At 67.6% G+C, this 47,787-nt stretch carries 34 protein-coding genes and 2 pseudogenes; 8 read left to right on the top strand and 28 right to left on the bottom strand.

Translation table 11 applies throughout. From position 1 onward, the window contains the following. Nucleotides 1-826 precede the first annotated feature (826 nt). Nucleotides 827-1,651 (bottom strand): hypothetical protein, encoded by an 825-nt coding sequence (locus tag OXM57_14650; protein MDE0353918.1) that lies wholly within the window; start codon nucleotides 1,649-1,651, stop codon nucleotides 827-829. Between the two features lie 73 nt (nucleotides 1,652-1,724). Between OXM57_14650 and OXM57_14645 the strand changes: the two genes are divergently transcribed. After that, nucleotides 1,725-2,147: a hypothetical protein gene (locus OXM57_14645; GenBank protein MDE0353917.1), complete on the top strand. Its 423-nt coding sequence runs from the start codon at nucleotides 1,725-1,727 to the stop codon at nucleotides 2,145-2,147. A gap of 142 nt (nucleotides 2,148-2,289) precedes the next feature. On the opposite strand, the gene OXM57_14640 is transcribed toward OXM57_14645, so the two are convergent. Continuing rightward, complete coding sequence (locus OXM57_14640; protein MDE0353916.1) at nucleotides 2,290-3,660, bottom strand: hypothetical protein; 1,371 nt, start codon at nucleotides 3,658-3,660, stop codon at nucleotides 2,290-2,292. 7 nt (nucleotides 3,661-3,667) lie between these two features. Here OXM57_14640 and OXM57_14635 point away from each other — a divergent pair, with 7 nt between their 5' ends. After that, nucleotides 3,668-3,985 carry a hypothetical protein gene (locus tag OXM57_14635; GenBank protein MDE0353915.1) on the top strand — a complete coding sequence of 106 codons (318 nt, stop codon included), beginning with the start codon at nucleotides 3,668-3,670 and terminating at the stop codon, nucleotides 3,983-3,985. 131 nt (nucleotides 3,986-4,116) lie between these two features. On the opposite strand, the gene OXM57_14630 is transcribed toward OXM57_14635, so the two are convergent. The 9 genes from OXM57_14630 to OXM57_14590 are packed head-to-tail and all read right to left on the bottom strand — an operon-like array spanning nucleotide 4,117 to nucleotide 11,314. After that, nucleotides 4,117-5,415, bottom strand: coding sequence for a helix-turn-helix domain-containing protein (locus tag OXM57_14630; protein MDE0353914.1), 1,299 nt, complete (start codon nucleotides 5,413-5,415; stop codon nucleotides 4,117-4,119). After that, the gene (locus OXM57_14625) at nucleotides 5,403-5,741 is read right to left on the bottom strand and encodes a hypothetical protein (protein MDE0353913.1); all 339 of its coding nucleotides are present in this window, start codon (nucleotides 5,739-5,741) and stop codon (nucleotides 5,403-5,405) included. Before OXM57_14625 ends, OXM57_14630 begins: the two co-directional genes overlap by 13 nt. Next, the gene (locus tag OXM57_14620; protein ID MDE0353912.1) at nucleotides 5,738-6,241 is read right to left on the bottom strand and encodes a hypothetical protein; all 504 of its coding nucleotides are present in this window, start codon (nucleotides 6,239-6,241) and stop codon (nucleotides 5,738-5,740) included. Before OXM57_14620 ends, OXM57_14625 begins: the two co-directional genes overlap by 4 nt. 1 nt (nucleotide 6,242) lies before the next feature. Then, entirely contained in the window at nucleotides 6,243-6,671 is a 429-nt protein-coding gene (locus OXM57_14615; GenBank protein ID MDE0353911.1) for a hypothetical protein, read from the bottom strand. A 34-nt stretch (nucleotides 6,672-6,705) separates the two neighbouring features. Next, nucleotides 6,706-6,912 carry a hypothetical protein gene (locus OXM57_14610; GenBank protein MDE0353910.1) on the bottom strand — a complete coding sequence of 69 codons (207 nt, stop codon included), beginning with the start codon at nucleotides 6,910-6,912 and terminating at the stop codon, nucleotides 6,706-6,708. A gap of 18 nt (nucleotides 6,913-6,930) precedes the next feature. Further along, nucleotides 6,931-7,665, bottom strand: a complete 735-nt coding sequence (locus OXM57_14605; GenBank protein MDE0353909.1) for a type II secretion system F family protein — start codon at nucleotides 7,663-7,665, stop codon at nucleotides 6,931-6,933. Then, nucleotides 7,662-8,483 (bottom strand): hypothetical protein, encoded by an 822-nt coding sequence (locus OXM57_14600; protein MDE0353908.1) that lies wholly within the window; start codon nucleotides 8,481-8,483, stop codon nucleotides 7,662-7,664. Before OXM57_14600 ends, OXM57_14605 begins: the two co-directional genes overlap by 4 nt. Continuing rightward, the gene (locus tag OXM57_14595; protein MDE0353907.1) at nucleotides 8,480-10,090 is read right to left on the bottom strand and encodes an ATPase, T2SS/T4P/T4SS family; all 1,611 of its coding nucleotides are present in this window, start codon (nucleotides 10,088-10,090) and stop codon (nucleotides 8,480-8,482) included. The genes OXM57_14600 and OXM57_14595 overlap by 4 nt, the downstream gene beginning before the upstream one ends. Next, entirely contained in the window at nucleotides 10,091-11,314 is a 1,224-nt protein-coding gene (locus OXM57_14590) for a hypothetical protein (protein MDE0353906.1), read from the bottom strand. A 253-nt stretch (nucleotides 11,315-11,567) separates the two neighbouring features. Between OXM57_14590 and OXM57_14585 the strand changes: the two genes are divergently transcribed. Both OXM57_14585 and OXM57_14580 read left to right on the top strand, forming a co-directional pair. Then, nucleotides 11,568-11,882, top strand: coding sequence for a type II toxin-antitoxin system RelE/ParE family toxin (locus OXM57_14585; protein MDE0353905.1), 315 nt, complete (start codon nucleotides 11,568-11,570; stop codon nucleotides 11,880-11,882). Between the two features lie 44 nt (nucleotides 11,883-11,926). Next, the gene (locus OXM57_14580; protein ID MDE0353904.1) at nucleotides 11,927-12,394 is read left to right on the top strand and encodes an XRE family transcriptional regulator; all 468 of its coding nucleotides are present in this window, start codon (nucleotides 11,927-11,929) and stop codon (nucleotides 12,392-12,394) included. Here the strand turns inward: OXM57_14580 and OXM57_14575 are convergent. The 13 genes from OXM57_14575 to OXM57_14515 form a co-directional block, all read right to left on the bottom strand. Beyond that, on the bottom strand, nucleotides 12,362-17,578 hold the full coding sequence (locus OXM57_14575; protein ID MDE0353903.1) for a DEAD/DEAH box helicase family protein: 5,217 nt from the start codon (nucleotides 17,576-17,578) through the stop codon (nucleotides 12,362-12,364). The two genes, OXM57_14580 and OXM57_14575, sit on opposite strands and share 33 nt — an antisense overlap. Next, complete coding sequence (locus tag OXM57_14570; protein MDE0353902.1) at nucleotides 17,488-18,147, bottom strand: hypothetical protein; 660 nt, start codon at nucleotides 18,145-18,147, stop codon at nucleotides 17,488-17,490. The genes OXM57_14575 and OXM57_14570 overlap by 91 nt, the downstream gene beginning before the upstream one ends. A gap of 72 nt (nucleotides 18,148-18,219) precedes the next feature. Then, entirely contained in the window at nucleotides 18,220-18,960 is a 741-nt protein-coding gene (locus tag OXM57_14565) for a hypothetical protein (protein ID MDE0353901.1), read from the bottom strand. Then, nucleotides 18,941-20,329 carry a zincin-like metallopeptidase domain-containing protein gene (locus OXM57_14560; protein MDE0353900.1) on the bottom strand — a complete coding sequence of 463 codons (1,389 nt, stop codon included), beginning with the start codon at nucleotides 20,327-20,329 and terminating at the stop codon, nucleotides 18,941-18,943. The genes OXM57_14565 and OXM57_14560 overlap by 20 nt, the downstream gene beginning before the upstream one ends. Continuing rightward, on the bottom strand, nucleotides 20,310-20,591 hold the full coding sequence (locus tag OXM57_14555; protein MDE0353899.1) for a hypothetical protein: 282 nt from the start codon (nucleotides 20,589-20,591) through the stop codon (nucleotides 20,310-20,312). The genes OXM57_14560 and OXM57_14555 overlap by 20 nt, the downstream gene beginning before the upstream one ends. 1 nt (nucleotide 20,592) lies before the next feature. Then, the gene (locus tag OXM57_14550; protein ID MDE0353898.1) at nucleotides 20,593-22,944 is read right to left on the bottom strand and encodes a type IV secretory system conjugative DNA transfer family protein; all 2,352 of its coding nucleotides are present in this window, start codon (nucleotides 22,942-22,944) and stop codon (nucleotides 20,593-20,595) included. Continuing rightward, a complete protein-coding gene (locus OXM57_14545) occupies nucleotides 22,937-24,961 on the bottom strand; it encodes a hypothetical protein (GenBank protein ID MDE0353897.1) in 2,025 nt (674 codons plus the stop codon). The genes OXM57_14550 and OXM57_14545 overlap by 8 nt, the downstream gene beginning before the upstream one ends. Next, complete coding sequence (locus tag OXM57_14540; GenBank protein MDE0353896.1) at nucleotides 24,954-26,996, bottom strand: hypothetical protein; 2,043 nt, start codon at nucleotides 26,994-26,996, stop codon at nucleotides 24,954-24,956. Before OXM57_14540 ends, OXM57_14545 begins: the two co-directional genes overlap by 8 nt. A gap of 203 nt (nucleotides 26,997-27,199) precedes the next feature. Further along, on the bottom strand, nucleotides 27,200-29,980 hold the full coding sequence (locus OXM57_14535; protein MDE0353895.1) for an ATP-binding protein: 2,781 nt from the start codon (nucleotides 29,978-29,980) through the stop codon (nucleotides 27,200-27,202). Nucleotides 29,981-30,004: 24 nt separating this feature from the next. Then, a complete protein-coding gene (locus OXM57_14530; protein ID MDE0353894.1) occupies nucleotides 30,005-30,706 on the bottom strand; it encodes a hypothetical protein in 702 nt (233 codons plus the stop codon). 388 nt (nucleotides 30,707-31,094) lie between these two features. Beyond that, nucleotides 31,095-31,835, bottom strand: coding sequence for a hypothetical protein (locus tag OXM57_14525; GenBank protein MDE0353893.1), 741 nt, complete (start codon nucleotides 31,833-31,835; stop codon nucleotides 31,095-31,097). Nucleotides 31,836-31,854: 19 nt separating this feature from the next. After that, nucleotides 31,855-34,497 (bottom strand): vitamin B12-dependent ribonucleotide reductase, encoded by a 2,643-nt coding sequence (locus tag OXM57_14520; protein MDE0353892.1) that lies wholly within the window; start codon nucleotides 34,495-34,497, stop codon nucleotides 31,855-31,857. 468 nt (nucleotides 34,498-34,965) lie between these two features. Further along, nucleotides 34,966-35,112, bottom strand: coding sequence for a hypothetical protein (locus OXM57_14515; protein MDE0353891.1), 147 nt, complete (start codon nucleotides 35,110-35,112; stop codon nucleotides 34,966-34,968). 74 nt (nucleotides 35,113-35,186) lie between these two features. On the opposite strand from OXM57_14515, the gene OXM57_14510 reads away from it, so the two are divergent. Further along, nucleotides 35,187-35,534: a hypothetical protein gene (locus tag OXM57_14510; GenBank protein MDE0353890.1), complete on the top strand. Its 348-nt coding sequence runs from the start codon at nucleotides 35,187-35,189 to the stop codon at nucleotides 35,532-35,534. A 292-nt stretch (nucleotides 35,535-35,826) separates the two neighbouring features. On the opposite strand, the gene OXM57_14505 is transcribed toward OXM57_14510, so the two are convergent. Then, the gene (locus OXM57_14505; GenBank protein ID MDE0353889.1) at nucleotides 35,827-36,825 is read right to left on the bottom strand and encodes a nucleotidyl transferase AbiEii/AbiGii toxin family protein; all 999 of its coding nucleotides are present in this window, start codon (nucleotides 36,823-36,825) and stop codon (nucleotides 35,827-35,829) included. Beyond that, complete coding sequence (locus OXM57_14500; GenBank protein ID MDE0353888.1) at nucleotides 36,810-37,697, bottom strand: hypothetical protein; 888 nt, start codon at nucleotides 37,695-37,697, stop codon at nucleotides 36,810-36,812. Before OXM57_14500 ends, OXM57_14505 begins: the two co-directional genes overlap by 16 nt. A 502-nt stretch (nucleotides 37,698-38,199) precedes the next feature. Between OXM57_14500 and OXM57_14495 the strand changes: the two genes are divergently transcribed. Continuing rightward, the gene (locus tag OXM57_14495; GenBank protein MDE0353887.1) at nucleotides 38,200-38,439 is read left to right on the top strand and encodes a hypothetical protein; all 240 of its coding nucleotides are present in this window, start codon (nucleotides 38,200-38,202) and stop codon (nucleotides 38,437-38,439) included. 1,083 nt (nucleotides 38,440-39,522) lie between these two features. Then, entirely contained in the window at nucleotides 39,523-40,023 is a 501-nt protein-coding gene (locus OXM57_14490) for a hypothetical protein (GenBank protein MDE0353886.1), read from the top strand. A 666-nt stretch (nucleotides 40,024-40,689) separates the two neighbouring features. Here OXM57_14490 and OXM57_14485 read toward each other — a convergent pair. Continuing rightward, entirely contained in the window at nucleotides 40,690-41,949 is a 1,260-nt protein-coding gene (locus OXM57_14485) for a CHC2 zinc finger domain-containing protein (protein MDE0353885.1), read from the bottom strand. Between the two features lie 971 nt (nucleotides 41,950-42,920). Here OXM57_14485 and OXM57_14480 point away from each other — a divergent pair. After that, nucleotides 42,921-47,288 (top strand): annotated as a pseudogene (locus tag OXM57_14480) (relaxase domain-containing protein). Between the two features lie 218 nt (nucleotides 47,289-47,506). Here OXM57_14480 and OXM57_14475 read toward each other — a convergent pair. Continuing rightward, nucleotides 47,507-47,719: pseudogene (locus OXM57_14475) on the bottom strand (ATP-binding protein). Between the last annotated feature and the right edge of the window lie 68 nt (nucleotides 47,720-47,787).

The raw sequence follows: 47,787 nt of genomic DNA, 5'->3' as shown, positions 1-47,787 counted from the left end.
GATCACCCACTAACCAACCCCCACGAAACCGCGCAACTTTCAACCGGCCTTGACACCACCCCGACAAACACCTTGATCTGTGGCTCTCTCATCCGGGCCCTCTCCTTTCGGTAGACTGAACCATCGAGATCGCCCCACAGGCGCGGTTGCCGTCAACCACCTTACGAACTAGCCCTATCACGAGTTTGCATGTTTCTATTGGAGGTCAACAGCGCCCTCACACGGCGGGTGGCAACACCCCCCAGGCCATCTAGGTAACAGGGGGACAAGGCCCTACCCGCCGTGGCGAGCAACCAGCCCAAATGCTCACACACCCGAGCCACCCAACAAGGTAAGGGGGACATATGTCCTCCTCTATGGTACGCTGGGGGGAAAGGAGCGCCAATGACCCCCACCAAGGTACTGGACGCGACGCTAGAACCGGGGATCTCGAACGGGCGGCCCGTCGCAGTGTTCCGGTCGGTCGATCATCACACCGGGGACGAGGTACGCCTGCGAGTAACCAAACGAGGTCACCACAACCCCGACCACATCGCCACCTACCGTGTGTTTCCACGAGCCTCCACCCGGTCAGCCCTCCCTGCTCAAGGCGGCGCAGGTGACCGACCCCGAACCGATCCCGACGGGCTAATTCACCAGCCCGCCAGCCACCGCGATCCCCCGCCCACGGGGGTCGCTGCCGCTCCTGCCTGATCATTCTCCTAGCCGTCTTGGTGGAGCAGCCTGCCGACCCGGCCTAGCAGCAGGAGCGACGGTGGGGAGGGGCGGGTAAGGCGCACTCCCCTTACGAACAGTGTCTTGGGAGGCACGCCCGTCCCGTTGAGAGTTAGCCGGCGCTGTCGGCAAACTTCCAGAACCTTGACGTTCCTGATATCACTGTCAAGTCACGTGCAGCGCCGTCCTGGGTACTTTCATACCGCACTACCAGGGCCCACTGCCACACACCAGGGAACGGGATACCCCACACACAGTGCAGCGCCTGGTCGTCGCCCGACGCGCAGCTGCCGCCCACCGAAAGGTCGTCCTCGGGTTGGCCTAGCCCTACCCTGGCCAGCAGCGCCAGGCCCGCCCGCTCGACCTCTCGCCGCTGAGCGGTGGTCATGGCATCCCACTGCGCGCCGAGGCCTGCGGACACGTTGCGTACGGTGCTCCGATCCGGGGCGTACCAGACGAACAGCGGATGCGCCGAAGATATTACCTCGGTCATCGTCCACACACACCCCGAGGTGTCCGTCACCGTCAAGTCGGCATCCGCCGACCACACCGGCCAGATGCGCGGTGATCCACTCCCAGCGGCCGGGTCTCCTGTGGTGATCGTGTAGCTGGAACCGCCGGGTCCGGACCCGGCCACGTCCGTCTGCCATCCCACCGCGGCGCGTACTGACCGCATCTGGTCGGCCGGGATCGTCAGTGAACACGCCGCGATGCCCGAAGTGACCTCAAACGTGCAATCCAGGTCGGCCACCCCGTTAGGGGTCGGGCTGCGGGGTGTCAGCGTTCCCGTCCACACTCCCACAGCTGTCGGCGTGCCCGACAGTTGCTGCGCCCATACGCCGTCAACGAACACCGTCCGCATTTGCATCCCGGTCGGCTCGTCCCCCGACCACACATATCGGGTGGCGGGCTGCGCAATCGGCAGCAACCGCGTCACCGCTACATCCTTCTCAAACTCCCAATCGCACACATCGGACCAGCCAGCCGGAACCGTCGTGGACGTTGTGGTGGTGGCCGTAGTCGTCGGCGGCGGGGGAGGCCGGGTCGTGGGCGTCGTTGGCGGCGGCGGGGGAGGCCGGGTCGTAGGCGTGGTAGGCGCGCCGGTGGTCGCCGTCGTCGTAGTTGTGGGTGCGGTGGTCGTAGTAGCGGCCGTAGTCGTGGGAGCGGTGGTCGTGGTGGGTGCGGCCGTCGTCTTAGTCGTGGGAGCGGTGGTAGTCGTCGTTGTCGGGGCGTGGGTGTGGGGTACGTTCACTGAACAGGAGCCGCCCCATACGTACCCCGAACACACGCGGACTTGGTGTTCGTTAACGACCCCGCAGCCCGCCGATCCCGGACTACAGGAGACCAGACGCGTTCTCCACCTAACACACACCCACACTCCCGAGACGCGGCCTCGCCTAGCGCAGTACCTTTCCTGCTTTCCCCACTGCTGAACTACCTTCCAGGTCCATGTTCCCGGCCTGGTTTGCGTGTGTGCCTGGGAGGGGTCGGACCGGAGTAGTACCACAGCGAGTGCCAGCGCCCCGGCCAGGACGAGCACGGAGGACAGGAGCAGTCTTCTCCGGTGCCGGGTGCTCATGACGGGGGCACCCCCAAATATTCGCCGGCCAGACGGTGCTTCTCCATCCCGCCCCGGTCGTAGGTCCACACCTGGTGCGAGTCGTCGCCGAGCGCGCGGGGGTCGTTGTAGTACCACAGATGGTTCGGTGGGTAGATGTCGGTGTCGAAGACGTCCGAGTCCGGGAACCAAGGGGTCGGGTCGGGCGGGCATACCACCCGATCAGCCCAGGCAGGATTCCACTCGAACGAGGTAGTAATCCACCCGGCGCAGAACGACCTGTAGGACAGCCGCCATGTGCCGTCAGCGGTGCGCACAGCCAGCACCTCGATCACGTAGGGTTCTATGCCTGCTTGCTCGGCCCAGCCGGCCTCGATGATGGCAAACATCTCCTCCAGCGTGAACGGAGGACCCGCGTAGTACGGGTCGTTGTCGCTGAGGAACCTGATCATGGCTTCGTAGTCCGCGGTAAAGGCCTGGCGCAGGTCGTCGGTCAACTTCACGGGGGGTCTCCCGACCCGGTAGCCGACTTCGATCATGGACGCCTGCGGGAACGATCCTCCCCATTGCATGGTCTCGAACTCCACCAGCGTGTGGGCTCTCCACTCTTCAGCGAAGGAGATCGCGTAGACCGGGTCGTCGATGCTGTCCTGGTAGGCGAACACTTCGCCCAGGGTGTGGCCGTCTCGGATCGCTGCCATACGATGGGGCGTGGGGCCGGCCTCGGCATACCGGATGGCGGTGCTCACCGCGGCGACAGTGCATGGGTCGGTCACGTCGGCGCCCTGTTCCCACAGGTCCTCGACAGGTGGGCAGTCCCGTCCCAGCGCCTGAGCGGTGTCGGGGTACCGGGGCTCGGCGAACGGCGTGGTGGGCCGTATCGGCGGGCCGGTGGGCCACTCCACGCCGTCCCACTCGCCCGCCCAATACTCGCCGTCGCGGTGGAACGCCACTACGAGCGTTTCACCCAGCGGCCACGTGGCGGTGACCTCCATAGCTGTCGGGTATTCCACCCACGCCAAGTCATACCGATACGGGTAGTACACCCACAGGGTTGCTTCCTGATGTACGCGGCGGAACGTTTCCCCCACATCCCAGAACAATTCGGCCTCCGCAGCGGACCCCTCGACCGTCCCGTGATAGAACAGGTAATACCGGTACGGTCCCCATTCGCGGTCCTCGCCCATCGCGAGGGCGTGATCGGCGCCCACCTGGTCCGGATCGACAAGGGCAAACGCCTCGTCACCGAGGCCCGGCCGCCACCACACCGTTTCCACAGCCGCCTGGGTCGCCTGCGTGCTCTCGTCGCCGCCAGATGCGTCATCGGCCTCGTCGGGATGGTCCGGGTGGCACTCCCCGTCGTGGGCGTGGTAACCGTCATCACACACGATCGGTGTGGATGTGGTGATAGTGGCGGATGAGATGGTTGTCGTCGGGGGAGTAGTGCTGGAAGCGGTCGGCGTGGTGACGGGAGTGGTGGTTGTCGTGGTTGGGGGAGTAGTGGTAGTGGTGGCCAGGTCAGCCGCGTGGAGCCGGGTCGTGGCCGGGGTGAGTCCTGCGGTGGTGGTCGGTGCCGGCCGCGCTACCACCGCTGGCACTACGTCGGCGGTGCGGAGGAACAGCACCCAGACCGCCCCGGCGGCGAGAGCGACTACACCGACTACCAAGACGGCTATCAACAATCTGGAGTTGCGGTTCGTGGTCATCTTCTGACTCCCTGTCTGGGCGGCAGGGGCCTCTGAAGGCCTTGGGAGATGGAGGCAACAACCGCTAGTGACATAATCCGCCGTGTGCGCCACAAATCCCCCGCAGGGCGGGCCGACACAGACGCGGCGGGGGCTCCGCTAGGCAGCGTCACCGTAGATCCTGTCCACAGCAGCCCGGAACACCACACGGTGCGGCCACTTCTCGACCGCGGCGGCCAGCGCGTTGGCGGCTTCTTCCACCAGGTCGCCACGGACGGAACGTCTGATGGCGTAGATCGGGTCGTCGATCCAAGCAGCCATGGGACCCTCTGCCCGATGTAACGGCCGACCCAGCCCCTCGGCCAGCGTCACCGCTACCTCCTCCTCGCCGCGCAGCACAGCAGCGTTCAGGGCGGCTAGGTCCGTGACGACCCCCTCAGCCAGCCGCCAATACTGGCGGCCGTCCCAGGTCACCCACCCCGCCTTGCGGGCCCGCCATAGCAGCGACTTCGCCGCGGACCGGGACGTGCCCAACGCCCGATACGTCTCGGCCACCGTCGCCTCCCCCCGGTACGCGATCAGCGCCAGCAAGCTGTACCTTGGAAGCTTCATACCCCACTCGTTCCCGCACAACCTCAGGAGACGCACCTTGGGAATCCCTATCGCCTCGGCTACCTTCTCACCCGCCGTGTCCACAGGCCCCCCGGCAGCCGCTGCTCCTTGCCATACGGCGGGCGACGTCGCAGGCTGATCCGGATCGGGGGAGATCTCGAGGACAGCAGCGGCGAGTCGGTCGGTGAGGGTGCGTGTTGGTGACGGTTCGGGTTCCGGTTCGGTGGTAGAGAGGTTCAGGTCGGCTTCGGCGGCGGCGAGCTGGTCGGTGAGGGTGGATGTTGGTGACGGTGGCGGTCCCGGCGCCGCTGTTTCTGACTGAAACGCGTCGGCCGCTACGTCTGGAGGGGCCGGGTCGAGATGTTCGGTCGCAGTCGTGGGTGTGGGTAGCCGTAGCACGGAGCCGGAACCCGCCGGGTGGCGGCTGTTCTCGGACTCGGCGCGGGATCGGTCGAGCAGCAACTGTTGCGTGAACCTGGACCATGAGGCTGCGGGGATCGGCACCGGCGCGGCCGCCCGCGCGAGGTACCCGCCGCCGCTGTGCGGCTGCCAGGGGCGAAGGACGTGGATTGTCCGGGCGGCTCGGGTCACGAACGGGAGGGCGGCTAGAAGGGCTACGGCTACGGCGAGGGGTATAAGCGTCTCGTCTGGTTCTCCCTGTTGGCGTATCCGGTACCAAGGTGTTGTCACGTCGGCCAGTTGGGAGGGGATGAGGTCGCGGGACCACAGCCAGCGGGCTGCTAGGACGTAGCCGGCCACGATGACCACTGACACAACCCAGCGCCAGGTATTGGCCCGGCCGTCTGCCGTGCCCCACCGACGGGTGACGTAGGTTACGGCGCGCATGCGGGTACGGCTGTTACGTCGGCCGAGTAGGCGCCGGCGTCGAACCATAGGGACGCTTTGGTGGGGGAAGCCCCGAACGGGAAGCGGCGCCGGTGGCCGAGGTCGGCGGTGACTTCGATCACGTTGTTGGTGTGCCGGCAGGCGGTCGGGGGCGGCTGGGAGCACACCAGGTCGTCGGCGCAATCCGCTAGGGCGATCCGGTAGTCGCGGGCTGCTATCTCGTAGGCAAGTTCTTGGCCTCGGACCCACGCGGCGTAGTCCGCTAGGAACAGCATGGAGAACACGATCAGGCTGACCATGCTGACCGTGGTGACCGCCCAGCTCACCGCTGCTCCTGTAGCCCGCTGAACGGGTCGGTGCCGGGGGCGGTAGGGGAGGACGGTGGAGCGGACGGTAGGGGCACTTCGGACTGGTGGCTGACCCTGGGGGTCAGGCCTGGTACTGGTCCGGGCAGGAGCCAGCACTCCACTGTCACCCGTGCCCGGCTCAGGTCCGGGGCGGCGCCGACCCACACGGTGTTCGCCTCGTAGCGTGTGGAAGGCATCCAGTCGCCTGTCCGCTGGTCGTAGTACTGGACCGTCACGGCCAGTTGGTCGGCGCATACCCGCGACGCGGCTGCGGCTGCGCCCTCGGCTGCTTGAACCCCGGCTCGTACCTCGCCGGGTGACGCGTCGGCGTACACACCTGCCGAGGCGGTCACAACTCCTCGATGGGCTGCTGTGGCGAGTTGTTCCCGCCGGTCGGCTATCTCGACGATGGAGGCCATTGTCAGGATCCCGAGAAGGAGGACAGGTACCGCCAGCAGCGCGCCGACTATCTCGTCCATGTCAGGTTGCCTGTCCGCATGCGGTCGGCAGGGGCAGGCCGGTTGAGCGGGTCGGGGCGCAGGCCAAAGCGTGTATGGGGTCGGTCCACCACCACCGGCCGGCGCTGATGGGGACTATCTGCAAAGCGGCGAGCACGGCGCATGTGGCGGTGTCGGCGGTCAGCCCGAAGTCGGTGACGATGAGACGGTCGTTGCCTGCTAGCCGAGTCCCGGAGGCCTCCGCCGCGGCGGTCTCGGCCTGGGCCCAGTCCGTTCCGGTCGCCTGGCAGTTCCAGTCACGTCCGAGAGCGGCCGCCGCCGTGAACGCGGCGGAGCGGGCGGCGGAGCGGGCGTCGAGACCGGCCGTGTACGACACGAGCAGTGACAGGACCATGGTCACCAGCGCCACCCATACGGCGCCAAGCTTCACAACTGCGACCGCGGTGTCCACGCCGGCTCTCCGCCCTACTGCACCGTCGCCGAGGCTAGGTGCACTTGTCTCCGGTAGCGGAGGCGTCCCATGTTCCCCCCGCCGCGGTGCACACGGCCTCGACGGTGATCCCCGCGTATGGGTTCACGTCCTCGATGTCTTCTTGTCCGGCTCCTATTTGGCCCCACATGATGGCTATGGCGGCGATCATGCCGACCACCGCAGCCACGATGCTCAGGACTATCGCGACTGGTCTGTCCACTACCTCTCCTTCCTTACTTCACGGTGCCACCACGCCGCCGGTGTTGACCGATGCGGCTATACCGAACATGAGTATCGCTACCGCCACCGCGACGATGATGGTCCCGAGTGTCTGGGTACTCCTTCCGAGCCGGTCGGTCCGTTCTGCGCCGTTGGTGGCGTATAAGGAGATCGCACGGTCCATCACATGGTCTATGAGTTCGGCGCTGGCGGCGCCGCTGCGCTCTACCGCGTCCACGGTTCCGACCAACGTCTCGGCGGCTGAGCCGCTCACTCTCTGAGCGGCGGCTGTCAGGGGGTCCCTTCCCCCTTCGAGGGCGGTGGCGATAGCCGCCGCCACGGGTGTGAACGCCCGCTCGGTGGTCTGGTGGGCAGCTTCCACGGCGGCCTGACGCAGGGGCATCCCGATGGCGGTGTAGAGACGGACCCGCCGCAGCCACGAGTGGAGAGCGCTGGACTGGCGGCGACTGTGGGCGTCGAGGACCGCGCGCCGCAGCCCTGGGGGCAACAGCAGCGGCATCCAGGCACCAGCGGCCACGCCGACCGCTGGTGCCGCTCTTGACCCGGTGGTAGCTGCCAGGAGGGCGAACACGACCACAGCCACGACTAGGGCGCATACGGCGGACAGAGCAGTGAACATAGCGGCGTTCCAACCGGCCGCGGCGACGTCTTCGGCGTCGTGGTATACGGGTGGATCGGTCAGTACCAGCACCACCGCCAGCGCTACCAGCGCGGCCACCGCCAGCCAGATCATGAACGCATCTCCGCTGCTGCCGCGGCGAACAGGGGCGCACAAATAAGGCCGACTACTGTGGCCCCCATTAGCGCGGCCGTTTGCCCGGTGGGGCTCAGCAGCCACTGTCCGTAGGAGGGCAGCCACATTGCTAGCCCGAGGATGGTCCCGACCGCTAGGCCGAGCGCGATGACTGTGGGGATCATCTGCGCCGCGACGTGACGGTGGAAATGATGGGCGCTGTCGGCGTCCGCGGCGGCCAGGGTCTCAAGCGCGCTCAACACTTTGGACACCTGCCCGCTGCCATGCTTGGACGCCATCAGCAGGTCGGTGAGCCAAACCGCCGCGGTCACCGGGACGGCCTCGATGAACGCACGGCAGGCTTCGGCTACGGCCCCTTCCTCATATCCGCGGGCCAGGTCCGCGGCGGCCGCTCCGACACTTCCCGCCGCTAGCGGGGCGGCTCGGGTCAGTGCCTCCCCTACGGTGGTCGCCGTGGACGACTGGTTCCGCAGCACGGTCGCCAGCCGTGCCATCCGCTCTGTCCTACGCCGCCGACGGGCGCTACGGGTCCGCAACGCCACGGCCCACAAGCCGACACCGTAGAGGATGATGGCGGCCAGCCCGAGGGCCATACCCCACCGCGCCGCGACGGTGGCTCCCGTAGTCACCGCACCTGCCGGGCCGAGCACGGTCGCCGGGCGGGTTTCTCGCACCATTTGACGCGCCCGGGCGGCTCGCATCACCAGCAGTGTGGGAACCGGCCGGCGGTCGGGCCACACGATGAGGCCCACACCGGCGAGAGCAGTCACCGTGACGATCCACCCGGTCGGGTTCATTCCCCGCCCCCAGAGTCCACCACCCGCAGGTTCGGGTCGGAGCGCGGTTCGATCATGTCGTCAAGGGAGACCCCCACCGAGTCGTACAGGGCTGCCACCACGGGGTTCTGCGGGAGGCTGACGGGCCGCGCCCACCGGCGCCCTTCGGGCAGCTGCCACAGGCAATTCGTCCGGATCCGCATGCCGGCGCTGTCCATGTCTACGATCTCTGTTACGTCGGCGATCACCCTCTCGTTGCGGTTGTTGCGTCCCAGCCAGACCAGCAGATGCACCCCGGCCGCTATCTGACGGCGGGCGTATTGTTCGGGCGAGCCCTCCGCCGCGGCATAGGCCACCATCTTGTCCAGCACCCCCGTACCGGGCGGGGAGTGCAGCGTCGACAGGCATCCGTTCATCCCCGACGACATGGCGTCGAAAAGAGCGTCGGCGCCTTCTCCGCGTATCTCCCCCACGACGATCTTCGAAGCGTTGCCCCGTTTGGCCTCGCGGATATGGTCGGCCATCGTGAGCTGCCCCACACCGTCAGCGTTGGCGTCACGGGTGAGCCTCTCAAACGTCAGGCGGTGAATGCCGTAATGGGAGAGGCGCAGCTCAGCGGTGTCCTCGATGGTGTCCACCCTTTCATGCGGGGGTGTGTGGCCCAGGATCGCCTGGACCAGCGTGGTCTTGCCGCCCGACATCGTCGAGGCGATGATCACGTTCGCTCGGTGCGTCCCATTGCTCGCTGCTATGAGCAATGCGTTCAACCGCGAATCAGCGAAGCCCAACTCGGCCAGCGAAAGCCGGCCGCCCATGTTCGCCCTCAAGGCCAGGTACATGGGCTTGACAACGAACCCCTCGGCGTGGAGCCTCCATCGGTCTTTCAGGTGGAGATCAAGGCGCGGGTGCTGCTCATCGAAGCGGAGTGAGCGGTCACCACCGAACGTGGCCAAGAACTTGATCCCGTCCTCGAGGTCCTGGTCGGTGGCGAAGGGAGACTTCTGGTCCTCACGGCGACCGTCGGTGTACTGGACCTGCATCCGTCCTCCGGCGAACACCTGGAACTCCTCCACGTCGTCGCGTTTCAGAAGGCTGTCCAGCAGCTTCTCGGCTTGCTGGCGGGCTCCCGCCCGGTGCGTGGCCGAGTCGGACGCGGCGAACCGTCGGGGCTGTATTGCGTAGAAGGCCAGGCTGCGGCCCACGCGCCGCAGTTGCCTGATCGCCTTCCGGTGCGCCGCCGGGCGGATGTTCCGCATCGTGGTGACGCCGGCAGTGGCGGCAAGCAGAGGCACGTTCGGCACGGGCTCGTCGGTGACCATCACGACCATGATCGGGACCCTGTAGCCGGCGCTGGTGTCGAGGTCGAGCCAGGCCCTGACGTTCTGTGCTGTGCCCTCGGTGATGAGCGCGACCGCCGCGGCACCCGCCACAGCGGCGGTTAGGCGTCCGTAGTCGAGGTCGGACGACACCACGAGCACCTGCCCCCGGGCGGTTCCCAACGCCTCGTCACCGATCGTTTCGACCAAAGCGACTCCCGGCTCCTTGCGGCGCACTCCGTCAGTCAGGCTTCGGGCGATCCAGTCAGCCACCTCCGGGGCGAGTCTCTTATCCTTGATAAGCAGCAGCATCTACCCATCCCCCTCGCCGGGACTCTCATTGGTGTCCTCGGCCGGTGGGGGAGCAGCTTCGGGAGTCGGCTCCGGGGCGGGCTCGAGGGCATCGGGAGGGTCGGCGCACATGTCCCAGGTGCCGTCGGCGGTCGGTGACCATACAGCGAGGTCGGGTTGAGCCATTAGCTGGATGGCCACGTCCGGTGTGACCCACAGGCTGATGGCGGCCCCCTCGGCGGCGAGTAGTTCGGCGACCAACCAGGCGCAGCCCTCGCTGGCCGGCCCGACCGCCACCAGGTCGCCGGCGCCTGGTCCGGGCGGCGGGAAGTAGGTGGGGTTGACAAGGATCTGGAGCGGGAATGCCCCCTCCGGTACTCCGGAGTGGAGTCGCCACCGGTCCGGTCCGCACGATGGCCAAGCCACGCTGCCCGCCGGCCACACAGAGAGGTCTCCCGCCGCTCGGAGAGCGGCCAGGTCGTCGGCGTCGGCGGCTACGACCACGGCGCCGGTAGCGGCGTTCACGTCCAACAGGTCGGTCACGACCAGGGCACAGGCATCGGCGGCGGGCGCGACCACGGCCCGGTCGCCGGTTTGTGGCCCCGGCGGTGGCCACAGGTCCGTGGCAGCGGCCAGGGCGAGTCTGGTAGTGCCCGCCGGTGTCGTCCGGATCGGTTCGGGGGGTTCGGGGCGTAGACACTCAGGCCATGTCTCCCCTACCGGGGGCCATACGGCCAGGTCGGGTTGGGTCATGAGCAGGACGGCCACGGCGGGTGTGACCGCAACGGTCACTGTGCCTTGACCGGCCTCTACGTCTACCAGTTCGGTGATAGCGAGGGCGCACGCTTCGGCGGCTACGCCGACCACTGCCTGGTCACCTCCGGCGGGACCCGGGTCGGGCCACAGATTCGACGCGACCGCCAGGCGCAGACTGGTCAGCTCTCCTTGGCCGGGGAGCGGCCCCGGCGGTCGGAGCATCTCCGCGGTGATGAACGTCCCCCGGGGTATGTCGAGTGCGGCCACACTGTTGCCCAGTCCGTCGGGGGTCACGAACAGCGGGGCGAGGGACTCGGGGACGTCGATAACCACCACCTCGCCTGCGGTCCCACGCGGCCACGGCTCGGAGGCGAACAGGACTCCGACCACGGCCGGTGACGGAGCACGGCCGAACAACAGCACCAACACCACCGCCGCGGCGACTAGCACACCCGCCGCTGCGAGGCGTGCGGCTCTACCACTGAACACACCTACCTCCGAAACCCACACAGAAAGGGAGCATCCCTTGCTACCCGTAGACTCTAACACTGCAACGCTTTGCAACGCAAATAGGCTGTGATATCACCACTGGAGTGTTGCTCCGCCCCTCCTTTTGCAGTTGCTAGACCGCGGAAACGAGGGGGGCCACCGCCCGGCCCGGCGTAGAAGGCCTTACAGTCCGCCTTATAATGGTGAGATGAGGTGGTCGATCTTCACCGTCGCCGAGTTCGACATCTGGTTTATGGCGCTTACCGACACCGAACAGGACGAGATCACAGCTGTCATGAGGCTTCTGGCCGCTGAGGGTCCGACGCTGGGCAGACCGTTCGTGGACCGGGTGACGACATCGAAGTTCCACAACATGAAGGAGTTGCGTCCTCGTGGCGGCGCGAAGCACATACGGATCCTGTTCATCTTCGACCCCCGACGCGCCGCTGTGCTGCTGTTGGGCGGAAACAAGGAAGGCCAATGGGACAGGTGGTACCGCCGAGCCGTACCACAAGCGGACAGCCGCTACGAACGGTACCGCCGGGAGGTCGGTTTGGACGACCCATAAAGGGAGCTACCAGTCAACTCAGAGAAGAAGGGGAGAAGACACTGATGGCAGCCCGCAAGTTCACCGACCTAGTAAGCCACATAGATAACGACCCCGAACGGAGCGCCCGCGTTGATGCCCTCGAACAGAAGGCGCGGGATGCGCTCGCGGCTCACAACCTCCGTGAGCTCCGCCGAGCCCGGGAGATGACCCAAGCCGAGCTCGCCCGCCGCCTCGATCGGGCACAACCGGCCGTCTCCGCTATGGAACGAACCGACGACCACCTGGTGTCCACAGTCCGGGCAGTAGTAGAAAGCCTGGGCGGGCACCTCGAACTGGCCGCTGTGTTCGACGACCAACGAATCCCCATCGTCGCACCAGCCCGCCCCCGACCCGAAAGCGAAGGCCAACGCAGCGCCCAGCCCGACGCCGTGGAAGGTGAGTCTGCCGCGCCCGGCCGCCGCCGGCGGGTGGTGACGAAGCACGCGGCGGCTAAGGGTTCACAGCGACAGCGAGAGGCTCCGGTGGGCTAGCCGGTCGATGAAATCGCTGCCTACGCCGCCAGCATGGTCACCAGCCAGTGTCAGATCGGCGGGATACTCCGGTCCCCGATGCTCAACTTCGAGCCGGTCCAGCAGCGCTGCCATGTCCTCGCCGGCGGCGAACGCGCCGGCTATCGCCCGTGTCGGCACGGGCACGTCCGGTACGGGCCGCTCTATCGGGTTCTCGTTGATGTCTTTGCGGATCGCTTCCATCTTGGCCGTCTTGCGGGCTAGCAGTTGGTGATGTGGCCATGCCTTGTTGACCGCCTTGGCTGTGGATTCGAGGTCGCGTTCCAGCTGGGGGATGCGCTGGCCTGCGGCGGCGCGGGTAGCAGGGATCTCCTTGAGCAGGTTCCGGACCCTCCGCTCCAGGTCAGGGACGGTGCCGTGCACGGGGCGTCCGCAGGCGGCGTTGTGGGCGTTGATGACCTGGCCGCCTTGGAGGCTGGTTGACAGCTTCGCCAGGGGCGGGCCGACCCCGAGCGTCGTCAGGCGCGCATGGGAGCGAACCCATATCGGAACGTCACCGACCTTGGCGATCGTTTCGGCCTGGTCGGTGTAGGCGTAGTTCGCTGTCCGCCAGCGCTGGTACGCGGCCCTGGCGAGGAGGGCGGTGGCGTCTTGGCGGTTGAGTGGGCGGTGCCCGTCTTGTTCGACGAACGGTGCGGTGGGGGACACCACCGAATACCCGCCCAGTTCGTTGTAGACGGACCGTGACGTGGCGAGGCGCTGTTCGGTGTAGCGGTGCAGGTCGGTGGCTTGGCGTACCGCCACCCGGGCGGCGTTCCGTTGGCGTTGGAGTGTCACTACCTCGGCGGCCACCTCCGACAGGGCCACAGCCCGGCTGTCGCCGGTGGCGTGGGCCATCATGTCGTCGTAGGTCAGGGTGTCCTCGTCGGTGTTGCACACGTCGATCACCCGTTCGCGGCCCTCGATGAACTGGCGGATGAACGCGTCCTTGTTCCGGAGGACGCACAGCTGCATCACGTCGCTGGTGCCTTCCCCGATGTGATACCAGACACCCACTTCGGGACACAGGTTCCCCGGCCGCAGGCCCCGCCCCTCCCGCTGTTCCATCAGGGCCGGCTTCCAATCGAGCGTGAGGTGATGAACGTCGGAGAGTCGGGTCTGGACGTTGACGCCGGTGCCCATCTTGGATGTGGACCCGACCAACACGGACACGTCCCCCTCCCGGCATCGGCGGAACAGGTCCTGTTTCTCAGCGGCCGACGGGTAGTCGTGGATGAACTCGATCCGGTCGGCGGGCACACCCCGATCGACGAGAGCGTCCGCCAGTGTGCCGTAGGTCCTCGGCCCGTCCGCGGTGGGTGTACCGATGTCGCAGAACACGAGCTGCAGCGTGCCCGGTGTGTCCGAGTCCGCGAACCGCCAGTCGGCTTTCTCCCGGTGGAGGGCTGCTATGTGGTCGGCGGCGGTGAGCAGCTTCGAGGGACGTTCAGGGTTGGGTGGGATCCCCACCGTGCTCAGGTCCACGGCGGCTTGGCGGGCGGAGGTGATGAGAGCGATCAGGATGTCCTTGTTGTCCTGGGGGCCCACAGCCCGCTCCGCCAGAGAGTCCATCCAGCCGTTGAGCAGCCTCGACGCCGGGGCGTAGACGTCCTGGCGGTCGCCACCGGCGAGCGGTGGGCGTACCAGGCCTAGGCTGTCCGCGGTGCGTATGTCGGCTCGGGTGTCGATCATCGCCCGCAGCTCCGGCACGTTGACATATGCCGACACCCGTGTTCGGGGGGCGAACCCGCCGCCGAGGGGTGACGGTTCGAGGTTCGTCGCCTTGGTGGTGCACCACGAAGACCAGGCGTCGTAGGTCAACACACCTGCCGATTCGAGCAGGTCCGGACCCAGGTATCGGAGCATCGCCCACAGCTCGGAGGGCCGGTTGGACACGGGAGTGCCCGTCGCCAAGGTAGCGACCCCCTTCCCCGGATGCCGCTTCCGTAGCACCTCGATCTTCATCAGCAGGTCCTCGGCCTTCTCAGCGCCCGTCAGGTTGGCGGAGCGGTCGGTCGATTGGATCGCCAAATTTTTGAACTCATGCGCCTCATCCACCAACACGTAATCGAACCCGTACTCCTCCCACCAGACGTCGTCGTCCTTGGTGGCGGTCAGCAGCTTCCCCAGCCTCTCCTCTGCCCGGGCGACCTGTTTCTCGATCTGTTTGATCGTGCGCTTCCGGCGGGCTTGGCCGCTCGTGTTGTGATCGCCGTGCAGAGCCTGCTCGTTGTTGGCTCGTTCGTAGTCCTCCCGCACTTCGGCGAGTCGCGACTGCAGATGAGCCACCTTCGTGTCGGGCCGCAGCGGCATCAGATTGAAGAACGAGTGAGGCACGATCACAGCGTCCCAGTCTCCCCACAGGCTCTGGGAGGCGAACTGGCGGCGCTGCTTGCGGCCGGGTGTGTCCCCCTTCGGTGGCATCAGCACCTTCGCGTCGGGGAACGCGCGCATGAACTCCACGCCGAACTGTGTGACCACCTGGTTCGGTACCACCAGAAGCGGCTTCTGGCGGATACCCAACTGGCGCATCCGCATCACCCCCGCCGCCATCGTGACGGTCTTGCCGGCGCCGACGCAATGGCCCAGCAAGAAGTCGTCGCCGAGGGCGATCCGCGCCGCGGCGGTCTTCTGGTGTTCGTACAGTCCCATCTCACGGAATTCGTCGCTCAGTCCGGGCGGTTCCTCCATCCACTCGGCGGGGTAGGTGGGCGGAACGAAACGGTTGTACTGCGTGTTCCACCGTCTCTCCATCTCCTCGCGGCGGGCGACCGACTCGTCGAACATCCACTCGTTGAGACGGTCATGCCACTTCTCTACCTTCTCGGCAGCGAGCGCGGTGGCCTCGGTGTCAACGATGCGGCGTTTGGGGTCGTCGGAGTAACGGGGGTCTGGGCGGGTGATCACCACCTGGCGGCCCGACCATGCCGCGTCGAGGATCCTCAGAGCGCTGGCGCTGGCGGTGCCCCACACCGACACGAAGTCCGCCGAGTAGGTGTCCGCCTGGCCGCTGATTCCCCAGCCGCCCGCAGACGAATAGGTCACCCGCAGCTCTCTGATGGGTCCGAGCGTGTCGGTGATCATCTCCTCAACCTCGTGTGGTTCCAACATGGTGGTACCGCAGCTGATCTCGATGTCCGCCGCCGCGACGAACGGTGGCAGGACCTTCTCGAGGGCGGCCACGTTCGGGGCGTACCGGTCGTCGTCGGCGGCGACCGCCGCGGCTTCGGCGTGTTTGGTCCGCACGTCGCCCGCCAAATACAGTGGGCCGGCTACCCATTCCTGCTCGCCGGGGGCTCCTATCGTGTCCGGGTTCCTGTAGGCGAGCCCTTCGGCCACCAGGTCGTCTTCTGTCCAGCCGAACGTTGTGACCGACCGCATGAACTCGATGTCCACCCGGCCCAGCCGACCGACTGACTGCATCACCGCTTCTGTGAGGGTGGACACCTCAGCGGGCGCTACCACCGGGGTGGTCATCGCCCGCCGGAACGCTGGTCCCTTCACCGGGGTCCCGTCCGGGCCGTCCTCCTCGAGTCCCATCAGGAACACACAGTCAGGATCGGCGATGAACCCGCCCAGGTACTGGCGGCGCATGTTCCCGTCGTCGTCGCGGCGGATCAGGGTGTGGCCAAGCACGGCCACGGCACGGTCGTAGGCGGCGCCCATCTCCGCCCGGAGGTCGTCGGTGTTCTCCGCGCCGCTCTGCTCTGCAGCCAACAACTCGCGGGCCACGTCTCTGAGGTCGCACATGGCAGCGAGCTTCGTGCTGGCCTCCGCCCTGCGGCGTTTCAGGTCGGCCCGTTTCACGCTCGATGGGACGCTCCGAAGCGCCGGGTCGGGTGGGTCGAGGCGGGGTTTGATCTCTCGGGGAAGGCCTTCGCTGATCTGGAGGAATCCCTTGGGGGTGACGAATATCGATCCCTCCCGAGCCCAGGCGGGAGCCACGAACGACGGGTAAGGGCTGACCGCGGTGCGGTCGGCCCGGCCGGCCGCGTCGGGCAGCGGGTACGGCAGCACAGCACGGGAGGCCAGGTTGTCGAGGGCTGTGGGGATCAGGTCTTCGAGCGGGTCTTCGGTGACCAGTGTTATGTCGTCTCGGCCCCACATGCCGCCGCTTTCGGGGGTGCCGATCACCAGGTCGGGGTTGGTGCTGTACCAGGCGTTCTGGCGGAACGGGGTACCGTCGGAGGTGGACCACTCAGTGGTGTCCCACCATTGTTCGTGGGCGGGTAGGTTCTGGGTCTTCAACGGTTCGGGGCGGCGTTGGAACACCACCACGTCGGTCACTACCGACGTTCCCGACTGCGCGGTGAACGTGTTGTTGGGGAGGCGCACCGCGCCCACGAAGCAGCCCCAGCGGGCGATCTGCTTCCGCTGCGCGGGGCTCACCGAGTCCAGCGTGTACCGGCTTGTGAGGGCCACCAGCAGACCTCCCGGCGCCAGAGCGGCCAGCGATTTGGCGAGGCAGTAGTTATGCAGCGACAAGGGCTGGTCCACCGTGCCGAGGCCGTCCTTGGTGCGCACGTCGGCGAAGGGCACGTTCCCGATCGCCGCCGAAAACCCCGACCCCTTGTAGGCTTGGAGTGGAGCGGTCACGACCGTGTGCTCGGGGTGGATCGCCCCACAGATCCGGGCTGTGGTCGGGTCCAGCTCGACACCTGTCATCCGAACCGCCAAGTCCTCGACGGGCGCGGCGGCGAAGAACACACCGGGTCCGCTGCCCGGCTCGATCACGTCGCCGCCCCCAAAGCCCAAGTCGGTGGCCAGCTTCCACAGCGCTTCGGCTACCAGCGGTGACGTGTAGTGGGCGTTGAGGGTGGACTGGCGGGCCGCGGCGACGGCGGTGTCGTCGTCGCCCAACGCTTCTTTGGCCTGCTCCAGGAACCGTTTGCCCAGCTGGTGTTCTCGGTCGAACACCTGCGGTACGGCTCCCCACCCGGACCAGCGGGCCAGCACTCGGCGCTGTTCGTTGGAGGCGGGCCGGCCGGACGACTCCACCTCGGCCAGTACCCGCAGGGCTTCCAGGTTGGCCTCGATCCGGCTGATCTGCCCGGATGGGGGACGGTAGTCGGCGGCTAGTAGGGGGGCGACGGGTAGTTCCGGAGCTGCTGGTACTCCGGGTCCGTCGGATGAACCTTCCGTGCCTTGCGCGCCGCCGCGTCCCACACCAGGTGACGGCTCAACGGTTCCATCCGGTCGAGGATCGACTGCATCACCGACGGTGCCACCAGATGGGTCCGGGCGTCGTCCTCCTGCGTCCACATGCCCAGCATCTCCGCCGCCAGCCTGCCCAGGGTCGTCACGCACCGCTCCTGCCGGCCCCCCAGCCACTTCCCGTCCGGTCCCCGCTCCAGCGGATGCCGGTACCGGATCACGTCCGACCACTCCCGATCCCACACCGGACGTTCCACCTCCGGCGGTGGCCGCTCGGCCCGGGCCTTCGCCTCCACCAGGTCGGACACCCGGAACTGGAACTCTCCCGGTGTCTCCCCCCGAAGTAACGGGGTCGCCTCCCGAACCCGCAGCTGCTCCGCCGTCAGCCGGTCGTCCATCGCCGTGAAGTGCGCCACCGGGTCCTCCATCGCCGCCAGCGTCTTCGGACACCACGCCGCCATCCACCCCCACGCTGCCATGCCCCACTCCCGCCGTACCAGCGCCTCGTGGCCGGACAGGTCCGGCTCCGGCCACCGATGGCGGGCTATCTCCGGGGCTGGTAGTGCTATCCGCAGGACCATCGTTGGTGTCCTCCCAATCGTCGAACAGCGAGAGTTGAGCGTCGGTTACAGCCATCGTATCCGCTCCTTCTCTTAGCCAGTCGGAGGGCCATGGGCTACTGCGGTGATCGTCCACCGGCCGGTGGCGTCCTGAGCGACCGCCAGATGCACCCGCCAGATGCGGGCGGTGGCGGTGCCGGGTGTGGCCGCTTCGTACTCGATAGTGACGACCGACACCGCAGGGTCGGTGCCAGGCACCGGAACGAACTCGGGGTCGGCGCCGGTGATCCGCCAGTCCGGGTAGTAGGTAGCGAGCGCCGGCGGGTGGTATTCGGTGGCGGTCCACCGTGAGGTGTCGCCGCCCGTAAGCCAGGCGTCGAGGAACCCGACCGCGGTCTGCCAGCGGCCGTCGGTCGCTGCCGCCGACGGTGGGTCGTCCAGCGGCCACCACGACGACGGGGCGAGCCCCTCCGTAGGCCGCGGCGGGTGGGGTACCACCCACCCGTTAGGGCCGTGATCCTCGACCAGGACCTGCACGGTTGATCCGTCCACGTCGGCGGTCACTCTTATGCTCCGCCCGCCGCGGCGCCACGCCACTTCCACCAGCTGCGGATCCGAGCCGGGCGCCCACTCCTGTAACGCCCGCTCGGCGGCCGCGACAGCGTTGGTCGGGCCGAGGAGCTGCTGGGGGTCTACCGTCACCGACCCCGAATACAGAGTCGAGGGAGTAGCGCACCGAGACCACAACAGCACGACCACGACCAGTGCGGCCGCTACGCCAACTCCCATCAGGGAGCGTTTCAGGGCGGTGTATTCAGAGTCCGAAGCTGCCATAGCCTCCCCTTCCTTGGCTGGGTTGCCGCTCGTCCGCTGCGACCGCCGCCTGCTCCCGGTCCCGAGCTGGGGTCTCAGCTGAGACGGAAGCTTGGCGGGCTTGTTCCATGTCTTCGGGGCTGAGCCCAACGATGCGCTCAATCAGCGACAACCGCACTTGGGTGGGGTCCTCCGCCGTCTGAGCGGCCACCAGCCAGTCCCGCACCGCAAGGCGGTCTTGGACAGTCGGGTCCGGGGGACGGCTCGTCGGGTCAGGCGGGGGAACGCTCAGCAACCCGCCGAAACGGACGGCAGCTTCCTCTGGGGTGACGGTGCCGCTCCTTGCGGTCCGGTCTACCAGCCACCCGGCCACTGCCCGGCGGGCGGCGAATGTCGGATCCGCCGCCGGCTGCGCCGGCAGCGCCCTGGCTGCGATCGCCACGGTCGGTGCGCGGCCCTCACCCACGGCGGCCCGCTCGGCGGTTGCTGTAGCTTTCTTCTGGATGCCCACGGTGATGGCATCCACCACGAAGCCGGCTGCTCTGCTGGCGTCCGCGGCGGCCGCTGTCAGGGCCGCTCCGCCCTCCTGGCTGCGGAGGTGACCCGCCCACGATTTCAGGTAGCGGGCGTGGTGGGTGACTGGGCTGTGCTCCAGTCCTAGCGCGGAGCAGATCACCACTGCGCCGAGCTCCGCTACCAACTCTTCACGGGGGCGTGCTTCTTCGCCGAGGCCTGTACGGGAGTGGCGGCCTGTGCGGCTGGGGTGGCCGGTCCAGTGGGCGTGCTCGTGGGCTACGGTGCTGGCCCACCCTCCCACGTCGTCGAATGCGTCCGGGGTTGGGGTGACGATCTTGTCCTGGCCTCGGGAGTAGTGGGGGATCACTCCGTCCTGGAACTCCCAGCGGCTGCCTGTCATCGCGAACATGTCGGTCACTTCCCGCGCCGACCACAGGCGAGGGGGCCTCTCGTACCCTTCGGCCACCGGAACGTCTCCGTCCACCTGGGTGGCGTTGAACACCGAGTAGGGGACGACCCAGCGGCGGACGGCCTCGCCGCAGAGTTCGCCCTCCCGGCAATGCTTGTTGTCGCAACATTTCGAGGTGGCCACGCGGATCACCCTCACCGACCGCTCGCCCTTCCGTACCTGGCAGTCCGCTTTCTGCCATTGGCGGTAGGTGGCCCAGCCGCCGTAGTCGATGGCCATAGCGTTGGCCGCCGCGGCCAAAAACAGCCAGTTGATGCCCGTGTAGGGCCGGTTCGTGATCGGATTGTGCGGGGCCGTCGGGCCCGCCGCGTGGTACGGCTTGGTCCACTCTTCGTCGTCCCGTTCGATGGCGTCCGCCAGGGTGGCCGCCATAGCGTTCGTCAGGTCACTTACCTTCGATCCCATCGGAGCTCCTTTCGGCGGTTGTCGGCGGCTGGTTGTCTGTCTCGTCGTATCCGATCGTGAACCCGTACGGATGCCTCCCGTAACGGCGGCCGTCCACCGAATCCCGGTAGACGTCCACGGGTCGGCCGTCCGCCAACACAACGTCGAGGTCGGCTGTGGGAACGTCCTCGATGTGCTCTGTCAGGTAGTAGTCGTCCGACAGCACGTCGGCCGGGCCGTCTCCGGTCTGAGGGGTTGGGCTGGGGGTCGGGTGGCCAGTCATGTCAGATCTCTCCTGGTGCGTCGTCGAATCCGTAGGTGTGCCCGAACGGGTGAACCGCGTACTTCTTGCCGTCTTCGCCGTAGTAGACCTCCAAGGCCTCGCCGTCCTCGCCGCCTACTCTGTCCTTGGCCGGTTCGGCTGCTTCGGCCAGTCCAGCGGAGTAGTCCGATTCCTGTGACCAGACCGGCGTCGGCAGCCACAGGCCTTCGGCGGTGGGCTGGCCGTTCAGGTCGGCAGCCGGTACCGGTTGCGCTGCTGCTACCACATGGTCGGTATTTCCGGCTGAAACGCCAGGAACGGCACGGGGCTCCGGCGGCGGAGCGGTTATATCCAGTTCTCCCGGGTCGGGAGTGGGGGCCGTTTCGGTGCCTGCGGTGTCGTCTGTGGGGGGCTCGTGGTGTGAGGCTGCCACGGCGGCGGCTTCGTTGCCCACCGTCACATACGCGGCCACCTCGTCCGCTATCGGATCGGGCGGCGGGGGGTCGAACATGGTGGCCGGGGGCCGCTCGTCGGGGGCGCTCCCACCGCCCGTGTACGGACGGTCGGCGGGTGGTGGCAGGTCGGCCGTGTCGTCGCCTCCGGATCCTGGGGTATCCTGAGCCGTGGGTACGGTGTCCGCCAGCCAGCGGTCGGGATCGGCCATCTTGATAGTGAACGCCGGGTGTTCGTCGGCGATGACGCGGGCATGGCCTTGGGGGATGGTGCGCCAAGAAGCGGCCTGGTCGGCGTCGCTGTCGTCGTCATCGTCAGTCCCGGCCAGCATCGCCCAGTCGCGCAGGGCGCTGGCGTCGGAACTTCCGGGGAGTTGCATCTTCACGGGGCAGTTGCCTGTCAGGGTGCGGGCGCCGGCGGGTCCCCAGCCCGCCTCGAGCTGGGAGCGTTCCTGGATGCCACAGATCACCTGCGCGCGGGTGCGGACCGTCGACAGCACCTGAGGCAGGTCAGACAGGCGCGCCATGTTGGCCAATTCATCCAACGCGAACAAAGGCGGCGGGGGCCGTTTGTCCGGGTCGGGCTGGTGGTTCTCCGTGAGGTGGAACAGCCAGCGTGACACCGCCGCGAACACCGGCTTGTGGGTCACGACGGACATATGGTCGGCGGCGATATACAAGGTGTGAGCGGCGCCCGAGGTGGTCAGGTCGGCGGGTACCAGCGGTGCCGGGTTCGGGCCCTCACCTTCCGCAGCGGTGAACTCGAGAGCACCGGTGACCTCTTTGGCGGTTATCTCGACCGAGCCTTGGAAGCGGTCGTCCTTGCCGGCGAGGGTGTTCAGCCGCCGCATCGAACGCTGACCCTCCGGTCCCAGGTTGGCGGCCTTCAGCATCGGGTCTTTCGACATTCCCTTTATGTCCATCATCCAGCTCAGCGCGATGGACAGTCCTACGCCGCCGTCTCGCTGGTCGCCGCCGGGGGGTCCTGTGTCGCCCATCTCCGCGGCGACCACCAACACCTCGCTCAGGTATTGCTGCGCGAGGGTGGCCCAGATCCCTTGCGCTCCGGCGTCGTGCGAAGACGACTGCGAAGTCAGGAACTGGGCTAACAGAGTCGCGGCTTCCCGCCGTTCACAAGCGGGCACTTCGGCCAGCATCCTCAACGGGTCCCACACCACCGGGACGATCCCGTGTCTGCGCATCCAGTCCCACATCCGCCCGGTCGGGTCATAGCCGTAGCAGGTGCCCTTCTCTGCCCGGTGTTCCAGCGTCCACTCCGCCAGGTCGGTCTTGACGGACGTGGCCACCACCGGCCCCGGCCAGTGACCCGCGTTTGGCGCGATGACATGGCGGGTCTTGCCGCTGCCGGTGGGGCCGAGTACCAACACCGGCCGCCCAACCGCCGACACCACATGGCTGCGCCGGTCCTGGCCCAACAGCACCCCCGGGCCCGGCACCTGAGGAGAGTACGGCGGCGGCAGCGGCCACGATTTGTGGCGGAACTGCTTAGGCAAGTCTCCCCCGAACCGGAGAAGGCCGGCAAGGGCAGCAGTCGGCCAGCCCGCTTCCCGCCACCGGTACAGCACCGACGCTCCGAACGTGAGCATTGCCGCATAAGCGAAGGCGAGTAGCCACAGCCACGCGGCAGCAGCTACCGCGTCAGATTGAGACACCAGCAGCCACGCCTCGTCGAGGCGGGCACCGTCGGAGGCCATCCTCCACCCGACATCCCACAGGGCAGGCACCGACGGCCAACCGCCCGGGCGGCCACCCACCACCCAGGTCCCGGTCGCCAGGGCCGCGCCCAAGACCAGCCACACGGTCGGTATACCCGCAGCAGCCACCGTCACCCAAAAGTTGGGAATGTTCTCCCCAAGAGATGCCGACGGCTTCATGGTCCTCTTGTCGGACCCCTCACTCATCGCACCCCTCCAGCGCCTCGGGTTCGGAAGCATCGCCATTTGCTTTGGCCGCCTCGCCGGTAGCTTCCTCCTCGGCCAGCAGCTCGGTTTCTAGGGCGGCGGGAGTGAGCGGGTCGCCCCGCTGCCAGGAGCGAAACAGCACCTGAGGGCAGAGACGCCGCCCCTCGGGGCCGCTAACCGCGACCGTGACGAACCCGCCCGGAGCCACACCGATCCCTTCTCCTGCGGCTACATCGTGTGGGGCGCAGTCGGGTTCGGCGGGCTGCGGGCGTCCGACCCAGAAGTCGACGTGGAGGTGCTCGTCGTGGCGAACGACAGACACCGCGGTGCCCGGCCGGTAGTCGAGGTTGAATACGAGTTTGCGTATCTGGTAGCGGCCCCGCTGTGGCGCCTGGTCCTGGATCAGGGTGGAGCCGTCCTCCAGGACAGACGTACGCGGGTTGTGCATCGTCCGGGCCAGCGCCGCAGTGAGCCGGCTCAGAGCGTCGTGGGAGACGGCGGAATCCATGTCCTGCTGCTCTCGGTCCAGGTCGCCGTCCACGTCCACGGCGATGTCTACAGCGTTGTTCCAACTGTGCGGTGACCAGGTGTCGGAGTCGTGCACCGTCCGGCACGAGAACGTTCCCAGGTTGATGAGCACCGCGGGTGGCGGCAGCCGGGCGGCCCGTTCCAGTTCGGGCCAGTCTCGGAGCAGCCTCTGCAACGGCCCCGACGGTAGGGGAGCTGTCCCGCCCGGGTGCGCGTACACGCCGCACAATTCCCACAAGGCTCCGTCCGGGTCGTGGATGTGGGCACAACCGCCGGCGTGATACTCGGCGGTACCCACGGTCGGGGCGTACACGGCCGTTCCCGCGGCGGCGGGGATGCGCAGCAGGTGCCCTTCCGTCGGTTCCGTCCACGCCGGCGCCGAGGGGGGCAGCGTGAACGTCCACCAGGCCGGTGGCGTGTAGCGGTACGGCTGAGGTGGGGGAGTGGCGGGGAACAGCCACGACAGCCCTGCGGTCCAGGGCATGACACGGGTGTGGCGGCTGGGGTCGCCCGCCGCGGTGAAACCCCAGTTCGGAACTGCGGCGGGAGCTCCGAATCCGGCTTCCAGCAGCCCTGCCCAGGCGGCCACGTCATCGGGGACGAAGCCGAGCTTTACCCCACAGACCCCGCCTTCGCAGGTGACTGCCGTACCCGCCCCCGCCCAGCGGTCGAGCAAAGCGGCCAGCACCGGTCCGCCACCGCTCCCGGACCTAGGTGTGTACGCGAGCGGCGCCCCCCATGGCACAGAACCCGTCGCAGCTGCAGCTTGGAAGGTGATGTCCTCCCAGGCGGCCAGTACCCGCTCGGCCCATGCGCGGTCGCCCCGCCACTCCAGCAACGCTCCGACCGGGTCGTCGGCTGCGCCGCGGACGCAAAGCGAGGCCGCTGCGGTGACGGCGGCGTCCCAAACGTTGTGGGGGTCCACGATCTGGTCGAAGTTCCCGTCCACGCCCTCTGCGGCGATCTCGGCCGGCCACAGCGCTAGCGGGCCTACCCGGGCGTCGGCGGCTGCGGAGCCGTCGAACCGGCCCCCGTCGGTGTCTGAGCGTTCGTGGGGGCCGACTAGTGGGGCGAGTGTGTCCCCGAACGCGTTGATAGCGACGTCGGCGGCGTGAGCGGACGAGACCTGACCCACGGCGGCGACCAGACGCCAATCGATTCGGTCTCCCTCCGGCTGGGTGTCCACTTCCGGGGGCCACAGCATGGCTGTGCCGCCCCGGTGGCAGACGACGCTGTCGGCGAGTTGGTACGCGGCCCATATTTGGTCGCCGGCGCCGAACGGCGAACCCGGAGCTGTGCCGAATCCGCTGCCCACTGCTATGGCACCGGCGGCGAACAGCACCGCCGCGGCAGCGGCCACCCGGGGGGCCCGCCGGGCCGCAGCGACACCGATACGGGCCAGCGCTTTCGGGTCGCCGGCCGCGGCACGGACGACACGGACGCCACGGCGGGTAGCGGCCAGCGCTTTCCGGAAGGTTGGCTTAACCACTGCCCGATCCGGGGCCAGGCCCGTAGGCAGCTGTGGCCGGGCGGCCGCCTCTCCCGGCGAGCCACTGGGCCATGCCCACCGCGGCGGCCTGAGATGCAGTGCCCGCCAGTCCTTTCGCTTGCTTCCCTTCGACCGCGGCTCTGCCTCCCTTGGTGCTGGCGGCCGCGTTGGCGAGGGTTCGCAGCCCTGGTCTCTGGCTGGCGGCGGCAGCAGCGGCGGCAGCTGTCAATCCGGTCACCTTCTGAGCTGCGCCTTGGAGGCGCTTCGTGCCGATCTTGGCGGCGGTAGCGACACCACGAGGGGAGAGATGCGCAGCAGCGAAGCCTCCCGCCAGCCCCCCGGCGGCCGCCCCTAGCCCGGCTCCGCTGCCGCCGACTCCTTGCCGGGAGAACGCTGCGGACACCTTCCCGCCCAGCTGTGCGGAAACCCGCGCAGCCGCCTTCGGGAAGACTTTGCGGAGCCGCCAGCCCGCCCACGCGACCAGCAGGAAAGCCAGCGACCGCTCGAGGAGGGCCATGCCCTGGGTGCGGCCTACGACGGCAGCGAGGACGACCATCACCAGCGACAGGAACAGCATCCCGGCCCCGAAACCGACCAACCCACGCAACAGGAGCGCAAACCACGCCCCGGCGACCCGCCGCCCGCCCGGCCAGAGCACCCCGGCTACAGCGAGCGGCAACGAAGCGAACGCTGCGCCCAATAGCACCTCGGACACCAACGCGAGCCCGGCCGCTACGAATACCAGCCCCGCCACAGCCACTTGTCCGAGGCCAACCATCACAGCGCCGAACAGCCGCTCCGAGGTGGCCTTCGAGGCGAAGTCTGCCATGGCCGCGCCCTGTGCGCCGCAGTCGCGGAGCACGTCCAGGTTTGTGCCGGCCTGCGAGCGGATACCGTCGATGAGGAGCTTCTGGGCGGCTTCGATGTGGCAGCGGTCGTCTAGCGCGTGGCCGAAGTTGAGGTGTTCCCAGGGCGTGTGAACCACGCTGTCCAACACCACCTGCATAGCCGCAGCGGCGTCGAGGCCTCCGCCGCCGGCGTCGGCGATCACACCGAACGTCAACCCGTCGGCGATTAACTGCCTCGTCTCGAGAGCTCCGGCGTAGTAACCCGAGAAAGCTGCGGGGGTCAACAGGAACCAGCCCAACGAGAACGCCAGCAGGGCGAAGACGACCGAGCTGGCGGCGTCGGCCACCCGGCCGCGTAGAAGTTTCCATCCTGCCGCAGTCGCGAGGAGGAGCAGCCCGACCTCGTAAAGGCGCAACCCCTGCACCACCTGTGTCTGGAGGAGGCGCGCCAACTCGCCGGGGATCCCGGCCAGGATGGCGGTGACGCTGCCGGACGTGGCCCAATCGAACGCCCACATCGCCACCCGCAGAGCGACCAAACCAGCCTGCCACACCAGAGTGAGGACCAACCCGAGGAACGGGCTGGTCAGAGTTTGCAACCCCAGCTTCCCCTCCGCCTTGTGGAACATGTGGTACGTCGTCACCGGGAACGAAGCCGAGGTGCGCGGAGCGGACGCCGAGTTGAACCAGCCCCTCGGCGCTTCGAGGGTGGTCAGCTTCGCGTACGTGCTCCGGACGCAGTTGGCGCGCATGTTCACGGTCGCCGGCAGGCTTTGGGCGTCACGGAGGTAGCCGGGCGCCACCGTAGTCACTTCCGAAAGCGGGGCGTCCTCGGGTAGTAGCTCGCAGCCCGCCAGTTCCTCCATCAGGATCTCCCGTGGCGTACCTGCCGAGGAGTTGCACCAGGCAGTGTCCAGATAACCGCACTCGGAGGGGATGTCGGTGAGCCCTGCCAGCTGTTGGGGGCAGACCACCCGACCGCCCATACCCGGCCCGTTCGACACCCACTCGCATGACAGCTCAGCCGCCGCCGGCGAAGGCGAGCCCGCACCGATGGCGCAGTCCTCGTCGTTGCCGGACACGGCGGTAGAGAAGCAGTCCAACAGCCGTCCGTTCTCCCCCGGTGCCCTAACGGACGAAGGGAGAGAGGCCGGGTCGCACTCCTCGCCTACCGTCACCCCGGCCATCGCAGCCGCCCAACACCTGTAGTCACGCTGAGTCATCGGGGCGGACGGTGCCGGGTCGTCATCTGTGGTCGTAGCAGCGGCAGCAGATGCGGCCGGTGCGTCCGGTGCTACTCCCGAGGGCTGGGCAGATGCCGGCGCGGCGCCAGCAAGGAGGACAACCGTCACCGCCGCACCCAAGATCCCCAGGAGGGGACGTCTCATAGTCATCTCTGGGTCACCAGCGCCGGCGCCGGTGTAGTGTCGATAGCCGCCGCGGCGCGGGGGTCTGCTGGCAGAAGCACGTCGACTACGCCCAGGCGGCCGTATATGTCCCGCCAGAGCATCGTGCCCGTAGGCAGGTCGGTCAGCAGGGGAGCGGCTATGTCGGGGTCGGCACCGGCGAGTGCGGCGGCGGCGGTCGCCGCCTCCAGGTTACGGGAACGGAACACAGCAACCTGCCCCAACAGCTCGCGCAGTTCGGTGGAGGCGAAGTCGTTTGCCGACTGCGTGCCGATCCACACGCCCGTGTTGTGCTTACGCCCGTCTCGTAAGGCCTCTACGACCGAGGCCTGCGCCTTCGGGTCCCGAACCAGCGACCATGCCTCGTCCAGAAGCAGGGCGGCGAAGCGGGGATGCGCAAACGTCGCGGCGTGGCCTACCAGCAGCGTCCCCAACACAACCGCAGCCGCCGCGATGTCGGCGGCGGTGTCCGTTATGTCAGCCAAGGCCAGGCCGGGGGCGTGGAGCACCACCAAGTCGGCGGCCAAGTCCGCCGGCCGCCGACGCGGGTCGAACAATGCCCCAGCGACTGTGTTCTCAGCGAGGTGTGCGATGAGGTTGCGGTGCTCAGACCACACCGCTGGGGGAGTGGTCTCGTCTCCGTCGGCGGCTTTGTCCATCAACTCCAGCAGCGACTGGCCGTGGCATCGAGCCGCGGCCCGGCCCAGCTGGGTAGCCACCGTGGAGCGGGCGTCAAGGTCCAGAACGTGGGACAGCAACCGGACCGCGACCTCGGCTGCGGCCCTCCGATCAGAAAGCGTCCGGAGGGGGTCCAAGGAGACCGACCCCTCAGTGACGTCGATCACCTCCACCTTCAGGTCGGTGACCTGGCCAACAACCTCGGCGAACGACACATACTCGCCCACGTCGCGTTCGCTGCGGTCAACGACCACGCACTGACCCCCAGCAGCGAGAGTCGTCCACAAGCACCGCTTCAAGAACACGGACTTGCCGGACCCCAGGCTGCCGACCACGCCGATCGAGGGGGACTGCGGTTCAGCTCCCACAGATCTGGCACGGGGACCCAGCGTTGGGTCGAAAAGGATCGGTTCCAGCCAGCCGCGTTCGTCATGCACGCCCAGCAGCGCGCCCTGCGGGTCGCCGAGGCGTGATTGGAGCAGCGGACCTAACCCGGCCAGCCCGTCGGAAAGCACCACCTGCATGTAGTCATGCAGGTAGCGGGCCGAGGACACGCGGGGAAGCCACACTCCCCGGGCGGCGATCTGGTCTCCGGATGGGACAGCCACGGACATGCCCACCGCCGCCGCCCGGGCTTCGAGGCGGTGCGTGCGGGAGCGGAGCGTTTCCACGGCCGCGGCTACGTCGTCGCCTACCACCCGCACCGCCGTGGAGAACAGGACACAGATGTTGTATTCGTCGCTGTCGGTGCGTGCCGCCAGCGCCTCCCGCTGACCTGCCACCTGCTCGACAGCTAGACGCAGCTCCGGTGGGGCCCCGGCAGGGTCTCCGTCATGCTGTGACCACTGGCCGGCGAGTTGGCGGTCCAGGTTACGGGCCCGGGCGGCCGCTACCGCGTGGGGAGTGACGGTCACGTCCACAAGCCAATCCCAGGGGTCCTCGAGGGCGTCCAACGCCCACAACACTTCGCCGCCGCCAGGTACCGTCCACGTGAACGGGATCTCCGACAGCGCAGCAGTTGTGTGGGCCACCGTTCCGCGACGGGTAGCGGCCAGCACCACACCACTGGTCGGTTCGCACCACTCGGCAGCGCCGCGGTGCCACGCAGACGCCCCTTCCACCATGCCCCGACCGACTGTCAAAGCGTCGGGTCGCGACTGGGGAAGCATCAAGTGGGGATAATCGTCAGGCTCCGCCGGCTCCCGGGGAGTCGTAGCCCCGAAAGGTACCCGGTCCAACAACGCCGTCACCTCGTCCAGGGTCGCCGCTCGGAGCGGCACCGACCCCGCCGCGCGGGACACGACCTGTTCGGTCCGGGCCGCCAGACGCTCCCAGCCGATAGCGTCGGCTCGGGCAGCCCGCGTGTACCCGAAGGTACGAAGCGCGCGGTGCCACCAGCCCACCAGGTTGGAACCCATAGGTACGTGCCCGGCCTGCACCCACAACCAGAAGCGCCGCTCCGTCAACTCGGCGGAGCGGATACGCGCTGTCTCAGCGGCGATCTCGGCCTCCCACGACGTCGCCTGCGAAGCGCGGCGCATCCGGTCGGCGACCGTGCCGGCGCTCAACTGCTCCACAGTCGAAAGCAGGCGCCACCGCTCCCCGCCCACGGCCAGGACCAGCTGCTCCACCGCGCCGAGGGACTGCAGCCCCTCGGCAGTGTCAGCCAGCAGCCCGTAGTTGGCGGGCTCCACCGAGAACAGCAGCCACACCGAATGGTCGTCGCCGACCGCGACATTGCCGGCCACCAAGTCGGCGGAACGGTTCGTCAACTCCTTGTGGGACTGGCGGTGCATCCAGAAACGCACCTTGCCGCCAGCCCCCGCAGCGAACCCGCGGCCGTCCACGCTGACGCGTCGCAAGGCCCGACCAACGGCAGCTGCGCCGCCCAACAGAGGTACCAGCACCCACGCTGTCATCCCCAGCCGGACCAGGAACAGGCCGACCATGAGAGCCGCCATGAACACGGCCACCTGCGGGAGCGTGAACGTCCACGGGAGCGTAAGCCCTGGGATCCTGCCCAGCTCGGTCGGGCGGCGGCGGGCTGACGTGAACGATTGGCATGTCCGGCTGCCCTTCTTCGCCATTCTGTTACCTCCCCACCAAGGCGGCTAGCAGGATCCGGGGCTGAACTCGTCGTCGCAGGGGACGGTGGTGGGGGTGCCGCCGCCTCCGGGCGCGGTCGATGACTGGCCGGGGGCGCTTCTGCCGGTTACCTGCTCGATGGTGATCGTCTCGTTGCCGAGCACGTCCTCGCCGAAGCGGTTGGCGACCGTAGTCATGTTCGCTACCAGTACCATCGCTCCGATGCCTACGGCTGCCATGCCCAATACTGCGGGAGCTGAGCGGGTCTTGACAAACGCCCACAGCATCAATCCAGCGGTGGCGAAGCCGAAGCCGACCATCACCAGCACCTGGTACTTGTACATGAGGTTCACTATCACATCGACCATGGTTGGCTCCTCCTTTTTGGTTTGTGCGGCTGGTAGCCCGGGATCCCCGTCTTGATCGAGGGCAGCGGCCACCAACCGTCCGTCGGTGTACGAACTACCTGCCAGCTGGCCAGCCCTGGCCAGGCGGCGCGCGAACACGCGGGTACGGTCCTCAGGGGCGAGCAGTTCGTCCGAGACCACACCGCCGCACATGTCCGCCAGTTGTGCCACCGTGTCCAGCGTCCCGCCTCTCCACGGAGCGTCCGCCGGCGGTGTCCACTCCCGGACCGGAGCAGCGTCACCTCCGATAGTCGGGGGAGCCGCCGCTGCCTCGGGCTCGGTCGCCGCTACCTCCACGGCCGCCACAAGTGCCTCGAACATTTCGTCGCACAGGGCAGCGGCCGGGGAAGCGGTACTAGGGCTGATAGTCGCGTACGACATGGAGACAACTGTGCCACCCCACCCCCGAAACCCGGTCGCGCATCCACCCCTCCGCGGTCGCGCTCAACCGCGACCGGTCGCGCATCCGCCCCTCCGCGGTCGCGCATCCACCCTTCAGCGGTCGCGCATCCAACGGCTGGGCCACCGCAGGGTTTGTTTCAGCCAGAAACATGTCACCATTAGCACACGCGGTGTCGGCTCGCTCAGGGGCGGTCCGGTAGCGATGTTCAGGCCGGGAGCCCACCCCGAGCTGTGCTCGAGATCGAGGGGAGCCGCAGGAGGTGAAAGCGACCGTTCGTTCGGTCGGGTGGTTGGTTTGCCGGTGTCGTCAGAGCACCTGGCCGGCTGTGCCCATCTGGCGGGCCGTGGGGAGGCGCTCGGGGGTGGCCAGGTCGCCCAGCCCGTAGTACCACACACGATCCACCACCCACAGGGTGTCGCCGTATTCGTCGATGAGGGGGATCGTGTCCGGGTGTTCCCGACGCTGTTCGGCGGCTCGGTCCCACAGTGCCACCTGATGGCCGGCACCGATGATCGCTGCGGCTGCTTCCTCGGCGGTCACGAACTCCGCTCCGTAGCGGCGACTGTTGGACGGGTCCGCGGCGTCCACGACGCTGGCCGACCAGTGCGTGCTTACCCCCACTAGGCGCGCCCGACCCGCCTCGGTGGTCGCGCAGAAGCGGTAGCTGCTGTCAGACCAGTCGGTGGACAGTGTGTAACCACGGGGAGCGAGCGGAACGTGGTAGGAGACCCAAGGTGGCTGCCCGCGGTCCCATCGTCGCCGGGCTGCGGCCCGGCGGGCCTCCCGTTCCCGCCACCGGTGGAGCTCGTCAGCGTTACGGTAGGGCACCAGGTCGTAATGACGGCTGAGAACCGCCGCGGCAGCAGCCGGCGTCCGATACAGCCCGGGCAGCACTCTCGGCTCGCCCTCTCCCGTGTTGGCGGTGCCCCAGCGGTCACCTCGTCTGCTGATCTGCACATGGCCGGCATCGGTGGAGGCTATGAAGTGGAGCGGGCCGTCACCCGGGGAGGCCTCCAGAAGCATGAACGGTGACGGGGTGATCGCCATTGTGTGGAGTGGGCACTCCTCAGCTGCAGCCGCTCGTCGTTCCGCACTGGCCGCAGGCGTAGCATGAGCCAGCCCGGACCATCTGGATACCGCAGTCCTGGCATAGCGGCGCAGTCGATGCGTGTTCCGTCACGGTGGAGACTACGCCGGCTGTCTCCAGACCGGGGATCGGCCGGGCGCCTCTCTCGGCGGTGGACAGCACGCCCAGTCCCTGACGCGTGTCTTCGTCCAGGAACCGCAGGGCCATGATCCGCATCAGGAAATCGGGTAGCGACGTGGCCACCCTCACGTCAGGGTCGTCGGTGACCCCAGCTGGCTGGAAGCTCATCCCCTTGTAGGCCCGGACGTAGCTCTCGAGGGGGACACCTCGCTGGAGTCCGTGGCTCACGGAGATCGCCCAGGAGTCCAGCAGGCCGGCCATGGTCGAACCCTGCTTGCCGCCGTTAACGAAAACCTCGCCAGGCTGACCGTCGTCATATAGGCCGACGGTCAAGTACCCGGAGTAATCGGCTACCCGCCATGCGGTCGTCCACGACTGGCGGCTGCGGGGCAGTTCCCGGCGTTCCGGCAACTGCGGGGGGCTGTCCGTCGTCCCTGAACTGGTGTCGGTAATGGTCATCGGCTGGTCCGACTTGGAACCGTCCCGGTAGATTGCCACCGCCTTCAGCCCGAGTTCCCAGCCCAGATGGAACAGTTCCTCCACGTCCTCTACGGTCACTTCAGCATCGAGGTTGACCGTCTTGGAAATCGCCCCCGAGAGGAACGGCTGAACCGCTGCCATCATCCGCAAATGACCCTGCGGCGAGATACGGTTGTCGCCCATCGCGGTAGCGAAGACGTCGAGGTGTTCACCCAGCAGACCCGGTGCGTCCACCGCCGAGCCGGTACCCTCGATATGCTTCACGATGGCCGAGGCCGTAGCCTCGCCGTAGCCCAAGGTCTTGAGCGCACGTCCCACCGTCCCATTCACCATCTGCAGAGTCCCGCCGCCGACCAGCTGCTTCCACTTGAGGAGGGACAGGTCCGGTTCGATCCCGGTGGTGTCACAATCCATCATGAACGAAATGGTCCCCGTCGGCGCCAAAACGCTTATCTGGCTGTTACGCACCCCGTACAGCCGGGAGCGGTCCACCACCCGGTCCCACATCGCCTGAGCCGCCGCAACGATCTGAGCGGGAGCGAGCGGGCCGATCTTGTAACTGGCTTCCCGATGCATCTCCAGCACCGCCCGCATCGGCTCGGCATTGTCGCCGTACCCATCGAACGGACCCAGCTCGGCAGCCAGTTCCACCGACTGGTCGTACGCCACTGCCGACATCAACGCGGTCACCGCCGCCGCCCAAGCACGGCCAGCGGACGAGTCGTAAGGCAGGCCCAACGCCATCAGCGCCGCGCCGAGGTTCGCGTAGCCGAGCCCGAGCTGCCGGTACCGGCGGGTGCGGTCACCGATCTCCTTAGTCGGGTAGTCCGCGGGGATCACCACAGCGTCCATAGCGGTGATCATCGTCCGAACCGTATACTCGAAGCCGTCCAAGTCGAACGCGCCGTCGTCACCGACGAACCGGAGCAGGTTGATAGAACTCAGATTGCACGCTGTGTTGTCGAGGTGGACATACTCGGAACACGGGTTCGAGCCGTTGATCGGCCCCGAGGCAGGACAGGTATGCCAACGGTTGATCGTCGTGGAGTACTGCACACCAGGGTCGGCGCACTCCCACGCCGCCTCGGCGACCTGCCGCCACACATCCCGAGCTCGTACCGTCTTGGTCACTTCACCGGTCGTGCGAGCCACCAACTCGAACTCGCTGTCGGCCATCACCGCCTCCATAAAGGCGTCGCTGACACGCACCGAGTTGTTGGCGTTCTGGTACCGCAGCCCACGGTCGGCGTTCAAGGACATGTCCCACCCAGCGGCCGCCAGGTCGCGGCTGCGGCGTTCCTCGGTTACTTTGCAGGCGATAAACTCCTCGATGTCGGGATGGTCTACGTCCAGAAGCACCATCTTCGCCGCGCGCCGTGTCTTACCGCCCGAGCGGATCGCGCCTGCGCTCGAATCAGCCCCCGCCATAAAGGACACAGGCCCGGACGCTACCCCGCCGCCGGATAGCTGTTCCATGCTGCCCCGGATGGCGCTCAGGTTGACGCCGGCGCCCGACCCGCCTCGGAAGATCAGCCCCTCGGTCTTGATCCAGTCCAGGATCTCCGGCAGGGAGTCCCCCACTGGGAGGATGAAGCAGGCTGACACCTGTTGTGCCCGGTCTTCACAGCCGAGGTTGAAATACACAGGCGAATTGAACGCCGCCTCCTGCCGGGCTAATACCTCCCACAGGTCGATGGCGAAGCGGTCGGCCTGCTCCCCCTTGAAATAGCCGGCGTCATGCGCCCAACCGGTGATCGTCCCCACCACACGTTCCAGCACCTGCCTCCACGAAGTCTCACGCTCAGCGGTGCCGACCTTCCCCCAGAAATACTTGGACGCCGCGATCTGGCAGGCCTGTTGCGACCAGGCGGTGGGAAACTCGACACCTGCCTGCTCCCACACCACCGTCCCGTCGCCGCCCACGATACGCAAGTCCCGGCGGGACCACTCCACCGGCTCCGCATTACGTACCCGGCGTGCCAAAGCACCCCCCGGGTCAGCCTTCTTTCCACCGTTCAACACCACAACCGACGCCCGCATCCGTTACCTTTCGTCGCTATACCACGAATGAGACCACACAGGGGGTCTCGGAGCAGTCGCGCAACCACCCCTCCGCGGTCGCGCTCAACCGCGACCGGTCGCGCATCCACCCTCCCGCGGTCGCGCATCCACCTAGGTTTGGAGGGCGGCGAACGCATGTCCCGCGGAAGCGGGCGGCTCGGCCAGTCGGCCTGCGTTCAGTACCAGACCCTGCCAGTGGGTGTCATACATCCCGGCCGCCACCACTGAACACGGCACGCACGGACAAGTCCCGCGGTCGCTAAAGGGACCAGCTAGGCGGACGGGAACCCCCCACCCAGTGGCGCAGCCTCTACACAGCGCCCAGCCGTCCTCGACCGGGATCGGGTACGCCCTGTCCAACTCGCGGCAACAAACGTCACACACCCACTTAGAACCCTCCGCCGGGAGCTACACCACCTTCACGCCGGGCTACGTCAGAACCGGCGAACCCCACTCCTCCCTGTGGCCGTCGGGTTCCAGCACCAGCACACGCCCACCTCCCGCATCGAGTGACACCACCGCCGACCCTGCACCCTCTGGCAGGTCCGTCAAGGAGTCGAAGTCCGAGCCGCTCACAGTGCCCTCCGTTATCCGATCCGGAAGGCAGCCGCCAACTTGGCGGAGTCCAATGCCGGTGCCACCGGCTCCACTTGCCCCGGCTGCTGCCTCAGTCGCTCCGCCTACTAGGTCCGTCCTCCTGCGGGCTCGCCCCCACTGCACCGCAAGCAATCAGGCATCGGTGCCACCACGATCCGGAGCAACCGCCCGACCACTACCAGATCGACATCTACCGCGCCGGCGACCTGTACGTCATCGTCGGCACCAGCGCCGATCCCCAGCAGAACATGTTCCACAACATCGGGAGAGTGGCCATCAGCCGCGCCAACATAGTAGGGGCCATCCGGACGGTCGTCGGCGACCTCAGCGTGGACGCCGCGGTACTGCGTGTTCTCGTACAGGACGTGTTCGGCAGCCTTGACCCCGAGCCATCCACCTAGCCTCCAGCCCCCCTTAGCTGTCATAGTTCGCGCGATGACATCCGTCTAAAACGCGCAGTAGAAACCGCCCGGAGGTAACTGCGCACCACCGCTGAGCACCGTCACCCGCATCGAGGCGTTGCGCTCGCCCCTGAACTCGGCCGGGGCGGTGCGACGGACCAACACCGCCCCGCTCCAGAGTTGTTGTCAGAACTCGGCCATAATCGCCTGGAAAGGACCCCTAGAGCGTTAACCAACGTAACCCAAAAGGCTAGGAGCCGATTTGCGGCCCGCAAAAAAGGGCCCTGGCACTTCAGAGCCAGCCCGGCCCCAAATCTGACGGGTTCCTGTGCGGGTCGTCGCGGGTGAGGGCGGCCAGCGCCTGCCGCTCGATCTCGGCGATCTCTTGGCCTACCTCCCAGCTGAGAGCGCCCCTGTCGTCGGCGTAGCGGTACAGGTCGGGGGTCATGTGGTCAGCCACGGTGCGGCACAGCTGGTCCACCTTGGGCAGGTAGCTCTCGACGAGGGTCTGCTTGGCTGTGTCAGGAGGGTCTGCGGGCAGCGCCAAGTCATCGAGCACGAACCCGGCGGAGCGCTTGTCGGCGGTCAACGTGTCGATCGAGGCAGCAGGCCCGCCGCGCCCGCGGCGGCTGCCGCTCACCATCCCGGCGTAGCTTTTCAGCACCCACATCCGGGTGACGAGCTGCGGGTCGGCGATTCTGGTGCTGAGAGCGGCCAGGTCGTAGAGGTCACGGATGAGAGGCTCCCCCTCCCAGCGTCCGAGCTTCTCCGCCACGTTCTCGTCCACGCGCATCACCGGGACTGGGAACCCGGGATCGAACGGGTAGGCGGCCTGGACGGGCGTGTGGATGAGGCTGCGTTGTTCGGGCGGGAGCCAAAGGCCCCGGGTGGAGAAGTCTATCTTCGCCTGGAGATACCCACCGCCGGGAAGTAGGTCGGTGGCCACACGGGTGCTGTAGTGCCCCCGGCGTTCGTGCGCTGCGAACTCGAAGTGACGGAATGCCATCCCGTCGATCTCCTCAGCGACCAACTCGTCAGCGCCTTCCTCAGCGTCGAAGTCAAGATCGAAGGAGAACCGGCTCCGATGCCCGAGGTGGTACTTCCGCAGCGCCGTGCCGCCCTTCAGCGTCAGGCCGACCACTTCATACACGCCCCGCTCGTGAAGTCCGTAGAGGAGATGATCGAACGCCACGTCCAGCACCGCCGCTTCCTCAACAACCGATCCCCTCTTGGTGACGGCCGGGTACGCCTGCTTGATCGCTGAGGAGAGGCTGCTCAGTCGAACTCCCACGTCTTGGGCGGCTCGAACGGCTCGAAACCAAGCTTCGGACACCACCGTCTCGGCAACAGGTAATCGACGATCCCGTACTTGGGTACCCGCACCGGGCTGTCCCAAACCGAATACGGCAAGTTGCGTTCCCGCCACCCGAGCACATAGGGGCCCCGCCCCCCCGCCGGCGCCGCCGCGACGACGGCCTCGCCGAGATGCGGCCGCTCCCCCACATCCGCGAGGTAGCCGGTCTTCATCCACACCGCCCGTGGCCTTCCCTCCAACTCGGCCAGCAGCAGATCGAGCTCGAGGTTCTCACACACCGCCCACAACCACTCCTGTACGTCCTCCCAGGAGATCCGCGACGGTCGGGCTGCCATATAGCAGAGCAACGTTTCAGGCTTCCACATCGGCAGCCCCAAGAACTCGTCCAGATCGATCTGCGGATCCCACCGGTGAACGGTGAGGTCACCCAAACAGCGGGGAACCTTGACTCCCGGAGGCATACCGATAGCCGACCCGACAGGCCGCCACAGCCAATTATGGAGCATGGCCACGGTCTTGCCAGCGATGCACGCCGGCGTGTCCGGCCGCACCCGCATCCGAGCGTGCAGCTCCAAATACCCCGGCGCCCGAGGAGCGCCCAACCGGGCCCCGGCGAACCCCCACACACCGCTGGTCCGCATCGGGAACAGCCACCCCGCCTCCCGCAACGCCCGGGCGGTACTCTGCGGCGCCCGGTCGGGAAGCAACTCGGCCAGATCACCCAGAGTGGCGATCACCCGGTCCTGCTCCCGCAGGGTGTTGACAACCGGGACGAGCGCGCCCCTAACCGGCCGCGTGTGCGGCCAGTCCACCAGGTCAGGACGCAACTCAACTGTGAGAGAACTCATAGCCATCAGGGTACACGTAGGCGCCGCTTAGGAGCTACCCGATCGCGCCTCGGTTCCTCCGCTGCTGGCTGCCTAAGTTGGGGCTCCTACCACTCAGCAGGAGCTAACCGGAAACATGTGCTCCACCAACCACCCAGGCATCTGCCCTTCGTCGTGGTAGCGGGAGGCGTTGCCTAGTCGTCCCATGGACGGCGCTAGGCCAGTTCGGCACGTGGTATGTCTTTTGTCGTCTGCCTGTAAGCGGTGCGTTCATCATGGTCAACGCCGCCACAGGGGTTGACGCCTACCGTGGCCTTGGCTCCCAGGGGCCCGTGCTTAGAGGCGGTCGAGGACGGACCTGACGGCTCGGGCCTTGTGGGCGGCGGTCGGCAGAGGGGTCTTTGGAGCTGCCAAGTGTGGTCAGTCAGAGCTAGACCGCCGCCGCCTACCCCGCTTGTTGTCGGAATGCACGGGGTATTATCGCCGGGACATATGTCCCACCTACGGTGGGGGAGGGGGAGTGATGTACCCAGCGGACGATCCTCACAGCCTCGTGCTCACGGACCTGCTCGGCCTCTGGGCGGACCGGGCGGACCGCATCCGCGAGCAGCGCAAGGCGACCACAGCGTTCCGCCGCGCCCTCGTATCCGCCGTAGTCGCCGACGAGGTGCCAATACTTCAGGTAGCCAAGGCCCTCGGCATAAGCAGTCGGGGTGTGCGGCGCCACTTGGAGGCGGCCCGCTCCCTACCCGACAGTTCCTGATGCGCCCGACGCGGCCCCGGAGTCGTTGCCTCTGACAACACTCACTCCAATAGCGCCGGCACCTCCTCCCTCCTTCACCACCGAAGCCACCTCCACCACATTCGCCACGGCGACTACCGCCCCACCGCCGCCGCCCGAGGCGCAATTGGTGGACTCGACCCGGCTGGCCGTAGCTGCTTAGGTGTGGGGAGGCTACGACCGGGACCTGTTTCCCACACTGGAGCGACAGCGACGGAGATGGATGCCACTCTCTCCAATAGGTGCTGACACGCGACTCGGCCATACGCCAACCATGCATCCGGACCCGGGTGTGCCGGGTCGTGATGGGAGTGGTGGTCGCCCGGCGATGCCTAGGGCAGCCCGACGTCGCCAAGCTGCGCATTCGACCACCTCGTGCCCCTGGTTGAGGCTTGGGAGTCGGGCGCCCGCATGTGGAACGAAGCGGACCTGGAGGCTTTCGCAACGACACCGCCGGGCTGGTAGCGGTCAGCGCCGCGGCCAACACCGCCAAGGGGCCTCCTACCCCACGGACTGGCTACCCCAAACGAGGACGTGTGGTGCACCTACGCCGCGGTGCGGATAGAGCACAAAGCGGCGTGAAACCTGACAGCAGATCAAGCCGAGTAACGACACCCCTCGCCGCGTTAGCAGTCCGGCGCAACACGCCGCCTCTAGCTGACCCCGAAGGCCTCCGCCAGCGCCGGTGCACACAGCCGCGGACGCGTCGGAGCGGCTGCGGGCCACCCTGGCAGAGAACTCCAACGCCTTGACCTAGACCCTGGTTGAGGAGGCAGGCGGATGCCGCAGTCTGGTAGACGCTGGATGGTCGCAGGCGGAGATAGCACGGCGGGTGGGCCGCTCGAGAGCCCATGCGTCCCGCAGGTTGCGGATCCTCACCCTGCCCGACGAAGGTCAGACAATGGTCTTCTGAGGGACGCTTACCGTCGAGTACGCCTACACCCTGTCGCAGCTCGTGGCTCAGGATGTGGACGCCGAGGACGTCACCGACGCGGCCGGAGCGGATCGAGCACATCCTCCACAAGCCGGGCGGGGAGGTGTGGTCAAGATCGTGGTAAAGCGCCTATGGCAGGCTGGCAGCGAGTACTACCGGCGGTTGTTCTGGATCGTCCGGACGAAGAGCATTCCGCGGATCCATACCATGCAGCCGTCCTGCATAACGGCCACTGCGGCCTCACGAAGATCGAACAGACCGCGGTCTGCAGCGACCATGCTCGCCACGGCGAGGATGGAAATCGCGCTGATGGTCCGCTCAGCCCGCCCGGAGACCGACGAGGATCGCTCCAGGTTCGGGAGGACCGGGCGGCGAAGCACCGGGAGAAGGAAGCACAGTCCCGGCGCCTGACCGACCGGTTGACCGCGCTACCTGACGAGGCGGTGATCGCTGCGGTGGTACGGCGGCAAGCCCGCTCCGTGCTACAGCGGCCACACCTCGATGACCCACTACTGCTGGTGCCCGAAGGGGTCGTGGACCCGCTCGAACCGTGGATGTTCCCCAGCCAGGTCATCGATAGCGCCGACATAGCGGACCTCGCTCGGTGGCGCTCCGCTGGTGGCTCGTTCTGATCGAGGACAGGGGGTACCACCACCTCGAAATAGAGCCGATCCTCAAGCTGGCAGAGGCACTGCCAGCCCCGACCGAAGATATCCCGCCCGCCGAGGAAGAGGTAGCATGGGCGGAGACTGTGCCAGGCAAAGCGGCCACCCTTCAACTCCGAGGCCTGACCGCCGCCCGCTGCGTTCGGCGCTGAGCGTGGTAGCGGTTGCTGAGCACCAGGGGCATCCACCGCCAGCGTGTCGACGACTGGGAGCCGGGGAGGAGTACCGGCAGTCGTATGTGGCCGGCTCGATGAAGCAGAGCGAATTGTACGAACTGGCGCCCGACCCCGGCCGGGAACGGACCACCTGCCCGACGTCGGGTCGGGCAGTGATCATCTCCCAGCCCTGATCGTGGCGCAGGGCCGGCTCCCGGTACACCACCGTTGTTCTCCCCTCCACGGGCAGCTGGGGCGGGTCCTCGTCCAAGTGGACCCGGAGAGGGTGGTTGCGGCCCACCAACGAGGAAGCGAGACGTGCCAGGTGCGTTGCCTCGTGCACGGTGGCGAACCCGCCCGAGGCGCCGACCTGTCTTCCCGTCGTGTCGTAGAGCCGCACGTTCCAGCCCCGCTCCTGGTCGTCCCGGGCAGCAAGAGCGCCTTCGAGCGGCTGCACGGGCAAGGTGCACCTCACATCTCACAGCGCCAGTGCCGCCCGGGCGAGCGGGCGCTGTGCCTCCTTTGGGGGGAGCAGCGTCGCCGCCCCCATCACGCGCTCGAGCGGCAAACCGGTAATGCCGGAAGCGACTGCCGCCAGTTCCCACCGTGTGTGCTCGTCCGTCTCGTCTTCGATGAGTTGCCGGGCGTTGGCGAGCAGGGCCCGCCGGGTTGTTGGCGTGGCGGCCGTTCGGTAGCCGGACAGTGCGGTGGTTAGCCGGGCTTCGGAGATCGGTACTGCGGATCTTGCGGCGGCTAGAGCGTCGGCCTGGCTGAGGTTGCGGCCGGCCACGCTGAGAGCTTCTGCGATGTAGACGTCGATACCACGAACGGTGGGCGTGTCGGCCAACAGTCCGCGGGTGCTGTCGGGGTCCCGTGGGACGATCACCGCCCTCAAGCCGAACCGGGCCAGCGTCGCGAGGTGGTCGGTGTTCAGGCGGGGCGTGGCCGGCGCTACGGTGTTCGTTACCCCGACCCTGTGCCAGGCGATCACCGCGGCCGCGTCCGGGACCACGACAGTTGTGCCCTCCCGTGCTATCGCTGACCGTGCCTGGCCCATGCCGAACAGCAACCGGGACCCACGGGACGGAGGGAACGTTCGCCCGGATGAGTCTTCGGAGACGAAACCGGCCACCCGATCCGGCCCGGTCACCACCGGGTACACCACCCGGCCTGCCCGTCCCATGCCGAGGTTGGCCACCCCTGATGCGGCGATGTCGCGTCCGGACACGCCGGCATCCCGGAGTGCGCTGGTAACCGCCGACGGGTCCGCCGGAGCCCAGCCTACGGTGAAGCCGACCACGTCGGACGAGCCGAAACCGTGGGTACGGCGGAGGTAGCCCCGCGCCGGCGCCGCCGTGGGGTCCACGCGGAGCAGCACATGATAGAACTCGGCTGCCTGCCACCGGATGTTGCCCAACCGCGCCGCCCGAGACTGGCGGGCCGTCTGGGGTCCCAGGTCGATGCCCGCCCGCGCCGCCAGCATCGACAGCGCCTCGGCGAAGCCCACACCGTGCGCTTGTTGGACGAAGGTCAGAGCGTCGCCCCGAGCGCCACAGCCGAAACAGTTGTACACACCCTTGTCGGCGCTGATACTCAGCGAAGGCGTGTCTTTGTCGGAGTGAAAGGGGCAGAGCGCCATCGCAGCGGCGGCGCCTGAGCGGGTGACCTCGGTCACCTCCTCGAAAAGCGACACGATATCGGTCGCTTCCCGCACCAGCGCCGCCGCTCTCGAACCCATGCTGATCCTTCCTGCCCCAGTTGTCCCTTGCTCCGGTACCCACACTGCCACCCGCCTACCGAAACCCGGTCGCGGATCCACCCCGTTGGGGTCGCGCTCAACCGCGACCGGTCGCGCATCTCCCCCCGAGCGGTCGCGCATCTCCCCCCGAGCGGTCGCGCATCCCTCTGACCTAGGCCCCCGCAAGCAGTTAGACAGGACGGACGCTTCCGACAGAGGCCGAGGGGGCTTGCGGGCCAACCAGCGAGGAGCGGCCGGCGGCTGTGGAGAGTGGGACATGTGTCCCGGCGCTACGTCACCGGGGAGGGGGAGTGGTGGTCGCGGTCGCGCTTATGCGCGACCGGTCGCGCTTCCGGTCGCGCATGCGGTCGCGTATCCCTCTGACCTGGGGTTTTGCAGGCGCGTCGGTGGGCAGACGTCCTGGGCTGCGACAGTTGGGGGGTCGGCGGCGAGGCGGCGAACTGCGAGCCCCTGTTGTGGTGGGGGTCATGTGTCCGGGCCGCACGCCGGCTTAGGGGACATATGTCCTTTGCAGGCTTGGGGGTAGTACTTGCGTTCTGGCCGGGTGGTGTGGGTGGAAGAGGGGTGGCCGGCGGGCGGTGGGGGAGGCCTGCTTGCTTGGGCACGGTCCGGGTGCCGGGTGGCGTTTGGGGCGTTTACCTGGGGTTTTGTCGGTGTCTGGTGAGGAGGGTGGGGGTGTGGGTGGGCAGCGAGGAGGGTGTTGGTGTGGTCGGTGGGGATGAGCTGGAGCGGGCGGGTGGTGGACGGGACATCGGGGGGAGCGGGGAGGGGGACATACGTCCCAATGGGGTAGAGGACACATGTCCCCGCAGGGGGTGTGGACTGTGGTTGAGGGGCGTAGCCAAGTTTTCATTGAAATGAGGACGTATGTCCCAGGGTGGTGGTGGGACGTATGTCCCGGTACGTGATGCGCGACCGGGTTTCGGGGGTCGTGGGGCATTATGTCGGCCATGTCGCTTTACATAGCCAAGGTCGGGGTCGAACACGTCGCCTACTACACCGGGCGGAAACAGCCGGGAGCTGCCGGGTCGGTTGGCGGCGGAGGGCAGGCGGCGGCCGGTAGTAGCCCGGGCCCGGGATCGGGTGTCGCGCCGGCTGTCGGGTATTACACGGGCAACCATGGCGAGCTGGCGGGGCGGTGGGCCGCAGCCGGGGCGATGGGAGTCACTGAGGGTGGGGTGGTAACGCCCGAGCAGTTGGCGGCGTCGCTGTCGGCGGTGGACCCTTCGAGCGGGGAGCAGTTGGGCCGCCGTTACCGGCCGGGCGGGTCCTTCGTTGATCGGGCGGGGGTGGTGCGCCGGCGGCGCAAGTTCTCGGCTTTCGACATGGTGTATTCGCCTCCGAAGTCGGTGAGCGCGGCGTGGGCGCTGGCGGATGCCGCGGATCGTAAGGAGATCGAAGCGGCTTGGGATGTCAGTACCGGGGCGGTGGTGGGGTTCCTCCAGTCGGAGGCTGTTGCGAGCCGTGCTGGTCGTAACGGGGTGGTCCGGGTGGAGGTACCTGAGGGGGCGACCATCGCCCGTTTCGACCATTGGACGAGCCGGGCCGGTGATCCTCATGTCCATGCGCATTTGATTGTCCATAACCGGGTCCGCTGTGAGGATGGTAAGTGGCGGACCCTTGACGGCCGTTTGTTGTATCGGAACGCGGCTGCGGCGGCGATGGTGGGGGCGGCGGTGTTGCGGGCTGAGTTGTCGCAGCGGTTGGGCTGGGTTTGGGATCGTGTGGGTGACAACTGGCACGCCGAGCTGGCGGGACGCCCGGACGGTCTGATGGCGGAGTGGTCCGCCCGCCACCGTGATATCGCCAAGGTCGCCCAAGCCAAGGTCCGCGCCTTCGAGGCTGAGCACAAACGGGAGCCCACCCCGGCTGAGCGGCTCGACCTCTGGGATCGGGCGAAGCGTCACACTCGCACCCCCAAACAGACCTACGGCGACCCCCATGCCCGCTGGCGGGACGAAGCCGAAGCCGCCGGGGTCACCCCCGAAACACTCGCTGCAGGCCTACGCTCTACTCCCCGGCAGGAGCCCGGCCCATACGACCGCGTCGAGGTATTGGTCGCCGACCCCACCCCCAGCCTTCCCGACACCGTGGACGCCGCGGTCGTGGCACAGTTGGAGCAGTTGGGTACAGCGTCTCGGGGGCTGACTCGTTCCGACATTCTCCGGACTGTGTGGGCCACCCTGTCCGCCAGCGCAGATCTCCACGGCCGCGACATCGACCCCCAGACCACTCTCGGGCAGTTGGCCGCCGGCCTTTGGGAGCGGGTCACCGCCCAGCTGGTGGAACGGGACGGGCGCTGGTACTCCCCCGGCTTGGCCGCAGCCGAAGTAGCCGCCGTGTCATGGCTCGCTGGCGAAGCCGACGCCGACAGCGCCGAAGCGGACACCGATGGGCTTGGATCAGATCAGACCGCCGCGGTCGCAGCCATCCTCGAGGCGGACACCAACGGGGTGCTGGTGTTGGGCCCTGCCGGGTCGGGCAAGACCGCAATGTTGGGCCGGGTAGCTGGGGCGGTCGGCCGCGACCAGGTCCTCGCTGTGGCACCCACCGCCACCGCAGCCGCCAACTTGGGCGAAGCCCTCGATGTGGCGGCGGAGACGGCCGCGCTAGCGGCGATAGCCGACGACCGGGTACCGCAAGGCGGGTGGGTGATCGTGGACGAAGCCGGACAGTTGGACACCCGCACCCTCGCCGCATTGGCTGGGCGGGCCGCCCAGGTCGGGGCGCGGATGATCCTCGTCGGTGACACCGCCCAGCAAGGAGCAGTCGGCGCCGGTGGTGTGTTCCACGCCCTGTCTGATCGGCCTGACCTGGTGCCCGCCGCGGTGCTGTCGGAGCTGTGGCGCTTTTCGGACCATGACGAGGCCCGCGCCACGATCGGGCTACGCCAAGGCCAGAAGACGGCGCTCGACTACCACCACAAGCGGGGTCGCGTCCATGACAGCACCGAAGCGGAAGTGGCCGGCTTCGCCGCTGCGTGGTGGGAGGAACGCCGTGGGCTGGATACGATCATCACTGCCCCCACTCTCAGCCTGGTTGGGGAGATCAACACTGAGATCGCCGCCCGCCGCCACCGGGCGGGCGAAACCGGGCACAGAGTGCAGGGCGCCGGCAACGGTGTTATCCGGGTGGGAGACACGGTGGCCACCCGCCGCAACAACCGCCGCATCGTCGCGTCCGATGGGCAGTGGGTACGCAACGGCGACCGCTGGGTTATCACCGGAGCAGACAAAGAGGGGCCTGTGACCGCCCGTCGCCTCGCCCACGAAGATGTCACGGTCGTCCTCCCCGCCTCCTACGCAGTCGACCACCTCGACCTGGGCTACGCCACCACACAGACCCGTGTCCAGTCCCTCACCACCGACGCCGCGCTGTGCGCCATCACCGTCCACAGCCGCCGCGCCCAGCTGTATGTGGGGCTCACCCGCGGCCGCCACGAGAACCACCTAATGGTCGTCACCGACCAAGCACAGTACGACCCCGACACCCCACCCGACCACCTACCACCCGATCACATAATCGAAACCGTACTCAAACGCGGCTCCGCACATCCCCTAACCGTGCCCGCAGGATCACAACTCGTGTCAGCTGACGTAGCCGCCGCGCATCTCGGACAGATTGCAGACAGCCCCCACACCACACCGATGCCCACCCTTGCGGATCTCGCCGTTCTCGGCGGAGCCTCGCTCGGGCAGGCGACCGCAGCAACAGCCAGTCGGGAAGGTATCGAGGCTCGGGTCAGTTCCGATATCGAAGCGTGGCTCGACCAACAGGCCGCCGCTGACGAGGCCGCCCGGGAGTGGGAGGACATCCTCGTGGCCGCCCTTGAGGACGGCGAAGACCTAGAGGCACTATTCGGGCCACCCGTAGCCGACCACGACGACTGGTTGTATCCCGACGACCTACCCCCCAGCGGCGACGACACCACCCCCGATCCGGATCCTGTCGCCGAAGCGGACAAACCACCAGCAGTGGCGGAACCCGCGCCCGACCCCGCCGTCCAAGCCGCCGCCGATGCGTGGGGTGCTGACCACTTCGAGCCGTTCCTGACGCTGGCTGATAGCTGGGCCAACCAGCCCGCCCCCCATCCTCTCGACGACCCAGGTCCTCTCCTGGACCTGGTCGCCCGCTACCAACTCGCACGCCGGGTCGGTGCCCGCCCAGCCGCCGACCACACCGTCGCTCTCATGGCCGCAGTCGCCGACCCCACCCTCCGTGACCTCCTCACCCCCCACAGCCACCACCAACTGAGCGAAGACGAAACACAATGGGCATCGGCGGTGCGGGCCACCCTCAGAGCACAACGTGCCCGGCGGTGGGCAACCACCCTCGAAGCCCTGGACGCCGCCCGTAGTCGCCTCCACACCCAACTACCCCCAAACCCCGCCGGAGCGGACCTCGCCGCTACAGACCGGGCGCACTGGTACGAGGCTATAGCAGACTGGATCGAAGACGGCGCAACAGCCGCCCGCCTCACCGCCGTCTGGCACCACGCCAACCACCAAACCGCACAGGTGATCGCCGGCGCAGCCCAACCACCCACAGCACCCGTCCCGGTTCCCTGGACCCAAGCCACCCAACAACAACAAGCCGCCGTCACACGGCAACCGCCCAACCTGCCACCCATCCCCCTGCCCGCTCCTACCCCACCGGGGCGGGCCGATACCCGCGGCCACGAACCCGAACTAGCCCTGCTCCGCCGTAGCGCCGACTGGTACCACCAACAACTCCTCCACTCACCCCACGCCGAAGACGCCCGCCGATACCTGACCGAGCGGGGGATCGGACCCGACGACCGGAAAAAGTGGAAGCTCGGGTGGGCGCCCGACCAATGGAGAGGACTAACTAACACCCTCCAAGACGACGACACAGCCGTCGCCTCCGGCGTCGCTACTATCAGCCGCAAAACCGGGCGAACCTACGACGTCCTCCGCGGCCGAGTCGTGTTCCCCATCCGGAACCTGGGCGGAGACGTGATCGGGTTCGCCGGGCGCAAACTCCCCACCAACACCGACCCCAAGGCCCCTAAATACCTCAACACCCGCACCACTTCCCTCTACCGCAAAACCGAAACCCTCTACGGCATAGCCGAATCCGCCCACCAAATACGCAACAGCGGAACAGCCGCCATAGTTGAGGGCTACACTGACGCCATAGCCGCCCACCGCGCTGGCCTCACTAACGTGGTCGCAACCGGCGGGACCGCCTTCACCGACTCCCACCTCCACCGTATCCTCGCCGTCGGCGCCCACCACCTCATCGCAGCGTTCGACGGAGATGGATCCGGGCAGGATGCCCAGCGCAAAGTCTTGGACCAAGCCCACCACGCCGATGTCCCCACCACCGTCGTCACCTTCCCCCCAGGCGAAGACCCCGCCAGTCTCAGCGCCGCCGCCCTCCTCCAGCACTGGCGCAACGGACTCCCACAACCCTGGCCCCACATCCAACAACACCTCGGCGGCGGTGACATCCACCAACGCATCCGCGGCCACCGGGCCATCGCCGACACCTACACCGACAAAGACCCCGTACTCATGGAGAGGTGTGTTTTGCCGGTGCCTGGTGGGCCCAGGAAGATCACGTTGTGGGCTTCGCGGACGAAGTCGAGTTGGTGTAGATGCGCGATCTGGGCTCGTGACACTGACCGTTGGTGGGCGAAGTCGAAGTCGTCGAGGGTCTTTGTCTGGGGGAATCGGGCCGCGCGGATGCGGTTTTGGCCGCCGTGTGTTTCCCGTGCGGTGACTTCTTCGGCGAGGACCTTGACCAACAGCTCGAGGGGGTCCCATCCCTCGGCTCGGGCTGTGTGGGCCATGT

The organism is bacterium, assembly GCA_028820935.1.
In the GTDB taxonomy this organism is placed as follows: domain Bacteria; phylum Actinomycetota; class Acidimicrobiia; order Spongiisociales; family Spongiisociaceae; genus Spongiisocius.
This window is presented reverse-complemented; position numbering and strand designations above follow the sequence as displayed.

Excerpts from the sequence above, each read along its gene's own strand:
- OXM57_14620 (MDE0353912.1), bottom strand. The coding sequence starts at position 6,241 with ATGGACGAGATAGTCGGCGCGCTGCTGGCGGTACCTGTCCTCCTTCTC.
- OXM57_14525 (MDE0353893.1), bottom strand. The coding sequence starts at position 31,835 with ATGGCGATCACCCCGTCACCGTTCATGCTTCTGGAGGCCTCCCCGGGT.
- OXM57_14540 (MDE0353896.1), bottom strand. The coding sequence starts at position 26,996 with ATGGCCGGGGTGACGGTAGGCGAGGAGTGCGACCCGGCCTCTCTCCCT.
- OXM57_14630 (MDE0353914.1), bottom strand. The coding sequence starts at position 5,415 with ATGCGCGCCGTAACCTACGTCACCCGTCGGTGGGGCACGGCAGACGGC.
- OXM57_14500 (MDE0353888.1), bottom strand. The coding sequence starts at position 37,697 with ATGAGTTCTCTCACAGTTGAGTTGCGTCCTGACCTGGTGGACTGGCCG.
- OXM57_14495 (MDE0353887.1), top strand. The coding sequence starts at position 38,200 with ATGTACCCAGCGGACGATCCTCACAGCCTCGTGCTCACGGACCTGCTC.
- OXM57_14530 (MDE0353894.1), bottom strand. The coding sequence starts at position 30,706 with ATGTTCGAGGCACTTGTGGCGGCCGTGGAGGTAGCGGCGACCGAGCCC.
- OXM57_14555 (MDE0353899.1), bottom strand. The coding sequence starts at position 20,591 with ATGACTGGCCACCCGACCCCCAGCCCAACCCCTCAGACCGGAGACGGC.
- OXM57_14490 (MDE0353886.1), top strand. The coding sequence starts at position 39,523 with ATGGCAGGCTGGCAGCGAGTACTACCGGCGGTTGTTCTGGATCGTCCG.
- OXM57_14560 (MDE0353900.1), bottom strand. The coding sequence starts at position 20,329 with ATGGGATCGAAGGTAAGTGACCTGACGAACGCTATGGCGGCCACCCTG.
- OXM57_14535 (MDE0353895.1), bottom strand. The coding sequence starts at position 29,980 with ATGGCGAAGAAGGGCAGCCGGACATGCCAATCGTTCACGTCAGCCCGC.
- OXM57_14485 (MDE0353885.1), bottom strand. The coding sequence starts at position 41,949 with ATGGGTTCGAGAGCGGCGGCGCTGGTGCGGGAAGCGACCGATATCGTG.
- OXM57_14595 (MDE0353907.1), bottom strand. The coding sequence starts at position 10,090 with ATGCTGCTGCTTATCAAGGATAAGAGACTCGCCCCGGAGGTGGCTGAC.
- OXM57_14565 (MDE0353901.1), bottom strand. The coding sequence starts at position 18,960 with ATGGCAGCTTCGGACTCTGAATACACCGCCCTGAAACGCTCCCTGATG.
- OXM57_14550 (MDE0353898.1), bottom strand. The coding sequence starts at position 22,944 with ATGAGTGAGGGGTCCGACAAGAGGACCATGAAGCCGTCGGCATCTCTT.
- OXM57_14570 (MDE0353902.1), bottom strand. The coding sequence starts at position 18,147 with ATGGTCCTGCGGATAGCACTACCAGCCCCGGAGATAGCCCGCCATCGG.
- OXM57_14605 (MDE0353909.1), bottom strand. The coding sequence starts at position 7,665 with ATGATCTGGCTGGCGGTGGCCGCGCTGGTAGCGCTGGCGGTGGTGCTG.
- OXM57_14600 (MDE0353908.1), bottom strand. The coding sequence starts at position 8,483 with ATGAACCCGACCGGGTGGATCGTCACGGTGACTGCTCTCGCCGGTGTG.
- OXM57_14580 (MDE0353904.1), top strand. The coding sequence starts at position 11,927 with ATGGCAGCCCGCAAGTTCACCGACCTAGTAAGCCACATAGATAACGAC.
- OXM57_14585 (MDE0353905.1), top strand. The coding sequence starts at position 11,568 with ATGGCGCTTACCGACACCGAACAGGACGAGATCACAGCTGTCATGAGG.